The organism is Paenibacillus sp. 2TAB23 (assembly GCF_052115165.1).
GTDB lineage: Bacteria > Bacillota > Bacilli > Paenibacillales > Paenibacillaceae > Pristimantibacillus.
On record NZ_JBFRGD010000001.1, the window covers coordinates 114973 to 172643 of the forward strand.

At 47.5% G+C, this 57671-nt stretch carries 58 protein-coding genes and 1 riboswitch (2 of these 59 only partly in view); of the genes, 24 read left to right on the top strand and 34 right to left on the bottom strand.

From position 1 onward, the window contains the following. The 3 genes from AB4Z29_RS00525 to AB4Z29_RS00535 form a co-directional block, all read right to left on the bottom strand. On the bottom strand, window positions 1–38 hold the 5' end (the start) of the coding sequence (locus AB4Z29_RS00525) for a hypothetical protein (RefSeq protein ID WP_053374720.1). Its footprint begins 154 nt before the window's first position; 38 of the gene's 192 nt are visible here — the first part of the coding sequence; the start codon lies at window positions 36–38; its stop codon lies off the left edge, out of view. 95 nt (window positions 39–133) lie between these two features. Then, a complete protein-coding gene (locus tag AB4Z29_RS00530) occupies window positions 134–625 on the bottom strand; it encodes a phosphatidylglycerophosphatase A family protein (RefSeq protein ID WP_441941224.1) in 492 nt (163 codons plus the stop codon). A 192-nt stretch (window positions 626–817) separates the two neighbouring features. Further along, window positions 818–4474: a DNA polymerase III subunit alpha gene (locus AB4Z29_RS00535; protein WP_441941225.1), complete on the bottom strand. Its 3657-nt coding sequence runs from the start codon at window positions 4472–4474 to the stop codon at window positions 818–820. A gap of 139 nt (window positions 4475–4613) precedes the next feature. Here AB4Z29_RS00535 and AB4Z29_RS00540 point away from each other — a divergent pair, with 139 nt between their 5' ends. The 3 genes from AB4Z29_RS00540 to AB4Z29_RS00550 all read left to right on the top strand — a co-directional run bounded on the left by AB4Z29_RS00540 (window position 4614) and on the right by AB4Z29_RS00550 (window position 5840). Next, window positions 4614–4940, top strand: coding sequence for a YtrH family sporulation protein (locus AB4Z29_RS00540; RefSeq protein ID WP_441941226.1), 327 nt, complete (start codon window positions 4614–4616; stop codon window positions 4938–4940). Between the two features lies 1 nt (window position 4941). Continuing rightward, the gene (locus AB4Z29_RS00545) at window positions 4942–5457 is read left to right on the top strand and encodes a hypothetical protein (protein ID WP_441941227.1); all 516 of its coding nucleotides are present in this window, start codon (window positions 4942–4944) and stop codon (window positions 5455–5457) included. Between the two features lie 86 nt (window positions 5458–5543). Further along, window positions 5544–5840, top strand: a complete 297-nt coding sequence (locus AB4Z29_RS00550; RefSeq protein ID WP_183557456.1) for a YtpI family protein — start codon at window positions 5544–5546, stop codon at window positions 5838–5840. Between the two features lie 7 nt (window positions 5841–5847). Here AB4Z29_RS00550 and AB4Z29_RS00555 read toward each other — a convergent pair whose 3' ends face one another. Together AB4Z29_RS00555 and AB4Z29_RS00560 are read right to left on the bottom strand one after the other, a co-directional pair. Next, the gene (locus AB4Z29_RS00555; protein ID WP_441941228.1) at window positions 5848–7209 is read right to left on the bottom strand and encodes a DRTGG domain-containing protein; all 1362 of its coding nucleotides are present in this window, start codon (window positions 7207–7209) and stop codon (window positions 5848–5850) included. A gap of 86 nt (window positions 7210–7295) precedes the next feature. Beyond that, window positions 7296–7769 (bottom strand): hypothetical protein, encoded by a 474-nt coding sequence (locus AB4Z29_RS00560; protein ID WP_441941229.1) that lies wholly within the window; start codon window positions 7767–7769, stop codon window positions 7296–7298. Between the two features lie 229 nt (window positions 7770–7998). Here AB4Z29_RS00560 and AB4Z29_RS00565 point away from each other — a divergent pair, with 229 nt between their 5' ends. After that, the gene (locus AB4Z29_RS00565; RefSeq protein ID WP_441941230.1) at window positions 7999–8352 is read left to right on the top strand and encodes a helix-turn-helix domain-containing protein; all 354 of its coding nucleotides are present in this window, start codon (window positions 7999–8001) and stop codon (window positions 8350–8352) included. Between the two features lie 273 nt (window positions 8353–8625). Here AB4Z29_RS00565 and AB4Z29_RS00570 read toward each other — a convergent pair whose 3' ends face one another. Further along, window positions 8626–8910, bottom strand: coding sequence for a hypothetical protein (locus AB4Z29_RS00570; RefSeq protein ID WP_183557446.1), 285 nt, complete (start codon window positions 8908–8910; stop codon window positions 8626–8628). Between the two features lie 87 nt (window positions 8911–8997). After that, a complete protein-coding gene (locus AB4Z29_RS00575) occupies window positions 8998–9333 on the bottom strand; it encodes a YlbF family regulator (protein WP_441941231.1) in 336 nt (111 codons plus the stop codon). Between the two features lie 152 nt (window positions 9334–9485). Between AB4Z29_RS00575 and AB4Z29_RS00580 the strand changes: the two genes are divergently transcribed. Genes AB4Z29_RS00580 through AB4Z29_RS00605 form a run of 6 tightly spaced genes read left to right on the top strand, consistent with a single transcriptional unit; the run spans window position 9486 to window position 16240 of the window. Continuing rightward, complete coding sequence (locus tag AB4Z29_RS00580; RefSeq protein WP_441941569.1) at window positions 9486–10856, top strand: YheC/YheD family endospore coat-associated protein; 1371 nt, start codon at window positions 9486–9488, stop codon at window positions 10854–10856. Window positions 10857–10867: 11 nt separating this feature from the next. After that, a complete protein-coding gene (locus AB4Z29_RS00585; RefSeq protein ID WP_441941232.1) occupies window positions 10868–12082 on the top strand; it encodes a YheC/YheD family endospore coat-associated protein in 1215 nt (404 codons plus the stop codon). Next, on the top strand, window positions 12079–13458 hold the full coding sequence (locus AB4Z29_RS00590; RefSeq protein ID WP_441941233.1) for a YheC/YheD family endospore coat-associated protein: 1380 nt from the start codon (window positions 12079–12081) through the stop codon (window positions 13456–13458). The genes AB4Z29_RS00585 and AB4Z29_RS00590 overlap by 4 nt, the downstream gene beginning before the upstream one ends. After that, on the top strand, window positions 13458–14612 hold the full coding sequence (locus AB4Z29_RS00595) for a YheC/YheD family endospore coat-associated protein (RefSeq protein ID WP_441941234.1): 1155 nt from the start codon (window positions 13458–13460) through the stop codon (window positions 14610–14612). The genes AB4Z29_RS00590 and AB4Z29_RS00595 overlap by 1 nt, the downstream gene beginning before the upstream one ends. Window position 14613: 1 nt before the next feature. Next, window positions 14614–15111, top strand: a complete 498-nt coding sequence (locus tag AB4Z29_RS00600) for a GNAT family N-acetyltransferase (RefSeq protein ID WP_441941235.1) — start codon at window positions 14614–14616, stop codon at window positions 15109–15111. Then, window positions 15068–16240 (top strand): YheC/YheD family endospore coat-associated protein, encoded by a 1173-nt coding sequence (locus AB4Z29_RS00605; RefSeq protein WP_441941236.1) that lies wholly within the window; start codon window positions 15068–15070, stop codon window positions 16238–16240. The genes AB4Z29_RS00600 and AB4Z29_RS00605 overlap by 44 nt, the downstream gene beginning before the upstream one ends. 138 nt (window positions 16241–16378) lie before the next feature. Here AB4Z29_RS00605 and AB4Z29_RS00610 read toward each other — a convergent pair whose 3' ends face one another. The 3 genes from AB4Z29_RS00610 to AB4Z29_RS00620 all read right to left on the bottom strand — a co-directional run bounded on the left by AB4Z29_RS00610 (window position 16379) and on the right by AB4Z29_RS00620 (window position 18085). Then, window positions 16379–16969: an MSMEG_1061 family FMN-dependent PPOX-type flavoprotein gene (locus AB4Z29_RS00610; RefSeq protein ID WP_441941237.1), complete on the bottom strand. Its 591-nt coding sequence runs from the start codon at window positions 16967–16969 to the stop codon at window positions 16379–16381. Between the two features lie 72 nt (window positions 16970–17041). Next, complete coding sequence (locus AB4Z29_RS00615; protein WP_441941238.1) at window positions 17042–17719, bottom strand: HAD family hydrolase; 678 nt, start codon at window positions 17717–17719, stop codon at window positions 17042–17044. Window positions 17720–17788: 69 nt separating this feature from the next. Next, window positions 17789–18085: a hypothetical protein gene (locus tag AB4Z29_RS00620; RefSeq protein ID WP_441941239.1), complete on the bottom strand. Its 297-nt coding sequence runs from the start codon at window positions 18083–18085 to the stop codon at window positions 17789–17791. A gap of 158 nt (window positions 18086–18243) precedes the next feature. On the opposite strand from AB4Z29_RS00620, the gene AB4Z29_RS00625 reads away from it, so the two are divergent. Together AB4Z29_RS00625 and asd are read left to right on the top strand one after the other, a co-directional pair. Further along, window positions 18244–19008: a tryptophan-rich sensory protein gene (locus tag AB4Z29_RS00625; protein ID WP_441941240.1), complete on the top strand. Its 765-nt coding sequence runs from the start codon at window positions 18244–18246 to the stop codon at window positions 19006–19008. A gap of 81 nt (window positions 19009–19089) precedes the next feature. Next, window positions 19090–19878 (top strand): archaetidylserine decarboxylase, encoded by a 789-nt coding sequence (asd, locus tag AB4Z29_RS00630; protein ID WP_441941241.1) that lies wholly within the window; start codon window positions 19090–19092, stop codon window positions 19876–19878. A gap of 170 nt (window positions 19879–20048) precedes the next feature. Here the strand turns inward: asd and AB4Z29_RS00635 are convergent, their stop codons facing one another. Then, the gene (locus AB4Z29_RS00635) at window positions 20049–20834 is read right to left on the bottom strand and encodes a helix-turn-helix domain-containing protein (RefSeq protein WP_441941570.1); all 786 of its coding nucleotides are present in this window, start codon (window positions 20832–20834) and stop codon (window positions 20049–20051) included. Between the two features lie 206 nt (window positions 20835–21040). Here AB4Z29_RS00635 and AB4Z29_RS00640 point away from each other — a divergent pair, with 206 nt between their 5' ends. After that, the gene (locus tag AB4Z29_RS00640; protein ID WP_441941242.1) at window positions 21041–22336 is read left to right on the top strand and encodes an aminotransferase class I/II-fold pyridoxal phosphate-dependent enzyme; all 1296 of its coding nucleotides are present in this window, start codon (window positions 21041–21043) and stop codon (window positions 22334–22336) included. A 91-nt stretch (window positions 22337–22427) separates the two neighbouring features. On the opposite strand, the gene AB4Z29_RS00645 is transcribed toward AB4Z29_RS00640, so the two are convergent. The 8 genes from AB4Z29_RS00645 to AB4Z29_RS00680 form a co-directional block, all read right to left on the bottom strand. Continuing rightward, window positions 22428–23675 (bottom strand): ABC transporter permease, encoded by a 1248-nt coding sequence (locus AB4Z29_RS00645; RefSeq protein ID WP_441941243.1) that lies wholly within the window; start codon window positions 23673–23675, stop codon window positions 22428–22430. Continuing rightward, entirely contained in the window at window positions 23675–24424 is a 750-nt protein-coding gene (locus AB4Z29_RS00650) for an ABC transporter ATP-binding protein (RefSeq protein WP_441941244.1), read from the bottom strand. The genes AB4Z29_RS00645 and AB4Z29_RS00650 overlap by 1 nt, the downstream gene beginning before the upstream one ends. A 120-nt stretch (window positions 24425–24544) precedes the next feature. Then, entirely contained in the window at window positions 24545–25237 is a 693-nt protein-coding gene (locus AB4Z29_RS00655) for a cytochrome c biogenesis CcdA family protein (RefSeq protein ID WP_441941245.1), read from the bottom strand. 153 nt (window positions 25238–25390) lie between these two features. Then, window positions 25391–26113, bottom strand: coding sequence for a hypothetical protein (locus AB4Z29_RS00660; protein ID WP_441941246.1), 723 nt, complete (start codon window positions 26111–26113; stop codon window positions 25391–25393). Window positions 26114–26851: 738 nt separating this feature from the next. Beyond that, window positions 26852–28090 carry an S-layer homology domain-containing protein gene (locus AB4Z29_RS00665; protein WP_441941571.1) on the bottom strand — a complete coding sequence of 413 codons (1239 nt, stop codon included), beginning with the start codon at window positions 28088–28090 and terminating at the stop codon, window positions 26852–26854. A gap of 114 nt (window positions 28091–28204) precedes the next feature. Next, the gene (locus tag AB4Z29_RS00670) at window positions 28205–29641 is read right to left on the bottom strand and encodes a DEAD/DEAH box helicase (protein ID WP_441941247.1); all 1437 of its coding nucleotides are present in this window, start codon (window positions 29639–29641) and stop codon (window positions 28205–28207) included. A gap of 26 nt (window positions 29642–29667) precedes the next feature. After that, window positions 29668–30441: an SDR family NAD(P)-dependent oxidoreductase gene (locus tag AB4Z29_RS00675; protein ID WP_441941248.1), complete on the bottom strand. Its 774-nt coding sequence runs from the start codon at window positions 30439–30441 to the stop codon at window positions 29668–29670. A 77-nt stretch (window positions 30442–30518) separates the two neighbouring features. After that, window positions 30519–30980, bottom strand: a complete 462-nt coding sequence (locus AB4Z29_RS00680; RefSeq protein WP_138752488.1) for a chemotaxis protein CheX — start codon at window positions 30978–30980, stop codon at window positions 30519–30521. 167 nt (window positions 30981–31147) lie between these two features. Between AB4Z29_RS00680 and AB4Z29_RS00685 the strand changes: the two genes are divergently transcribed. Continuing rightward, a complete protein-coding gene (locus AB4Z29_RS00685; RefSeq protein WP_441941249.1) occupies window positions 31148–32161 on the top strand; it encodes a zinc dependent phospholipase C family protein in 1014 nt (337 codons plus the stop codon). Window positions 32162–32210: 49 nt separating this feature from the next. Here AB4Z29_RS00685 and AB4Z29_RS00690 read toward each other — a convergent pair whose 3' ends face one another. Continuing rightward, entirely contained in the window at window positions 32211–33209 is a 999-nt protein-coding gene (locus tag AB4Z29_RS00690; RefSeq protein WP_441941250.1) for an HRDC domain-containing protein, read from the bottom strand. A gap of 237 nt (window positions 33210–33446) precedes the next feature. On the opposite strand from AB4Z29_RS00690, the gene AB4Z29_RS00695 reads away from it, so the two are divergent. Beyond that, window positions 33447–33743 (top strand): DUF3055 domain-containing protein, encoded by a 297-nt coding sequence (locus AB4Z29_RS00695; RefSeq protein WP_183557386.1) that lies wholly within the window; start codon window positions 33447–33449, stop codon window positions 33741–33743. A gap of 51 nt (window positions 33744–33794) precedes the next feature. Continuing rightward, complete coding sequence (locus AB4Z29_RS00700) at window positions 33795–34073, top strand: hypothetical protein (protein ID WP_441941251.1); 279 nt, start codon at window positions 33795–33797, stop codon at window positions 34071–34073. 151 nt (window positions 34074–34224) lie between these two features. Here AB4Z29_RS00700 and AB4Z29_RS00705 read toward each other — a convergent pair whose 3' ends face one another. From AB4Z29_RS00705 to AB4Z29_RS00715, 3 genes are all read right to left on the bottom strand, one after another. Then, window positions 34225–35580: a dicarboxylate/amino acid:cation symporter gene (locus AB4Z29_RS00705; RefSeq protein WP_441941252.1), complete on the bottom strand. Its 1356-nt coding sequence runs from the start codon at window positions 35578–35580 to the stop codon at window positions 34225–34227. A 268-nt stretch (window positions 35581–35848) separates the two neighbouring features. Continuing rightward, on the bottom strand, window positions 35849–36640 hold the full coding sequence (locus AB4Z29_RS00710) for an alpha/beta hydrolase family protein (protein ID WP_441941253.1): 792 nt from the start codon (window positions 36638–36640) through the stop codon (window positions 35849–35851). Window positions 36641–36871: 231 nt separating this feature from the next. Continuing rightward, on the bottom strand, window positions 36872–37645 hold the full coding sequence (locus tag AB4Z29_RS00715; protein WP_441941254.1) for a phytanoyl-CoA dioxygenase family protein: 774 nt from the start codon (window positions 37643–37645) through the stop codon (window positions 36872–36874). A 125-nt stretch (window positions 37646–37770) separates the two neighbouring features. Between AB4Z29_RS00715 and AB4Z29_RS00720 the strand changes: the two genes are divergently transcribed. Next, on the top strand, window positions 37771–38652 hold the full coding sequence (locus tag AB4Z29_RS00720) for a helix-turn-helix domain-containing protein (RefSeq protein ID WP_441941255.1): 882 nt from the start codon (window positions 37771–37773) through the stop codon (window positions 38650–38652). 32 nt (window positions 38653–38684) lie between these two features. Here AB4Z29_RS00720 and AB4Z29_RS00725 read toward each other — a convergent pair whose 3' ends face one another. After that, window positions 38685–39473, bottom strand: coding sequence for a metallophosphoesterase (locus AB4Z29_RS00725; protein ID WP_441941256.1), 789 nt, complete (start codon window positions 39471–39473; stop codon window positions 38685–38687). A gap of 372 nt (window positions 39474–39845) precedes the next feature. Here AB4Z29_RS00725 and AB4Z29_RS00730 point away from each other — a divergent pair, with 372 nt between their 5' ends. From AB4Z29_RS00730 to AB4Z29_RS00760, 7 genes are all read left to right on the top strand, one after another. Next, a complete protein-coding gene (locus tag AB4Z29_RS00730) occupies window positions 39846–41783 on the top strand; it encodes an asparagine synthase-related protein (protein WP_441941257.1) in 1938 nt (645 codons plus the stop codon). Window positions 41784–41810: 27 nt separating this feature from the next. Beyond that, window positions 41811–41936, top strand: coding sequence for a paeninodin family lasso peptide (locus AB4Z29_RS00735; RefSeq protein WP_183558449.1), 126 nt, complete (start codon window positions 41811–41813; stop codon window positions 41934–41936). Between the two features lie 99 nt (window positions 41937–42035). Then, the gene (locus AB4Z29_RS00740) at window positions 42036–42968 is read left to right on the top strand and encodes an aldolase (RefSeq protein ID WP_441941258.1); all 933 of its coding nucleotides are present in this window, start codon (window positions 42036–42038) and stop codon (window positions 42966–42968) included. A 1-nt stretch (window position 42969) separates the two neighbouring features. Continuing rightward, window positions 42970–43287, top strand: a complete 318-nt coding sequence (locus AB4Z29_RS00745; protein ID WP_441941259.1) for a lasso peptide biosynthesis PqqD family chaperone — start codon at window positions 42970–42972, stop codon at window positions 43285–43287. After that, window positions 43250–43699, top strand: coding sequence for a lasso peptide biosynthesis B2 protein (locus AB4Z29_RS00750; RefSeq protein ID WP_441941260.1), 450 nt, complete (start codon window positions 43250–43252; stop codon window positions 43697–43699). The genes AB4Z29_RS00745 and AB4Z29_RS00750 overlap by 38 nt, the downstream gene beginning before the upstream one ends. 68 nt (window positions 43700–43767) lie before the next feature. Further along, on the top strand, window positions 43768–45564 hold the full coding sequence (locus tag AB4Z29_RS00755; protein ID WP_441941261.1) for an ABC transporter ATP-binding protein: 1797 nt from the start codon (window positions 43768–43770) through the stop codon (window positions 45562–45564). Window positions 45565–45876: 312 nt separating this feature from the next. Then, a complete protein-coding gene (locus AB4Z29_RS00760; RefSeq protein ID WP_183557337.1) occupies window positions 45877–46206 on the top strand; it encodes a helix-turn-helix domain-containing protein in 330 nt (109 codons plus the stop codon). Window positions 46207–46218: 12 nt separating this feature from the next. On the opposite strand, the gene AB4Z29_RS00765 is transcribed toward AB4Z29_RS00760, so the two are convergent. From AB4Z29_RS00765 to AB4Z29_RS00810, 10 genes are all read right to left on the bottom strand, one after another. Continuing rightward, window positions 46219–46380, bottom strand: coding sequence for a hypothetical protein (locus AB4Z29_RS00765; RefSeq protein WP_441941262.1), 162 nt, complete (start codon window positions 46378–46380; stop codon window positions 46219–46221). A gap of 16 nt (window positions 46381–46396) precedes the next feature. Continuing rightward, window positions 46397–46480: riboswitch (cyclic di-GMP riboswitch) on the bottom strand. A 176-nt stretch (window positions 46481–46656) separates the two neighbouring features. Continuing rightward, window positions 46657–47724, bottom strand: a complete 1068-nt coding sequence (galE, locus tag AB4Z29_RS00770; protein ID WP_441941263.1) for a UDP-glucose 4-epimerase GalE — start codon at window positions 47722–47724, stop codon at window positions 46657–46659. Between the two features lie 119 nt (window positions 47725–47843). Next, a complete protein-coding gene (locus tag AB4Z29_RS00775; protein ID WP_441941264.1) occupies window positions 47844–50150 on the bottom strand; it encodes a right-handed parallel beta-helix repeat-containing protein in 2307 nt (768 codons plus the stop codon). A gap of 50 nt (window positions 50151–50200) precedes the next feature. Next, the gene (locus AB4Z29_RS00780) at window positions 50201–51781 is read right to left on the bottom strand and encodes a lipopolysaccharide biosynthesis protein (RefSeq protein WP_441941265.1); all 1581 of its coding nucleotides are present in this window, start codon (window positions 51779–51781) and stop codon (window positions 50201–50203) included. 29 nt (window positions 51782–51810) lie between these two features. Next, complete coding sequence (locus AB4Z29_RS00785) at window positions 51811–53022, bottom strand: glycoside hydrolase family 88 protein (RefSeq protein WP_441941266.1); 1212 nt, start codon at window positions 53020–53022, stop codon at window positions 51811–51813. Window positions 53023–53044: 22 nt separating this feature from the next. Next, complete coding sequence (locus tag AB4Z29_RS00790; RefSeq protein WP_441941267.1) at window positions 53045–54226, bottom strand: glycosyltransferase; 1182 nt, start codon at window positions 54224–54226, stop codon at window positions 53045–53047. Between the two features lie 10 nt (window positions 54227–54236). Further along, window positions 54237–55430: a glycosyltransferase gene (locus tag AB4Z29_RS00795; protein WP_441941268.1), complete on the bottom strand. Its 1194-nt coding sequence runs from the start codon at window positions 55428–55430 to the stop codon at window positions 54237–54239. A 7-nt stretch (window positions 55431–55437) separates the two neighbouring features. Beyond that, window positions 55438–56595, bottom strand: coding sequence for a polysaccharide pyruvyl transferase family protein (locus tag AB4Z29_RS00800; RefSeq protein WP_441941269.1), 1158 nt, complete (start codon window positions 56593–56595; stop codon window positions 55438–55440). A 17-nt stretch (window positions 56596–56612) separates the two neighbouring features. Further along, entirely contained in the window at window positions 56613–57641 is a 1029-nt protein-coding gene (locus tag AB4Z29_RS00805) for a glycosyltransferase family 2 protein (protein ID WP_441941270.1), read from the bottom strand. A gap of 2 nt (window positions 57642–57643) precedes the next feature. After that, a protein-coding gene (locus AB4Z29_RS00810; protein ID WP_441941572.1) for a glycosyltransferase crosses the window boundary here: on the bottom strand, window positions 57644–57671 show its end. It continues 1184 nt past the right edge of the window; only the last 28 of its 1212 coding nucleotides appear in the window; its start codon lies off the right edge, out of view; the stop codon is at window positions 57644–57646.

Here is a 57671-nt window from a genome sequence, read left to right on the forward strand (position 1 = left end):
ATTTTAGCTGTTGGTGCGATATAAATGACCGTCCACATCATGGTACCTCCTGAAAACTTTGCTTCCGCAAAGCTCACTTACTAAGCATAGCTATCCCGGTAACAGGCCATATGATCTCACAATGATACCATAGTCATGGCGAATCCGGCAAATCATATCGGATCGCTTTCGGGTCCTGATGCGCAATTCTGGCCGATGCAGCAGCGGCTAATCCGGCAACCAAATCATCCAAAAACACATGAATGCGCTCGCCTTTCACATTCAATTGACGAATAATACCGGGTTTTACTTTATCCAAATATCCGAAGCTCGTCAATCCAATCATGCCATAAACATTCGTTATGCCAAGCGCCAGCGTCTCATCTACGCCATATAGCGACTCGTCCGTCTCCATGATCGATTGCAGAGGCTCGGGCAATAATTTGCGTTCTGCCAGCTCATCCAGAGCGATTCCCGTATACATGACATATTGAACCTCGCGCTTGTCAAGCACCGCTCTTACGCTCTCCTCGCATTCTTCCATTGTTAAATCAGGATTGTAGGGAAGCTGCAGTGTATAAACGATTTCGGATACATCATCGATCGATACCCCTCGTTTTAAGAGCCACTTCTCGATTCCTATCATAGGACTCATCCCTCCCGGAACTGCTTGTACGTCTATCTTGGAAACATTAGCGTGAGCAGATGGCGTTGTCCTATAAATCGAGCTCCTCTAGGAAAATCTTCATTGCCATCGTCACATGTATCTCTAAACATATGCACATACGAGCCCTGACGTGCATAAGAAATACTTTTGTTTGCAAGATCGGGAGGGAATTTATTTCACAACGATAGTTCCTTGTCCTAGCAGACTCTCAACTGCAGAAATTAGCTGCGTGGACGGTTTAACGCGGTAGCTGTCGCTAAGCGCAATCGATTTCTGACCTTGTTCATAAAATAATACGGTTGCGAGCTGGCCGGAGTAGCTTGCGAGCAACGCTTTGAGCTGATCTAATATTACGGGCTGCTCCTTATCAGCTACGATTTTAATATATACGCGCTGCGGCTTTCGTTCTGCAGGAGGAGCCGCGCTTATCATCCCGCCATGATTAGCTCGTACAGCTCCGTTTTCAGCTTTTGAACTCGGATTGATTCCTGAGGGTTGTTGACTCCGGTTTGAATAAGCTGTGCTCTGTACGGTTCTCCCTGAAGAAGCAGCGCTTCCGCTCGCCCGTGATGCCCGCGCCTTCGCTTGCTTCTGCAATCTGGCTACTTGCTCTGCAAGGTCCATTCGTCCAGGCTCAATCGGCACGCAATCCTCCACGAGCAGCTTATAATCGTCATCCTGCTGTTGAACGGTAGCTTGTACGATAGCCAACCCGCCCTTCGCAAGCTTACTGCCGATCCGCTTCCATATCGTAGGAAAAACGACAGCTTCAACCCGCATAATCCGATCCTCCAGCTCGATGAAGCCCATCGATAGGCCTTTCTTATTCGTGAATGGCTTTATAGACACAACCATAACGCCAACAATGGCAATTGTTCCATCCTTTACATCGCTAAGCTCAAGCAGCCGATCAAGACCGAGTGACGAAAGCTGCTGCTCCGCCGCATCAAGCGGATGTCCCGATAAATACAAACCAAGCAGTTCGCGTTCGAAATCCAATTTCTGTCCCGTTGTATATGGCCGAATATCCGGAAGCTCGACATCCCAGTTCTGGATTTCATCTAGACCGAACATTTCGATCTGCAGCTCTTCACGTTCCTTTCGCCATTTGACCGCCGTTTCCACCGTTTCCTCAAGCGCTGCAAGCAGCTGCGCACGGTGTCCTGGCAGCGTATCAAGCGCTCCTGCTTGAATGAGTGATTCCAAAACCCGTTTGTTCACGACGCGCAAATCCACCCTTTGGCATAGATCAAGCAAGCTCTCATAAGGCCGCTCACCGCGCTCCTTCATAAGCGCTTCGATCGCCTGCGTTCCGACGTTTTTGATTGCTGCAAGGCCGAATCGAACAGCCCTATCCGTAGGTGCAAAGGAAACGTTGCTTTCATTGACATCGGGGGGCAGCACTTCAATGCCCATGCGACGGCATTCATCCACGTATTCGGCCGTCTTGCGCTGATTCCCGGTAACCGAAGCCAGCATGGAAGCCATGAAAGGGATCGGATAGTTCGCTTTGAGCCACGCCGTCTGGAAAGCAAGCACGCCATAGGCTGCGGCATGTGCGCGCGGAAAGCCATAATCGGCGAATCGAACGATCATATCGTAGACCAGATTGGCCTCAGCTTCCGAATACCCTTGAGCGAGGCTCCCTTTCACAAAGTGAGCACGCTCCTCATCCAGCACCTCCCGCTTTTTCTTGGAAACGGCGCGGCGCAGCAGATCGGCTTCACCCAAAGAGAAACCTGCCATCAGCGAAGCGATCTGCATAATCTGCTCCTGATACACAATGATTCCGTAGGTATCCGATAGAATCGGCTCGAGCGACGGATGCGGGTATTCCACCGTAATCAGGCCGTGCTTGCCTTGAATGTATTTCGGAATAAATTCCATAGGGCCTGGACGGTATAATGCAAGCACCGAGACAATATCCTCGAAATCCGTTGGCTTCATTTCTTTGAGCACTCGCCTTACGCCAGCTGACTCTAGCTGGAAGATACCGGTCGTATCCCCGCGGCTGAGCATCGCATACGTCGCGGGATCATTATCGCTAATGGTATGAAAATCGATAACCTTGCCGTGCTGCTCCTTCACCGCCTTAAGCGCGCGCTCTAGAATAGAGAGGGTGCGCAGGCCGAGAAAATCCATTTTGAGCAGCCCAATAGCTTCTAAATTTTCCATCGAATACTGCGTAAGCGGTATTTGCTCGCTGCCTGTCTGTATAGGCGTATAGTTCGTAAGCGGCTCTTGGGAGATGACAACGCCTGCAGCATGCGTAGACGCATGGCGAGGCATACCTTCAACCTTAACGGCCATTTTCAACATGCTCGCTGTTCGGGGCTGTCGCTCGCTTGCCTCACGAAGCTCGCTGCTCAAGCGCAGCGCTTCATCCAGCGTAATGCCCAATTGGTTGGGAATAAGCTTGGCTGCACGGTCCACCTCTTGGAATGGGACGTTCATCGCCCTCCCTACATCCCGAACGGCAGCCTTTGCAGCCATCGTTCCGAAGGTAATGATTTGGGCGACATGCTCATCTCCATACTTGGCTGCCACATATGCGATAACCTCATCGCGGCGCTCATCGTTGAAATCGATATCGATATCAGGCATCGAAATCCGTTCAGGATTCAAGAAACGCTCGAACAACAGCTTATATTTCAGCGGATCGACATCCGTGATGCGCAGCGTATAGGCAACTAAGCTGCCCGCGGAGGATCCGCGTCCCGGGCCTGTTCGTATCCCTCGTTCATGAGCGAAGCGGATAAAATCCCAAACGATTAAGAAATAATCGCTGAATCCCATCTTGTCGATGACGGACAGCTCATATTCGAGGCGCTGTTCCGCCGTTTCTCTGAATTCGGCCTCATCTACCCATTCTGGCAATCCAGCATATCTTGCCGCCAGGCCGTCTTGGCATAACGCAATCAAATAATCCGAGGAGCTCATCCCAGCCGGGACCGGCCGGAATACCGGCAGCGCAGCACGGCCAAGCGTCAGCTCCAGCTCGCATTTATCCGCGATCTCGCTCGTATTCGCAATGGCTTCCGGCACATGTCTGTACAGCAGCGCCATCTCTTCCGTGCTTTTCAAGTACATCTGGTCTGATAGCATCCGCAGGCGACCTTCATCCTCCGTCGTTTTGCCTGTACCGATACAAATAAGTACATCCTGCATCTCAGCGTCCTCAGCCTGCAAGTAATGCACGTCATTCGTTGCTGCTAATTTAATTCCCGTGGCGCCTGCCAGCTTAATCATAGCCGCATTGACCTTTTTCTGATCCAGCAAGCCGTGGTCCTGCAGCTCCAAATAGAAATCATCGCCGAAAATCTCTTTATAACGGAGTGCGCTAGTTTGCGCATCCTTTAATCGATCATGCAGCAAATGCTGCGAAATTTCGCTTCCCAGACATGAACTAAGGCAAATCAAACCTTCAGAATGGCTTCGCAATACCACAAAGTCCACACGGGGCTTATAGTGAAAGCCCTCCAAATGGCCGATCGAGCACAGCTTCATCAAATTCCGATAACCGGTTTCGTTTTTGGCAAGCACGATCAAATGATAGGTAGGATTGTCCTTCCGCGCTCCCTTCTCAAACCGTGAGCCTGTCGTCATATAAAGCTCGCAGCCTATGATCGGTTTAATGCCATTTGCCCGGCACGCTTTATAAAAGGGAATGGCTCCATACATTACGCCGTGGTCCGTCAATGCCAGCGCCTTCATGCCAAGCTCCGCTGCTCTTGCTGTAAGGTCACGGATTCTAGCTGCGCCGTCAAGCAGGCTGTATTCGCTATGAACATGCAAATGTACGAAAGATTGTTCGTTCTGACTGCTCATCGCATCCGATCCTTTCCGCATCGTCCAAATAAGTTAACTCTATTTTATCATAATCACAGTGGACACGCCCATAGAATGGTAGCAGGGCGTACGGCGCAGAATGTCGTGATCCATCATTAAAGATCATGGAGGGATATAGATGAGCTACTTCTTATCCAAAGCAGGGCTTGATTTCTTTATTGCATTTGGCGTTGTCATTGGGGGGTCTACGCTTGCGGGGATCGGTTCCGTCTTCATGCTTCTTCCTCCGGCGACAACGATGCTCGACACGGCTGCAAGACTGAAAATATGGGCGATTGTAGCCGCGATTGGCGGCTCAATCGATCCTGTCCGCGTCATCGAAAGCAATATTATGGAGGGGCATTTGTCTCCAGCAGCGCAGCAGATCTGTTTTATCATAATCGCATTTCTTGGGGCTCATCTAGCGACGGAGCTCGTTCGTTTAATTTGCAAAGGGGCCGCGTAAGATGCGCGTACCGCCGTTTGAAAGATTTGTTAGAGGCTTGCAGATGGCGGGCATTCTGATACTAGGCATGATCATTGGCGCCATCATATACAATTCTATCTATATTGTGCGTTTCGAGGCATTAATCAGCTTGAAGAGTGAGCTTGAGGTAAAGCTGGAGCAATATGAGCAGGACATAAAAAATTTAAATGAATTCAAAGATCAGCATACGGTTATCAAAAGCCTTCTGCCGCGTATCGAAAAGGAAGCCGGGCAGGATTCGAAGCGGCCGAGGATTGATCAGGTTACGGAAGCCGAACTTATCAAGCGAATTAAAGCGGATCTCAAAATCTTCATCGGCAGAAGCATATATGAGATTGATTCCGATGCAAGCTTGGCGCGCAGCCTGCTTGAACATAAAGTATATATGGATGTAAATAATAAAGACTATACGATTCAACTTAAAACGATTCTTATCGTGGATAATGCCCTTCAAGTGTGGATTGAGGTTCGAGGCTATACAAAGCCGCCTGCTTAGGCAGACATCCGTCATTCGTGATACAATAGTGCTGACTATTCGCGATATATGGCTGTTAGAACTTCAATTTAAAGGAGCTGCATGGCTTGGATCAACTTCTGCAATGGGTGCTCGTTCCGGGCATTCTTATTACGCTTGTGCTTTCTGCAATATTCAGCTTTAAATCCCGTCGTGCCTCCGATGCGAGAACGAGAGGCCTGTTCTCGGCGCGAATGAATATAAGCATGGGCATCATGCTTATGTTTATCGCACTGGTACAGCTCTTCCTGTCGGGAGAATCTACGCTCCGCATCGTTATTGGCGCCATTTTCTTGGTCATCGGCGTTTTCAATCTTTTCGCTGGGCTCCGCAACCTTGGCGCGTATAGTGCCTCCAGGCAATAACCGATATTCAATAGGGATCAATCATTTGGGCCGTCATCATCGCTTTGGCGGCCAACCCTTTAGCATCCTTAACCTCAATCTCAAGCTTTGTAAACTTCCGGCTCATCTCAAGCGCCCTCGGTATAATCGTCACCTCGCTATCGATCTGCACCGGTCTCACGAAATACGTCGTCATGCTCTCCAGCAGATAATCCCGCTTGGCTGTCTCTCTAATCATTCTGCGAGCCGCTTGTGTCATAAGCGTTGCAAGGAGACCTTCCGACACCATGCCTAATGCTCCCGACATTTGGGGGGTAATCGTGCCCTTGTAGGCTAAGCCCAGCTCGTCTTGCCCTGCTGCGCTCACGTTTGCCGTTGCCATAAATCCAGACCACATCAAATCCTCGAAGGTTTCACCTGACTCGGGCTGCTTGCCGGCAAATCGCATCGCATCCAGCACCTCCTGCCTCGTAACAACACCGAGAAGCTTGCGGTGCCGATCCACGATAGGCAGTAAATCAATGCCCTCAGCCGCCATCGTATGGGCAGCAGAGGTGACGGTAATATTGGGTGCTGCCGTTATCGGATGTTTTGTCATCACTTTATCGATTGTACCATCCTCAGGCGAGCCAACCGCATCCTTAGCTGTCATCATGCCTACGACCTTGCCGCGATCATCGACAACCGGAAACCGCGAGTAACCCGTTTCGCGCGATAGTCTGTGGAACTCTATAATGGATTGTCCCATTCGAAGCACGTCAGCCGGCTTGCTGAATGTTACAATATCTTCAATCAGCATAATCTTGCGTTTGATAAGGCGGTCATACATCGCTCTATTAATCATCGATGCGACGGTGAACGTATCATGCCTGGAAGAAATAATCGGAAGCGCGCGGTCATCCGCCAGCTTGATAATTTCTGCACTTGGCTCAAATCCGCCGGTGATGAGGACTCCCGCTCCCTCTTCAAGCGCGCAGCGATGGGCTCCGATTCGGTTCCCTACGATAAGCAGGCTCCCTTCGTCAATGTAGCGCAGCATAGCGTCAAGCTCCATTGCCCCTATGACGAATTTGTGCAGCGACTTATCAAGCCCTGCTGCACCGCCAAACAATCTGCCCTCGACGATTTCGGCTACTTCCCCGAACGTCAGCTGGTCTAGCGCTTCTCTGCGCTTTCGGTCGATTCGAACCGTACCGATCCGCTCTTTCGTACTGACGAGCCCCGAACTCTCCGCTTCCTTGAACGCCTTGTACGCCGTCCCTTCGCTTACTCCAAGCGCCTTAGCAATGGCTCTAACTGATATCTTCGTCCCAATCTTTAGCCCTTGAATATAATTTAAAATCTGCTCGTGCTTCGTGCTAGTCTCATTTCCCGGTCCGATTGGAGCCATTTGTATCCTCCGTCCAACTTTCCATCTTAAGCTCCTATTATAAGTGAAAGAACGGAACAAGTCATGTCTGCGCCTTCTGTACGGAGTTAAAGCTGCCATTGCAGCAGAACCCGCTCCACCTTCAGCTTCCCGTCAACAAACGGTTCGCCGGAACGCTCAAACCTCCATTTGCGAAACAGCTGTTGGATCGTTTGTGCATTGATCGAATCCTCTGCGCCAGACATAATAAATGCCTGCCAGTCGTATTCGATCGGAAGCGGATAACGCAAGGATTGAATCAGATGTTGATCATATTCAATCACTTGCACGGGAATCTCATCATAAATATTAGAGAATAAGAATGAGCTATGCTCGCTATATGGCCTAGAGATTGGGTCTGATTTCAGATCTAGCACATATTCTACGATTTGGGTATGGGGATTCACGCGACAGCTGAAGGAACCGCGGGCTGTTACTGCTTTATCCACGCGATGAGACAAGCGATAGGTAAACTGAACCAAGAAGGGGACGTTATTGTAATACGCGCGAACTTTTCTGAAAAACTCGAATTCATCAACCATGGTGCAACCTCCTCGCATCAACCATTTGCCCTATATTATCCTATCATCATTATCCGAATTGGTAAAATGATCCTTATCAGGTAATCATAATAATAGAATGATACTTTTTTACACAATTATAGTAAAGAGCCCACCTTTTAGTCAATGACTATAGTAACTTTTATTATTATGCTCTATAGAACGTTGTTGATAGAGTACTAAAGTTTTATCGTTAGGCTGAGGTGAAATCATGAGTGAAATCGCGGGGCTTGTTGGAGAAAACATTCGTCAATTGCGCAAAAAAAGAGGCTTCAGTCAGGAGCAGCTCGCTTTGCGTGCTGACATAAACGCATCCTATATGGGTCAGGTTGAGCGCGGCGAGAAAAATCCGACCATTGATGTGCTTGGCAAAATTGCATTCGCACTTCAAACGCCGTTGGAAAAACTCGTAGACGTTGTTTCCTTACCTGACCCTTCCCAAGAACCTCTGGAGGATGAATATGCGACAAAAGTTGTTCATCAAATGAACGGTCTCAGCTTAAAGGAACAGGAAGCCATCTACCGTTTCGTTAAGCAGCTCGTGCAATTTAAAGAGATTCAATAAACGAGAATAATAGGAATACGCATATACAGAAACAGGGGCTGTCCAATCGACATCAATGATGACGATTGGACAGCCCCTGTTATTGCATGCATTGAGAATCAGTCGTTTAAGGTGAAACGGCTGCCGCTGTCCTTTGGCGGCGCGGCGCGCTTCATTCCAAGAAATATAGAGAATGTATGGCCAATGGAGATACTTTCCTATATTTCAAAAAAGAAAGATTCGTCGCCCGCGCTTTTTGCCAGCCTTATTCGACCAGCTTAAGCTGCAATCAGCCTATCCCCGCGCTCTTCTCGATGCAGAAGCTTTCTGAATGAGCTTTTGTTCCCACAGCAATGCCTTCGCCTTCTTTATGCGGGCCAGCTCTTTCCGTTTCTCTTCGCCCATTAGAAGCGCATTGATATTGGCAATGATAATTAATGACGCGAACACTAGCCATACCAGCCCAAATACACTCAACAAGCTCCATGGCGCGCTCAGCTCCAGACGCGGAAATGCATATACGAGCATCGCAAGCGCAATAAGCAAATACAATACGTGACGTCCTTTTCCTGAAAACATTTAAGCACCTCCATCCGGTTGTATGCGTCCAAGTCCACTTGTCCGCATGACCATTCTATGAAGGAAGGACAGGTTATATGACTGCTGTTAATCCACGATTGATTTCAGCACGTCCGACATGATCCGATTCACATCCTCGAAAACCACTGCAAAACGGCGTTCGGCATCCAGCAGCCTAGCGATCAGCGGATTAAGCGCAATCACCTCGTAAAGAGCGTTCATCTTCTCCATATCCACTGCAGAAGGCTCTTCTCCAGCCATCATTTTCTGCTGCAGGAACGTTTGGCGTTCGCGAAAATCGTCAAGCATCCCCTTTGCTTCGGGATCCGCTTCTGCTTCATCCTTGGCTATCTTCAGCAGTTTGGCCTCCTCGCACTCCTTGAGCACCTTCGCTAATTCATAAGCTTTGTCATAAACATTCATTCGTATCACTCCTAATCCTTGTTCCCTAATAATCTAGACTCGTTTTCGATTCACAAAGGGATAGATGTCCTCATATGATGAAGTAATTCGTGTAAAACACCCATAGACCACTGTCCACTTATCGTCACCTCCTGCTTGGAAGGAGATTTATGATGCTCAAATCGAAAGTAGCCGTACAGGTGATCAGCTCCGGCATGCTTCCGGAAGATACGCTCATGCTTGGCGAAGCTCAAGTGAAGCAGTGGAAAATCCCTCAAGGCCAACATATCATCTTGAAGTTCGGCGCGTTTCGGCAGCATGTGAAGATCATCCCCGTCGCAAAATATGACGGTATGAGAATGAGCCAAAGCTTAGCCAGACTAATGGGATTAACAAGCGGCAGCTCTATTCGGCTGCAATACAAAGCCAGCATAGCGACGCTTGTTTTGGGGCCTTTGATCGGCGTGCTCGTCAGCCGGGATTACCCGCACTTGCCGGATAAACCCTTTGGTTCCATTACGATGTTCTGCAGGGAGCTTGTTGAAGCCTGTACGGCGCAAGGCGCATACGTTTATTTTTTCACGCCAAACGAGATCGGCCCCAGTCTCGATAATATCGACGGCTGGATTTATTCAGATGGTTGGCGCAAGGTCACAATGCCAGTCCCCGACGTCGTCAATAACCGGCTAACCACTCGGAAACTGGAGAATAGACCCAGCGTACAACATTTCATGAAGGAAGTAAAACTGAAGCATCAGACGACCGTTTTCAACGAAAAGTTCTTGGATAAGACCGAGGTTTTCGACGCGCTCAAAAAGGATGAGACATTGGTTCGGTATTTGCCGGAATCCCATTTGCTTCGCAACTTCACGATGCTGAAATCGATGTGCTCGAGGTACAGCAACGTGTTCCTCAAACCCGTTCGCGGCAGCTTGGGGAAAGGGATCATACGAATAACGCGGCTTGAAACCGGCAGCTACCAAGCGATGTATGCAACCGCAGCGGGCACTCGGAAGCAGCCCTACACCAGCCTAGTAAAGCTGTTCTCTACCATCTCGGTCAAAATGAAAACCGTACGGTATCAGATTCAGCAGGGGCTGCAATTGATTGAAATCCAGAAGCGGCCGGTTGATTTCCGTGCCCTCGTCCAAAAGAATGCAGCAGGGAAATGGACGATCACATCCATCGTTGCACGAACAGCCGGAAACCACCATTTCGTCTCCAATTTGGCGCGCGGCGGGACGCTCAGCACCGTAGGCGAAGCTGTTGCGAAGTCCAACCTGCAGGCCGGCGTCAGCAGGCAGGATGCCGCACACCGGCTCCAGCAAGCTGCGCTGAATATCGCACGCGGCGTCGATACGCAAATTCCGGCTCATTTCGGGGAGCTTGGCATCGATCTGGCCATGGATACAAGCGGACGCGTGTGGCTGCTGGAAGTCAACTCCAAACCGTCCAAAAACGATAATACGCCGCTGAATGACAACAAAATCCGTCCATCTGTCCGCATGATGATCCAATACTCCAGATTTTTATCAGGCTTTTAGCGGAGGTGCCTATGCGTACACAACAGATCAGTTTCGGCATCATCGTCGCATCCATTGCCAATGACGAAGCAGAACAGCCCATCCTGCCGGAGCCTTCGTTCTACAAGGCGCTCTGCCTGACAGGCAAGAAGCACGGTATCGATGTCTACGTATTTGACGCAGCGGGACTCCCTCCGCTTAATCACGAGCTGTATGGATGCCGCTGGGAGGATGATCGCTTTATTCGGCAGCCGGTTCCGCTGCCTGATGTGGTTTATGACCGCTGCTTTTTCATCGATGCCGCACAGCAGCTTGCTTGCCGGAACATGCTGGGCAGGCTGGCAGCTATCAAGCCCTATCAGCAGCTTAACGGAAGGCTGCCGTCAAAGCTCGACGTTTATGAATCATTGAAGGAGGACGGGGCTCTTGCGCGACATTTGCCTCGTACCCAATTATTCCAAACGGCTGAGCAGCTGCTAGAGCTCACTGCGCGCCAGCAGCTTGGCCTTATCCTCAAGCCCTCGTCCGGCATGCAGGGCAGAGGGATCCTCCATGTCACGCGACATCCGCTTGAGGGGACTTTGCATGTAAAGGGACGCAGCCGTTCAAACCGCTCCTTCACCTTGGCTTTTTCCAGCGATGATGCGTTCAAGCATTGGTTATCCCGCTTCGTTCATCTAGCTCCTTATCTGATTCAGCCTTACTTGGAGCTGAGCGGCGAAGACGGGAAGCCATTCGACGTCAGAGTACTCATCCAAAAAGGCGAGAAGAGCAATTGGCTGATCTCTGGCGTTGCGGTTCGCTCAGGCATAGCCGGCTCGCTCACCTCCAATCTTCATGGAGGTGGTGCGGCTCATCCAGCCGCACAGCTGCTTTCTGCCAAATTTGGAAAGGCTGAATCCGAACGTTTGCTAGAACAGATCCATACAATAAGCAAGCAAACCGCCGAACAGCTGGAAAGTAAATTCGGCAGACTTGCCGAGCTAGGATTAGATTATGGCATTGACCGAAGCGGCCATGTTTGGCTGCTTGAAGCGAACGCCAAGCCCGGTCGCTCTTCCTTTCAACGCAATGGCGACCAAGAGGCCGAGCGGCTTTCAATCGAGAGACCGCTTCTATACGCACGCACACTGACTAGGCGCTTATCACCGTCCTTTGTAGCCAATGAATCCGCAAACGGCCGTCTTCTTCACGCAAGCCCCAACAACCTATTACGGCCTTTCAACGTTCAGGAGGTTCATCGATGAGTTTGACAACTTGTAACGTACATTTCTCACAGCAAACGAATAAAATCGTTTATCTATCCAGCCCGCTCCTCAAGCAACTGAAGCTCTCCGGCAAAAAATCGATTCATCTCAAGCTGGGCAATGAGGTAATCGTAGCGGAAATCAAGCAGCTCAAGCGGCCGGGCAATCATCTGTATTTATCCGCAGGCGTACGCCAATCCATCAAGGTTCCCAAATCCGGCAATGTGTATGTGCTCAATTCCGGTGAAAACGAACTTCAGCTCGGACCTTTGGTCGGGATACTAAGTGACAACCCGATCCGATCCGAGAGCAATCCTTTCGGTCCAAGAACCGGCTTTATTAAGCAGGTCATTCGGACCGGTGAGCATAAAGCCTACCTATTCGGCTTCACGCCAAGCGACATCAACTGGCAGCAGGAGACGATTAACGGTTATTTCCTCAATCCTCAAGGCGGCTGGTATCGTAAAATCGTACCGCTTCCGGATGTTGTGTACAACCGATTGCCAAGTCGAAAAGCAGAAACCTCTGCTTCCATCAACGCGCTTCGCGAGCGTTTCGTACGTCGCAAAATTCCGTTCTTCAACTGGAGCTTCTTCAATAAAGCTGACGTCTATAAGCTCTTAGACAACGACCCGGAAGCGCTGAACCATCTACCTGAATCCGTGTCAGGCCCGTCAGCTGAGAAAATGAAGGAAATGCTCGAGAAACATCAGTTTCTATATTTCAAACCTACTGCCGGCAGTCTGGGTATGGGTATTTACCGACTAACCTATCATCCGAAACGCGGCTATTTCGCCCGCTACCGCAAAGGCAGCCAAAACGTGCTGCTGCGCTTTAATACCTTCAACAGCCTCATGCGCATGCTGCAGGCTAAGCACGGAAGCAGCTTGAACCATTACGTCGTGCAGCAAGGCATTCGCCTCGTCGAAATTGACAGCTGCCCGCTCGACTTCCGCTTTCATATGCATAAAAACGGCAACAACGAATGGATTCCTGCCGGTATTGGCGCAAAGAAGGCTGGACGCGGCAGCGTCACGACCCATGTCAAAAACGGCGGTTCGCTCATGACACCTGAGCAGGCGCTTAGCAAAACATTCGGCTCCGAAGCAGATGCCGTGCTCGAGAAGGCAAAGCTTGCATCCATCAAGCTCTCGGAGGCAATCGAACGCAATTACCCCCATCGCCTAGGCGAGCTGGGGCTTGATCTCGGCATTGATAAAGACGGAGAAGTATGGATGTTTGAAGCCAACGCGAAGCCGGGACGCTCGATCTTCAAGCATCCGGCACTACGCTCCGAGGGGCGTGCATCGCTATCCTATATTCTAGAACATTGCTTATATCTTAGCCGCTTCCAAGGTCAGGGAGGTAATGGCTGATGGACAGCATGCTTCCAGATGACGCCGACTACAGAGAGCTTCGTGCCGGACGAAACGTTCTCGCGATTCTTACCATCGAGGATGATGCCCAGCTTTTTCGCGGCAACCGCAGCAACTTCATTGATTTAATTCGGACCGGTCAGTCGATGGGCTTCATCGTCTATGTGCTGACCGTGAAAAACCTTCTGCTCACGAGACGCAGCTTGAAGGGCTACGTTTACAACGAATCCGAGGATGTTTGGCAGCTGCGTTTGCTGCCTTTCCCGGATATTATTTATAACCGCATTCCTTTGCGCGAGGATGAGATCCAGCCTTCGGTCAGAATGAAGATCAATGCGTGCAAAAAACATCCGCGCGTTACTTTGTTTAATCCTGCTTTTTTCAATAAATGGGATTTGTTCGAATGGCTCCGCCTATCCAAATCGACCAAACCCTATATTCCTACCACGCGCAAGCTGATCTCTGTTTCGGGCCTTGGGCGGATGATGCAGAGGCATCCTTACCTCTATTTGAAGCCGGAAAGCGGGAAAGCAGGCAAGGGCATCATGACCATTAAGGTTCATGCCGAGAAGCAGCTTCCTTATCGCTTGAAAATTCAAGAGAACAAAAAGAGCGCCACCTATAACTGCGCGACGATCTACAAGCTCTGGAGCCGGATTCAAAAGCAAAGCGGAGGAGAGGCTTATATTGCACAGCAAGGCATCAACCTCGCTTCCTTCAATGAGAGAAGGTTCGATCTTAGGGCGCTTGTTCAAAAAAACCAGCGGGGCCAATGGGACATTACCGGAATAGGGGCGAGAATAGCCGGTGTTTCCAGCATTACGACTCATGTTCCTCGCGGCGGGATGATCGAGGACCCGGAGAAGCTGCTCGTTAATTCATTTAATGAGGAACAGGCGCGTAAACTGCTAATAAAAGCGAAAAACACCGCCGTATTGATTGCCAAACAGATCGAGCGCGCTTCCGGGCAGCTGCTAGGCGAAATGTCGATGGATATAGGGGTGGACAGCGCGGGTAATATGTGGTTTTTCGAGGCGAACTCCAAGCCAATGAAGTTCGACGAGCCGCATATCCGCCAGAAATCACTGGAACGCATTTTTCATTACGGAGCTTATTTAGCAAGATTAAAAACAGAGAAAGCAGGAGGCGCGTAACATGGATCTAGAGCTGCTTACACCTGAAACATGGCTGGCGGAACAAAAAAGACTAATCGGCTTTTCCATTCGGTTCGGAGATAAGCGGCTTGCGGTCTCGACCATCCATGCGCTGCGCAAGCTAGACCCCTCCTTGCTTCAGCCTGATTTGACCGGACAGTGCGGAGCGGCGGCTATCATTGCTAAACATGGCAGCCGCATCGTCGGCTTTGGGTTTGCAGAAGCAGGCGGCGAGGCAGCCTGCATGGTCGTCGTTCATCCAGAAGCGAGAAGCCTCGGAATCGGCGGTTCCCTCGTTCAGGCCATGATCCAGCGCCTTGGCAAGCTAAGCTGCAATGTTGCGGTGGACAATACCGCCAGCATGGCGCTATGCTTTCGGCTTGGCATGACCGCCGTATCCATGCACAGAGGTCCGACAGGCAAACCGACGCTTCGTTTCGAAAGGGGAACCGCCCATGACTCAACCCGTCCTAGGCATCCTGACTTTATACCTCAATGAAGCAGGGTATCTGGAGGAACGATCCATTTATCAAAAAATGACCGCCGCAGGGCATAAGCTGGGCCTTAGCATCTTCGTATTTACGCCCAAGGATGTCAACTATGCACAAAACAAGATTCATGCGCTCTTCTATAATGTAGAGACGAAATCTTGGTCACGCAAATGGACTGCTTTCCCGCATATGATCTATGATCGCTGCCGTATTCAGCGAACCTATCGGTTCGAGCAGCTGCTTAAATTCCGCAGCAAATATGGCCACTTAATGTTTTTGAATCGTCCGCTTCGCAACAAATGGACCATTCATCGCGTTTTATCCAAGGATTCGCGATTTCGCGGATATTTGCCTGCTACCAAGTATATTGAAGACATCAACGATGTATCCGACATCGTTCGAAAGTATTCGCTCGTTTACCTGAAGCCGATTAACGGTACGGGCGGCAGAGGCATCCTTCGGATCGAGAGGCGTAAAGACGGACAACTGCATATCCAAGGCCGCGACCACGAAAGGCGTATTATCAAGCCGCAGCAGATTTCGGCTGCCGGACTAAACGACTATTTGGTTCCGTGGCAGCTGAGGAGCAACCGATACATTGCCCAGCAGGGTATTCAAATAAAGCTTGCAAACGGACGTGTGCATGATTATCGGATGCTCGTTCAAAAAAACGGCGAGGGACAATGGGAAGTAACTGGCTGCGCTGGCAGGATCGGCGCCGCTGGCAGCATTACGTCCAATCTCCATGGCGGCGGGCATGCCGCCACTATGACCGCCTTGCTGAAAGAATGGCTGCGCGACGAGACACGGGTATCGCAGGTCAAGGAAGAAGCGGAGAAGTTCGGAGTAGCCGTAGCCTCTTATTTGGAGAACAACTACGGAAGGCTTTGCGAGCTTGCGCTTGATTTGGCAATCGATCGCAAAGGCGGCATCTGGCTGCTGGAAGTCAATCCGAAGCCCGCAAGAGAAGTGTTTTCCCAAGCTGGGGAAAAGGAAGTCTACCGCAAAGCGATTATTCGCCCTCTCGAATATGCGCTCTGGCTGCACAATCAGAAAAAGCGCAAGAAAAGCAAAGATAAGCCGGCGGCTGTATCGGATGTCCGGTCGGAATATGGTTACGATTGGAATTTAGATTAACGCCTGAAGCTATTCATTCCTATATAATATCCACAAAAAAACACCTGCCGGTAAGCAGCGCGAAAACGCAGCATACCTGGCAGGTGTTTTGACGTGATGCAAGACCGTCCCTCATCAGGCTTGGCCTCCCATTCCCTGCTATAGCTCATAGCCATTCATTAGCAAATGCGCCTTGAACATTTCTTTGGATGATGGCATGTCCTCGGCAACAGGCCAAGAGTCCGAAGTCCAGATTCCAGACTGCTTGAGCGCACGTGGACAATGGATAAAGCACTCCTGCACCTCTACTATAACGGCCAGCTCAGGTGCTTTCCCGCTCCAGTCCATGCTTTCAATCAGCTCCGCGTCCTTCGTTATCGAAGCACGCCCATTGATGCGAAGCACCTCCTGCATCCCAGGAATGACAAACAGCATGCCGATCTGAGGATTTTGAATGATGTTAAGCAAGGAGTCGATTCGGCGGTTGCCTGATCGCTCTGGATATATAAGCCTATAATCATCAAGTGACTTCACAAAGCCAGCCTCGTCGCCGCGCGGAGACGTGTCACAGCGGCCTGAAGCGTCCGAAGAGGACAAGAAAAATAAAGGGGATAACGATAAGAAGTGCCGAATATGTTCTTCCATTCGTGATACGCTTTTTTGAACAACCGCTTCATGCGGCGTGCCTACAATTTCCTTCAATTGATCCGCAGTCATAATGAGTTCCGATTCTTTAGTTGCCTGAACCATGTTAACGCTCCTTCAGCCTCGCGCTTCATTCGCCAGCTGCTGTGAGCTGCCGGTAGAGCCGGGATTAATTCATTAAGTATCCAGCAGCTTAATCAGCTCCCGGAAATCGCCAATCAACGCATCTGCCCCATCCAGCTCCGCAGCTCGGCCATAGGTTGCATAGGCACAGCCAATTGCTTCCAAGCCATTTCCTTTGCCTGCTTCCACATCGGAGGATCGGTCGCCGACCATCCACGCCGATTGGATGCCATGGTCCTGTAGAAGGCGCGCAACCAAATCAACCTTGCTTGCGGTCGCGTATTCACCTGCGCTGTACAAGCCGTCGAACAGCTCAGCTATGCCTTTATAGCGCGCAACGCCCTTCACGTAATCCTCAAGCCCATTACTGGCTACGAACAGCTTCATTCCGCGCTGCTTCAGCTCGCGCAGCGTCCCCTCCACATAAGGGTAAAGCTCCCCTTCACCGGAGGCAAGTCCTTCGAGCTCATACTGCAGCAGCAATTCATCCGCGCGCTTTCTTGCCGCCTCCGTGCTATCAGGCATAACCTGACGCCAAATATCCTCGAGGAGCATGCCCAAACAGCTTAACAGCCGTTCTACTGGGGGCGTTTCATGCTCATAGAGCCGCTCTTCTCTTAATGTCTCGAACACGCGTTGGTGAACCGGGACAAGCAGCGTATCCGTCTCAAACAGCGTGCCGTCCATATCAAATATTAACGCTTCCGGCAATCGAAGCACTCGCTCGCTCATGGCCCAATCCTCCTTCAAAGTCTGCTCTTATCATACTGGAATTCACGAATTAATCGCAAGCCTGAAGCTCTATTTAGGGCTGAACAAATAGACCGGCAGCACCGCGATTCTAGCCAGCACATATGGACCAAGATAGGCACCGCTTGTTAAGAAGAACGGGTTCGCGAGCACGCGGTGCACCTCAGTCATAAATACCGTATCATGCAGCAGCGTCTGTGCCAACGCATCCGCCGCAGTTACAAAAAACAAAAAAGCAGCTACAACCGCTATGCCATCAAATATTCGGCTCGCCATACCGCTTAGCCTGCTAATCCACACAAGCAAACCTGTTCCGGCTGCAAGTGCGGCACCAATCAAGATCATCATTTTGATCATCACCTCTAGTGACAGGATTGGTTATTTGCTTCCTCCTTAAACTACGTTCCCCCATCATCTATTCAAGAATCGTGAATAAATAGAGGCGGAATGGTTTACATATGATACAAGAAGCTTTAGCAAACAATGAATTGATGGAGGGATCGACTATGAAAAACAGCTATCGATGGTTGAATACCATTGGTCTCGCTGCCGTGCTGATCGTAAATGGGTTAGCTCAATGGCTTCCAATCAATGACAAAACGACAGGCGAGTTGTCCGCTAAATATCCTGTACTCTTTACCCCAGCACCATATGCATTCTCGATATGGTCGGTCATTTATTTGCTGCTCATTGGTTTTGTTGCTTATCAACTAAGCCCGAAAGGCGCAAACAGCCAAATCGTTCAGCGAATTGGACCTTGGTTTCTAATCAGCTGTCTGCTGAACGTAGCCTGGATTCTCGTATGGCATTACGAAAAGCTAGGCAGCAGCGTATTCGTCATGCTGGCCCTCCTGCTTTCGCTTATCTCGATCTATACGTCAGTGAGAAAGGGCAAGCAGGCACCTACACGGGGCGAGCGCTACCTCGTAAGACTTCCATTCAGTATTTATCTGGGCTGGATCAGCACCGCAACAATCGTGAACATTACCGTTGCGTTGTCTGCGACCGACTGGAACGGCTTTGGTCTCTCAGATGTCATATGGACAATTATTTTACTTGTCATCGCCACACTGCTCGCCGTTACGATCGGTTTCTCCTTTCTCGATCCTGCGTTTATCCTTGTTTTTATTTGGTCCTTCATCGCCATCGCCGTCAAGGGCGGTCAGCAAGCCGATGTCACTTTAGCGGCTTTTATCCTCGCAGCGCTTCTGGCAGCAACTGCTGTGTATGTTCTAATCATCGCGAATAAAAGGAAAGCGGCTGCATATTGAAAAAAAGAACCGGATATGTCACACTGTGTGTTGGGTATCAGTACGATTGGCCCATGCAGGAAAGGACGTGACGGTTCACGTATGATGAAATGGCTGCTTCGTTCCATGACAGAATTAAGCTCTCGCAAGTGGATATCCCGCATAACAGGCAAATTGGCGCATTCGTCTGCCAGCCGCCGATTTATTTCACGCTTCGCCGCAGCATACAGCATTAAAACAGAGGAAGCAGAAATGCCTCTGTCACAATATAAGACGCTAAATGAGTTTTTCACCCGTCGGCTAAAACCGGGACTTCGGCCGATCCACGAAGGCACAGGCGCATTAGTAAGCCCGGTAGACGCGCTCATTACGGGAGCTGGAGAGATTACCAGCGGGACGATTGTCAATGTAAAGGGCCAGGACTATACGATCGATGAGCTGCTTAACCGATCGCCGCGAACGGCCAATTACATGAACGGTTATTACCTCGTCCTTTATTTGAGTCCAACCGATTACCATCGCATCCATACCCCAGTAAGCGGGCGCATCGTTGAACGCGAGCATATCGCGGGCAAGGTGTATCCCGTTAACGACTTTGGCTTGCGTCATATGCGCCGAGTATTAAGTCGAAACGAGCGGCTTATCACTTATATGCAGCATCCGGCAGGAGAGGTCGCAGTCGTTAAGGTCGGCGCGATGAACGTCAGCAGCATTCAATATGTGCAGCCGCTCAAAGAAGAGATGCATAAAGGCGATGAGCTGGCCTACTTCGAGTTCGGCTCCACTGTCGTTCTGCTGCTTGAGGACAGCACCTTCACGCCGCGAGAGAACGGCTTGCTTGGCGCAAAGGTCCGAATGGGCGAGCGGCTCGGCACCCTCCACGATGAATAGAACAAGGGCTGTCCCAAAAGATGCTGCTATAGCGGGCACATCCCATTAAGTACACGAAAGAACCTTCGACACCACTAAAAGTGGAGCTGAAGGTTCTTTTTAATCTCCAATATGAACAAAGCAGGCGCTGCTATTTCCATGTGGGCTCTTAGGACAGCCCTTGTGCCGGGCTATCTAATTTCCGACGGGCTGCGCCCCGTATACTGCTTAAACTGGCGGCTGAAGAAAAAGATATCGCGATACCCCAGCGCATCCGCTACCTCCGTTACGTTCATCCCCGCATGCATCAGCAAATGCTGCGCGCGTTCGATCCGGGTGCGGATCATGTAGGTTTGCACGGACATTCCGATCAGCTCTTTGAATTTCATTGAAAAATACCGGGGCGACAGCTGGGCACGCATGGCCAAGTCTTCCACGCGATGCGCAATGCTCGGGTTCTGGCGAACAAAGTTCGCGACCTCGTGAATGGCTTCCGTGAGTTGATTGCTTGCTTTCTTCTCAACGGGGAGCTGCTTGTCTTCCCTTAGCAGATGTATCATCAGCTGCTTCAGAACGAGCTGCGCTTCTTCCTCTGCCGCATACGTCTGTACGAGAAACAGCCTGACATATCGCGAGAGCATATATTCAAAATCAACGGTATCATGCAGCTGCCTGTAACGGTTCGGTACCGCTGCTATCGTTTCGCTCACTGCAAAATGAATATAGGATAAGACGAGCGGGCGCTGAGGATTGTGGGTAGCGCTTGTATAATCGCCGGGGCGGAATAAAAAACAGCTCCCCGGTCCGACCTCGTAAGGGGTACCGTTAACCTCAACTTCCCCTTCTCCGCTCCATACATAGAATAAGTCGAAATTAGCCATTGGCTTCTCACGTCTCGCCCATCTCCAGCCAGGCTCGCATACGATCTTGGCAAAGGCAGGCAGTAGTACGAAAGAATCCGGCGAAATGTGCAGCATCATGCAACCTCCTGTACAAATCTATGCCGTCATCATACAACAGCGGCAAAGTTTTGCGCAAGCCGCACAAAGTTACGAAAAAATTTGCTTTGAGAATGGTTTGCAGCTCCGAAAAAATGTTATAATAGCACCCGACAAGCGAAAACGGCTCAGGCCTAATAATACCTAATTCAAATGAATGATTTCGGAAGGAAGGAATAAAGTCCATGAACCCACTTGCTCAGCAGTTAAACGAGACGTTGCAATCGGAGAGTCCGAACGTCTATGCGATGTTGTCAACCTTAGGCAAAGCGATTTATTTCCCGAAGGAGGGCATACTCAGTCAGTCCGCCGAAGCGAAAACGAAAGCAACGAAATTTAACGCAACGATCGGAATTGCAACAGAAGGCGGACAGCCTATGCATCTCAAGGTTATTCAAGAGACGCTCACTGCTTACAATCCGAAAGATATATATGAATACGCGCCGCCCGGCGGGAAGCCCGAGCTTCGCGCTGCTTGGCGCACCAAGATGATACAAGACAATCCGTCGCTTGAGTCCAAGAGCTTCGGCAATCCTGTCGTAACCAATGCCTTGACCCACGGGCTAAGCATCGTAGCCGATTTATTCGCAGACGCAGGCGACGCCGTTATTATTCCAAATAAAAACTGGGAAAACTACGAGCTTACTTTCGGAATCCGCCGCGGTGCCGAGATCGTGGAATATCCGCTTTACAATGAACAAATCCGTTTCAACAGCGCGGGTCTTCGCGAGGCCTTGCTCGCTCAGAAGGACAAAGGAAAAGCCATCGTGGTACTGAACTTCCCGAATAATCCGACGGGCTACACGCCAGGAATTCAAGAAGGCGAAGAAATCGTCGCTGCGATTCGTGAAGCGGCAGAAGCCGGTATTAACGTAGTTGTCGTAACCGATGACGCTTATTTCGGCTTGTTCTTCGAGGATTCCCTGCATGAGTCGCTGTTCGCCAAGCTGTCCGACCTTCATCCTCGCGTTCTTGCCATTAAGGTTGACGGAGCAACGAAAGAGGAGTACGTCTGGGGCTTCCGTGTAGGCTTTATTACCTATGCATCTGCCTCTGCAGCCGTTCTTGCCGCACTGGAGCAGAAAACGACAGGTATTATCCGTGCAACGATTTCGAGCGGTCCGCATCCTTCGCAAACATTCGTGCTGCACGCATTGAAGTCGCCTGATTTTGAAGCACAGAAAGCGGAGAAATACGAGATTATGAAAGGCCGCGCCAACCGAGTCAAAGATTTGCTCGATAGCGGCCGTTATGGCGACGTGTGGGATTACTATCCGTTTAACTCCGGCTACTTCATGTGCTTGAAGCTAAGCGGCGTGACAGCAGAAGCGGTACGCGTTCACTTGCTGAACCAATATGGCATCGGCACGATTGCGCTCGGAGAAACGGATCTGCGTGTTGCCTTCTCTTGCATTGAGGAAGAAAACCTTGAAGAATTGTTCGATACCATATTCAAAGCCGTTAATGAATTGATTGCCTAATAACAACTTGCTTACAAAAAAACGTGCTCGAAGCTTGTCTGCTGACAAACTCGAGCACGTTTTTTGTTTTAACTTCCGCTTTCAAGCTCCATTAATCCTCTTCTTCATCTAAAGCAAGCTTCTTCCGCAAGCGGCCTGGTCGAATCATCAAATAGACAGCTGCCAGCGCTGCTGCGGCAATCGAAGGCATGTACACGCCCGACAGAGCAAGAGGCAATGCCACAAATAGCCAAAGCAGTACCGTGCACAGCAGCATAGCGAATCGATCCACCTTTAAAAATTGATCGATTCTTTGCTTTTCCGGCAGCGGGTATACATGCTTCCATACCGAATAGCGATGGACATGCCGCAGCCCGCCTAATTGAACGGCTATTAAGCCCATAAAAACGACGAACGTAATGACGCTTCCGTACCCTGACAGCGAGACCGCCTCAGCAAACCAATAGGTAATCAAGCATCCGAGGAAGAGCAGCCGAACGATAATGCCGCCCATTTCCGTTCTCATCAGCGATGCCGAATAGAGATAAACGAATGTGTGTCGATTCGTATAACGGATTATACGGAGCAGCCACGTCAAATAGGAACGTTTGGCTATGCTGGATGGCAGCGTCGGTACGTCGATGAATAGTCCAAAAAAAGCATAATAGCGTTTCCGTGTCCGCGCTTCCTCATCAATCAGCCTCTCCCATGGAAACCGATGCTTGCTCGGCAACCGGTAGAGAACCATATAAAGAAGCCCGAGAAGCAGCGTATAGGCTGCCGCTTGCCACAGCACGAGGGTAAGCCAAGCTGCAAGCGTTAACGCCGTCATCAACCAGCGCAGCCCGCGAAGAAGCCGTCTCATGCCCGGCCAGCTCATTTGGCGTTCTTTCCATGCACCCCATACATTCGCGCCCTTTAAGCCTGCAGCAACGGCAGCAAGCAACCATGCTCCGTTAATCGACGGACCTTGCGAATAAATCGGCATATACAGAAGGAATACGATGGCTGCGAGAACAGAACAAGCTACCGTCGTATAACGGAACGATAACCGTAAATATCCGTTCATCTCAGCCTCTCGCGGCATTAGAAATACGGCGTCGCCAGCAGCGAGCCATGTTCGTAGCGGACTCCAGCACAATACAAGTGTCAAAGCGATTATGCCTACCGCAGTAAATGGGAACTCAGCGGGCATATTTCGAATTAAGCCGATATAGCCGATAGCAGAGGAGATAACGAACAAAGACATAAAAGCTGGAAAGCCGCTCTGCCCCATATAGCGAAAATAAGGAAATGCCTCCTCACGGAACGCCTTCCCCCGACGATGCCATAACGCTTCAAGCGCCCGATTGTTGCCCATTACGCATTGCCTCCTGTAACGAGCTTATAGAAGGCATCCTCCAGCGAACCGCCGCGCATCTCCATTCCGGCTGCCCTTCTTACATCCTCCAGCGTGCCTATCGCAACGATTCTCCCGTGGTGCATGACTATAAATCGGTCGCAATAGGCTTCTACGGTGGATAAAATATGCGAGCTCATAAGAATGGCTGCGCCTTTCTGCTTCACCTCTACAAGCCGCTCGAGCAAGGAGCGAATACCGAGCGGATCAAGTCCCAGAAAAGGCTCATCGATGATGTACAAAGGCGGCTCCGCAAGCAGCGCGTTCATAATCATTACTTTCTGCTTCATCCCCTTTGACAAATGGGAAGCAAATGCTTTGCGTTTCGGCATCATTTGGAATTGCTTAAGCAGCTCTTCCTCCCGTTCAGCGTAATCGACGTCCTTCACGCTGTAAGCCATGCCGGTTAAGCGCAAATGCTCCTCCACCGTCAGCTCATCGAATAGTACAGGCGTCTCCGGTACGTAAGCAAACGCGGAACGGTAACGCTCTGTTTCCTCTTCTAGCGTCACGCCGTCAATTCGCACTTCGCCGGTTTGCGGCTTCATCAGACCTAATAAATGCTTAATCGTGGTGCTTTTTCCTGCGCCGTTAAGCCCGATCAGTCCAATCATTTCCCCTGCTTTAACCTCGAAGGAAATATCGTGCAGCACGGGTCTTCTTGGGCTGTAGCCCCCGGTTAATCCGCTAACTTTCAAAATGGACTCCATTCTATCACCTTCAACATTGCAAATTGGTATAAGCTATTAAACAGCATACCGAATTATGGAGCCAATATCAAAAAAACAATGTTTTGGGTTCCTTGAACAGCATTGAATGCATGCACCTTATTAGCTAAAGAGACTGAACGATTGGTTGATGATGTCCAGCTTGTCAGTCAGAACAAGAATGCCCATCACAAGCAAAATGAAGCCGCTAATGATTGATACGGCTGGAATAAACCTAGATAACTTTTTCAAATATAAGGTCAGATGATCAATAAGCAGCGCCGATAGAAAGAAGGGCAAGCCCATGCCAAGCGAATACAAGGCAAGCAGCAATACGCCCTTCTCCATCGTATCCATGCTGCCCGCATAAATCAGAATCGTTGACAGAATCGGGCCAATACAAGGTGTCCAGCCCGCGGCGAACGCCATGCCGAGCAATAACGAGCTCCATGTTTTATTGGCAGGCGCGGAAGGCATAAACCTTTTCTGCGCATACAGGAGCTTTATTTTAAACAGGCCAACCATATGTAATCCAAAAATAATAATGAGGATGCCTCCGGCCTGTCTAATCAGACCCATTTGATCGGCAAACAGCTTGCTTATCGAGCTTACGGAAACGCCAAGCACAATGAATACTAGTGAAAAACCGATAATAAAAAATACCGATTTGGCGCCCGCGTTTAAGTTGGCTTTACTCGATTCCATTCCTGGAAGCGAGGAGCCAATGATGTAGCTTAAATAAACAGGAATGAGCGGAAGCACGCATGGTGACAAAAAAGAAAGCAGCCCTGCTGAAAAAGCCAATAAATAGTCCAATCCCTCTTCCCCCTATATGAATACTCGTTAAGATGCGTTCTAGCTAAGGCAGGCCGTCAAAAAGAAAGAATGGGCGGTCTTGACCGCCCATTCTCCCGTGTACCGCTTTTTAAGAAACGTATATCTATCGATGCTTCTTCGCTTTGTTACGGATTAGCAAATTTCTTCTACAGCTGTTCCTGAATCAGAAGGCGCTGAAGAGGAGCCTGACGAGGATGAAGAGCTTGAAGCAGCTGGAGCTTTAGGCTGCGCCGCATCTTTTTTAATAATCGTAACTGGTTTTTTCTCTTCTTTAGGTGTCGTTTCAGCTGGAGCAGCTTTTACTTCTTCCTTGACTACAGGTGCTGCTTTCACTTCTTCCTTCACAGTAGCAGCTGGCTTTTCTTCTTTAACAACAGGTGCCGCAGCAGCAGCCTTCGGCGCGCTCTCTTCTTTTACAGCAGGTGCCGCAGCTTTAGAAGCTTCTTGTTTAGGTGCTTCTTGTTTGACTGCTGGTGCGCTTGCTTTTGGCTGTACCGTTTCTTTCACTTCAATTGCAGCAGCTTTTACTTCTTTGGCTGCGGAGTCTTTTTGAGCAGCGCTAGTGTCCGCTTTCGGCTCTGCTGCTTCTTCCGATGCTTTTTCTACCTGCGGTTCAGCTTCTTCTACCACTACAACGGCAGCGTCTGCCTGCGGTTTTGTTTCTTCTGCAACTGCGGCTGTTTTCACTTCTGCCGTATCAATTACTGCAGGTTTTTCTTCCTGTACAGGAGCAGTAACGGCGGTGCTGCTCTTCGGAACTGGAGTACCTTGAGCCTGTTTCGCAGATACCGCTACGTAAGTGAGTGCCGAGAAAGCTACAGTTGCGGAGATCAATGTTAATGTCAGTTTTTTCATGTGTGTGAACATCCCTTTCGCTTCGCTCATTGAGCGTCGTTTTATTGTTGTTTCCGTTCAAGCTTGTTTAATGCAACCCTTTTGAGAAATGCGAATGTTGTTGAAAATGCCTGTGTTCTTCCCCCTTGCTTAACTTTGCTTGGATAAAAAAAAGGAGACTCAACAAGACGCCTCATAGCGTGCTCATCGAATCTCTGGTGGTCCAGTAGATTATTCTTCTTTTGTTATCCTACAAAATGGTTAGCCAACGCATTTTGATTACATGTTTATTCTATTACCCAAAGAATGCCATGTCAACGATTATTTTAATTTATCCCATCGTTTTTGTCGGAATTATAAAACCATCCTATTTTAACAAAAAAATTACTGAACATGCATTTCTGATTTGATATCATTTTGACTTAAAAATTTCAGTAAATCATTACTCAGCTGCACAATCTCATTGTTAGCATTATTCGCATAATCAGGCAACATCATATCCCTAACCTTTTTAGTTCGTAGCCATGTCAAAAGGAATAGATCTAAAAATAAGTTCATTGCCTCTATTTGTGATACGGTTCACCGAGATTGATCTTAATCCTTCTACCCTTTTGCTTAATGAAGCATCGTAAGTCTAATACTTTATTTTTTAGTCTAGAACTTTATTTTCTCCTTACATTTATCGCCTCTTCTACTACCTCTTTACCGCTTCAAACGAAAAGGAGCATCATCGATTGCGATGACGCTCCTCCAAAATCATTATTTGATTTCAATTCCTTTTGCCAAGGCATTATCGCCTTTTACCAACACCAGCTGTCCTGGCTTCAACAACGAAGCATCTCCGGCAATCGTTACATTGGCATCCACGTTGTATGTCAGCATAACGGTTTGCGAATTCTCAACCCGCGAGATGGAAATCGTCGCAAGCTTCGCCTGCGCATTAAATGTAAGTGAATTAATGACGCCTAGCTCCGAGAATGCCGTTACCACAGGAGCTGATTTCGTTACCTCTATAAATACGATTTTGTTCTGATAGGTGCGGACAAGAACCTCATCGCCTGCGCGCAATGCGCTTAGAGGAGCTTTCTTATCATCGCGGAAAATAAATACGTTCGGATCAATAGCAAGCGCAGCTTCGGATTTGTCCGCTTTGACAATTGTCAGCTTGCCGCCTTCTGGAGCTGCCTTGAGCTTGCCCGTAATGGCTTGTGCATCCTGATCCGGCATTTCCGTATCGGTACGATCCAGTAAGGCTGCCAGCTCTGCGCGAGTAACCGGCTGATTCGGACGGAATGTTTTGCCATGCTTGTCATCATAGCCGGTGATGATGCCTTTTTTGAGTGCAAGAGCGACATAACCAACAGAGCCTGCTGGTATCTCTTTCGCATCCTTAAAGTCCAGCTTCGTATTGTTGAGCGCTTTCGCCTCATCTTCCAATTTAAGCGCTTTTACGAGCAGGATCGTAGACCACAATCTTGTTGCGTTTGCCTCCGGCTTCACTTCCGTTTCGGACTCGGAGAACAAATCGTTTTCCAGTGCGACCGCTACATAGCCGACAGCCCACGGATATTTTTTCTCGATTTTGTCAGCATCTCTGAACTGCAGTTCAGTGTTCATTTCTTCTGACGATTCTGCTTGCGCGCGCAGTCCCATCAATCTAACCGCCGCAGTCAAGGTTTCAATTCGGCTAATTTTTTGGTTCGGTTTAAAGGTCCCGTCTTCATAACCGGTGAATACACCCTTTGATGCAAGCCGCATAATGTATTCCATTGCCCATTTCAGGTCGTCCTCGTCTYCAAAGTTCCACGTTACTTTATAATCGCCATCTTTATCGTTCTTGTCGTTCTTATCCTCGTGTCGGCCTTTATCGTCGTCACGGCCGCCACCCTGCCCTTTGCCTTTGCCACCACCATCTGCAAAAGCTGACGTTGCTCCGCCTGCAAGCATTAGCAGCGCAAGCGAGGATATTGCTGTCTTTTTCCACATCGTTTGTTTCATCAAGAAAGCCACTCTCCTTTTTCGATTGCGGGTTTTGCCGCATTTTTTACCTTCGCCCATAGGTTTCGGGGGAGGCCTTTCGATTTAAGAGGGTGGCTTTCCATTTTTTTTATTTTATTTTTCTTTTTCGGCCTCGCGCTTTGCTTTCAACCATTTTGGCGCGCCTTTGTTTTTCCCTTCGCGCTTGCGTTCCACTTTCTTTGGAGAAGGCTTGGGAGCCGCTTTCGCGGCGGCCTTCGGTTTAGGAGCCGCCGTTGCTGCATGAACCTCAACAAGCTTTGTTTCCTTGACCGGAGCAGATGCTGCTGCCGGCGCCTCCTTACGCTCCTGCAATCGCTTGGACTGAACTTCCGAGCGCTCAGCCAGCTTCGCTTCATGCCGTGCGGCGAATGGGCGAGTGGCTTCCCTCAGCTCTTCCTCAGACAGAAGCTTGCCTCTAAACATCGTTCGTTCCGAGAGATCGATGCCAAGCTGCTTACGGAATTTCTCCATAATAAACAGCTCCTGCGGCATGACGATGGAAATGACCGTACCAGCTCGTCCCATACGTCCCGTACGACCTGCACGGTGAACGTAATGGTCCGCATCGGCTGCTGGATCCAGCTGGATAACGAGTGGCAAGCCCTCGATATCCAAGCCCCTTGCAGCGACATCGGTAGCGAGCAGCAGCTGGCAGCGGCCCTCGCGAAACCGAGTTAGCGTCGCCGCTCTGCGCTGCTTGTCAGCATCTCCGTAAAGGGCTTCGACCGTAAAGCCCTCATAGCTGAGCTTCGATTCCCAGTTGGAGATGTTGTCGGTATCGTTCAAGAATAGCAATGCCGACGAAGGATTCAGCAAACGCACGAGACGGCGTGCCGTATCCGTCTTATCTCGTTTATCGCTGACAACGAAATAATTATCAATCGTTTGAGACACCCTATGCTCCGGCGTAATTTGAATGCGCGCCGGATCTTTCATCCAGCGTCCTTCGAACCGAGCCATTTGATCCGGGTAAGTGGCCGAGAAAAACGCGATTTGCCGCCCTTTACCCATATTGTGAAGAATCACTTCGACTTCTTTTGTGGAGCCTAGCTGGAAAACTTGATCCGCTTCATCCACGACTACGTTATTGACATCAGTTAGCTTAAGCTTACGTATTTTGAGCAGCTCATGGATACGTCCCGGCGTTCCGATTACAAGCTGAGGACGAAGCTTAAGCTTCTCAACCTGACGTTTTAATGCCGCACCTCCTATAAGCTGTTGCACGCGAATATTAAGCGGCTCCGCATAAATTTCCGCAACGCGTACAATTTGCATGGCCAGCTCCTGTGTGGGAGCAAGGATGACGCCTTGTACCGCATTCGAATACGAATTCAGCTTTTGCAGCATTGGCAGCAAATAGGCTAGCGTCTTGCCCGTGCCAGTCTGTGATCTTGCTGATACGTCGCTGCCTCCGAGCAGAATCGGAATCGTCTCTGCTTGAACATCCGTCGGTTCCAAAATCCCGTTCGCCGCAAGCTTGCTTTCAAGCAGCTCATTAATACCAATCTCATTCCAAGTGTGCTTACTCATTCTTTAATCCTCTCTCAAATAGACCTTTATTTTCGATTCAGCATACCGCCGAAGAGCCGGTCAATCGTGCGGGGCAGCAGTTGGTAGAATCTGATGGCAACTGCCGCCTTTTTAGGTAGATCCAGTTCGTCTTTTCGACGTTCAATCAGCTTCACGATCCGATCGACTACGTACTCTGGCTTCATCATAAACCAACTGACGTTTTTCACGTAAGAGCCGGAAGGATCAGCCAGGGAGAAAAAAGGCGTATCAATCGGGCCTGGATTAACGGCCGACACCTGTATGCCGCTTCCGCGAAGTTCCATTCTAAGCGAATTCGTAAATCCGAGCACCGCATGCTTCGTAGCCGTATAACTGGTTGATTTGGCTGTACCAATCTTACCTGCCAGCGATGCGATATTAACAATATGCCCGTTTCCGCGATTCACCATATGTGGAATAACTGCCTTTGTACACCGCACGACGCCCATATAATTGGTATCCATCATTTGTTGGAAATGATCGACAGGCATGCTCGCGAAAGGCTCGAATTGTCCGTATCCGGCGTTATTCAACAACACATCTATTTTACCGTATTTCGCAATGACGGCTTCGACCGTTTGCTGCACCTGCTTATTGTCGGTTACATCCATTTGATAATAAGAGACTTTGCCTTTTATGCTCATGGCAATCTCTTTCAGCTTCTCGACATTCCGGCCGGTCAGAATGGGTATTGCGCCGCGTTCCGCCAGCTTGATAGCCGTTAACGCCCCGATCCCGCTTGATGCTCCGGAGATGAATATAACTTTATCCTTTAACATCCAACATCACCCATTTACAAGTTTACTTGATTGCTTCTACAGACGCAAAAAAAGCTCCCTAAGGAGCCATTTCTGTGCTAAGATGCGATTAAAACTTGGATGTCAAGCTCTCCGATTCCATCCATAATAAGCGGAATGGTAAGTGCCTTCTGCGCAGTAAAGCCTGCTGATTGCGCAGATTGGATAACCTTCGGTGGCGTAATGTCGACGCGCACTCCTTGATTAAACAACATGGTACTGGCATTCCCGCTAATCATATTGCCGAGCTCAGAAATAGCGCTTTTCACGATTTCGTCGATTTCAGAAATTACGTATCCGCCCATCATCGCAGAAACCATTTTCATAGCTACTTCTTCACTTAGCCCGAATACAATGTCTCCGTTCATCTGTCCATTGAGTCCAATTTGAATCCAAATATAGTTCTCTACAAACTTGATATCCTTAAGACCAAGTTCACCGGTCGCAGGACGTATTTGAACAACTTGCTCAATCACGATCTTTGCGGATTCAAGAAACGGGTTAATGTATTCTGCCTTCATAATGAAGATACGCTCCTTTTCGACAAAATTCGCGGTTTGTCTTGTTTAATTTATATTATACTTAATTCATTAGGACAAGTATACTATAAAAAAAATATATATACCTAAAGCACTATATTTATTTTTCGAAAACGGTAAATTGCCGTAATGACTGGAGGGTTCTCTGCTTGCCAAACGTATGGGCGCATTTCATATTTGGACAGCTTGTGCTTGAAAGGCTTGGTGAAAGTGAGCTTCTTCAATTGAAGGAGCATAAAAACATGTTTAATTTGGGTTGTCAGGGACCTGATTTTTTATTCTATCACCGTTTCTTTCCTTGGCAGCGCAGCGCTGCTTTAAACCGTTTAGGCACCGAAATGCATAATATTTCCTGTGGTCCTGTCCTAGTCGAGCTACTCGATAGCGTCAATGGGAGGAAGGCATGCCCTAAAAGTCCTGATCCCTCTATCCTATACACACTTGGTTTTGTTCTCCATCACATCCTAGACCGTAATCTGCACCCCTATGTTTTCAGTAAATCCGGTTTCCGCAAATGGGATCATCAACGTTTTGAGATCATGATGGATACGATCATTGCGAGAGAATTGTGGGGAGTCGAAACGTGGAAAACCGCAGTTTGGGAATACGTAGATATTAACGGTTCGTTTCCTTCGCCTGTTTTGGATGCGTTCGAGTCCATTGTTTCGAATTACTACAGCGATCTTGCGTCAATGATCGAGCGGGAAGATTTCAACCAAGCAAGCCGCGACTTCATAGCTGCCCAGCGCCTGTTCCACGATCCTACCGGGCTAAAAAGGGCGCTCACTTTCGGCCAAATTGAACCCTTCGTCTTTAAGAAGGAACCTTTTCCCTTTGATGTCTTAAACGTAGCAGAAGAGCCTTGGCTTGACCCGGTAAACGGAACTGCCTACAACCATAAGAGCGCATGGAGCTTATGGGAGGATGCCATTCTAGATGGTATCGAGGTCATTCAAGCTATCCTCGTTTGGCTAAGAGCTCACGAAGGCCCTCAGCTAACGAAAGAGGATCGTTCATCTGTGCGCGAGCTGCGTGAGCAAGCCATTACATTAATTAGCAACCGCTCCTATGAAACCGGGCTTTCTTGCGAGTCTGATACACGCATTCGATTCGCAGAGACGGTCTGGCCTGATCAAATAGGGATAACAAAGGCGTCTTCCTAGCGAAGACGCCTTTGTTATCAGCACCAATCGATTCATTTCCCCCGCTTGGTTACACAGCTTTGCTCGCCAAGCTTCTCCTGAAACGCAGCCTAATCAAACGCAAGCGTTCATATAATACATCAACAGGCTTATCCAGCTGCGACGCCTCCGTTGTTCCATAAACCTGCTGCAGCACCGGCTTTAAATATTTATCTCCTACCTGTGACAGCGCCTCCCATACCAGAATCTGCTCGTCCTCCGATACGGCATGGAGTTCTCTTGAAATTAAGGAATCCATATCATAGCCTTCCTGCTCCAACTGTTCGATCCGGTCCATCAGCTCACGCCTGGATAGCTCCAGCTCAGAACCTAGCTGTTCAAGCGATCCGCCTTCATGTACCGTCGCTAGAATGTGCTTCTTAACCAATTGCCGATCCATCTGCGTCTTGTACTTTGCTTCTTTCTGCTTATACAGCCACTGCGTGTATATGCCTGTATCCAGCTTCTCCGTTACCCATTGCAGCGGGAATACCGTTTCTCGTTCTGTTTCCTCCATGATCGCGAGCATGTCAGCGCCATAGGCGGCTTGCTTCGCACTGCCCCATCCAGGAATCTGAGACAATTCATCCTCTGACTTCGGAATGAAGGTACTGATCATCCACAACATTCGATTCGTTGCAACGAGATATGCCGAACGTTTCTCTGCGCTTGCCGTGGCACGCCGCCATTCGCGAAGCTTCTGGAAAAGATCAGGATTGTGATTATGCTCGCCGTAGCACTGCAGCATCGTTACGAAGCTGCCCGATGAGGGTCTGCGATCATCCAGCATGCCATCAATAACAGGTACATAGCCTTCTCCCATAACCCGAGCAATCCCATGCCGAAAGGCTACGATCATTTCCTCCCATGACGTTCCCTCAAACCAGGTATGCGGACTTCCGCTCTCATCTTCGCCTTCCATCCAATGCACGGACCATATGCCTTGGCTTTCGCTGATGGACAGCTGCGCACTTACGATCTCTTGTTCCTCGGTTGGTTTCTCGAACGTGTTTAAAAATACGATTTGCATTTTCCTCAATCCTCCAATAAGTCATGATTTCGCGAATGGCTTGAACGGGGGCAGCCGCTTTGAATGAAAGAGGGAATGCCGTAAAACAAAAAAAGCACCTCCTTTGCCCTAGGGCAAAGGAGGTGCTTCCTCCACGTTCAATGATTCGATTGCGTTCATACTATCATAATGATTTCTTTATTACAAGCATTTTGTTATTGTATAATGACTGTATTAATGAAGTGGAGGCCATACAACATGCTGTTGCCTGATTTTGATTTTATGTCCGATTCAACGGAAGAGACTTCCACCCGATATGTGACATTTATCGGCCCGAGTTTGAAGCGCTTTGATCTTGCCATTACTTCGACAAGCCGCTTTTATGGAAAAAAACTGATAACCGATCTCCAGTTTGGCAAAACCGCAATTATCGGCCCCGATGACCTTGAAGAAGAAGGCTATCTGGAACATACGTTTAAGCTGACGGAGGAGGAAGCTTCCGAGCTTGCTCAATTTCTGTATTTTGTTGTTGGAACGGTGCATTTTACCGATTAATCAGGGTACACTGAAATGGTAATAACATACCATTTTGGGAGGAGTCTGCTGATGGATCGATTTATGAAAGAAAATCGCCAGCCGTATACCGATGTTTCGACGGTAGAATCGCAGCGCAACGACCTGATTCCGGAGGAATTTCCGGATGGCCCGTATGGTTCTGACTTACTCATGGAATCACTGGGCAAAAGCACGCCTTGGCGTATAGACCAACGGCCATCCAACCGCTTTTACTACGAGAATAGAGCCCTGCACGACGGAATGCCGCGAGATTATCCCGGTGAAGACGAATACGACCATTCCTTTCCCGAGGTGCACGACGAACCGTAATTGCTAATAGGCCCTGCCCACACGCTTCAAGCGTGCTTGGCTGGGGCTTTTTTTCAATTCGGGCTCCTTTCTTTATAAGACGCTTGGACTGCTAAAAGAGATAAAAAACCGCAGCCAGCACATGCTGGCAGCGGTTTATTCAATCCTAACATTAAGCTGGGTTAAGCTCCAAGTCATCCTCGTCTCCGCGATTGAACGCTTCGCGATCGAATTCTCCTTCGGAATCCGCAACGAGCAATGCGGTTACTGTCGTACCGGTTGCATTAACGGCTGTACGTCCCATGTCGATAAGAGATTCGACGGCTACCACAAGCGCGATCCCTTCAAGCGGGAGACCAACTGCCGTCAAAACAACCGTTGTCGAGATGGATGCCGGTCCAGGAACGCCCGCAACGCCGATAGAAGAAATGACGCTAACCACTACGATTAGAACATAATCGGTTGCAGTAAGTGCCACGCCGTAAACCTGGGCTACGAAAACGGACACCACCGCCGGCCACACACCGCCGCAGCCGTTAAAATTCATTGTTGCCCCAAGCGGAGCTACAAAGCTTGCAATCTTCGGCGATATGCGCAATCGCTTCGTTATTACTTCCAAGTTGATTGGCAGTGTAGCAAAGCTGCTCCGCGTCGTAAACGCGACTGCAATCGTCGGATATGCTTTTCTGAAAAATTTCAGCGGATTAACCTTTGCAACAAACGTTACCAAGCCGCCAAATACGAATATGAAATGAAGAATAAGAGCGATATAGCTCACAGCAATCAGCATAGCCAGCGGTTCAAGCGTTTCCCAGCCGTATTTGGCTGCCATAACCGCAATCAGCGCGTATACGCCATATGGCGTAAAGCGAAGGACAAATTTAACTACTTGATGCAAAATAACCGTTGCGGATTGAATGAAGGCTTTGAAAGGCTGTACGGAATCCGGGTTTTTGGCTCCTACCTTGACAATCGCAACCGCGATGAAAAGGGCGAATATGAGAATAGGCACAACTTTACCGTCAGCCGCGTCGCTAATTGGATTGGATGGAACTTGATCCAGAATAACTTTGAAAAAACTCGGTACTTCACGCGCTTCGAAGTTTTCTGGAGTCGTTAGCTCAAATCCAGCTCCTGGATTAATAGCAGATGCAACGAGCAGCCCGATAATCGTCGCTACGCCTGTCGTAGCTAAAAACCAAGCGATCGTCTTAACACTCAGCTTGCGTAGAAACTCAATGTTTGTTATCGATATAATACTGTTGATGACAAGAACAAACACGAGCGGGATAACGATCATTCGGATTAGGTTAATGTAGATCGATCCAATCGTGCCTACGCCTTCCGTTTCCAATTCAAAATGGTTGAATAGAATGCCCGCGACCAATCCAAGCCCAAGCGCGGCTAGAACCCTCTTTCCGAAACCGACGCGTTTCTTAGCTAGAAAGTAAAGTCCGCCTAGTAGCACCGCTGAAACGAGCAGCGTAATCCAGTTGTTTTCTAGCGCCGTTAATAAATTATTTTCCATAATGCGACAATCTTCCCCTCTGTCTATTTTCTATCCTGCAACGCACTAATTAACTTGGAAATTAATTAAATATAATTCCGATGAGATTACTGCGCTTTACTGAAAACAATATATCACCGCCATTTCCTTTGTGTCAATATGAATTTTCTGCAAAGCTGCAGCGGTGAAATCGCCCTTCCACTTCAGGTGCATGCATAGAGACAGCAAGAAACGCCGTACAACCGTAATTAACCGGTTATGCGGCGTCTTTTGACAACCATTTAAGAAATTAATAAACCTTGCCTAAAAAGCTTAAAGTAACTTGCAAAGCTTCTGATAAATATAGCGTTGCGCCTTCGTAAGGATGCCGCACGCCGAACACGTGATCAGCGCCCTCAACGGAAACAAAGGTTTGCTCTGGATTTGCTTCCTTAAGCTGCTCATGAACCGCTAGAAGTCGCTCATTATCGCTTCTGCCTTGCACGAGCAGCACCGGTTGCTTCAACGATCCAAAATGCTCCAGCACATCAAAGCGGCTTTTATTGGCTTCCGCGTCTTGCGCCACCGTCTGCTGGAGCAGCGTAGCGTTCTGTTCTGCTACAGCACCAGAAGGTGCTGCCCCTCCATTCCAAACGACGACGGCCTGCACATCCGCTGGCTGCTCGGCTGCAAGAATCAAGCTACTGCTCCCCGCTCTACTATGGCCGATCAGAGCAACACGTGTAGGATCAGCCCGTTCACTATGCGGCAGCAGCTTTTGTTTCACGTGCTGAAGGATAACATCCAGATCCGCAATCTCCTGTGAGACCGTGCTCGCTTTTGCAATGACAGCCTCGTCGCCTCCAACTTCCTTTGCCGTAATTCGCGAGAAATCAAAGCTTACGGTATAGAAGCCATTCTCAGCAAGACGGTCCGTTACTTCCGGCCAGAACGCCCAATCCTGAAAACCTCTATAGCCATGCCCAACAATAACGGCAGGCCTTGCTGCCCCTCCCTCAAGCGTCTTTACCTTTCCCCGTAAAAAGAGCTGCTCGCTAAGCTTAATTTCAAATGCCTCCGATACAATCGTTTTCTCTGCCATATTTACAACTCCTCCATTCTGAATAAAAAAACGGAGGTTATCCTTTAGAAAAGGACACCTCCGTTTTTACGGTCGCATGAAAAGCATATGAAAACATCAATTTATCAAATACATATTATCACATAGAATTACTTGGTTATATTTAAATATTAACTACTCTCTTTCATTTTGTCAACGTTATTATGGCAGTTCGTTGTTATGCGCTTCCAACAAGATTTTTCCCGCAAGTGCCTATTTCAGCACGAAGCTTGGTTTTACATTCAGGAAATCCCGATTCTCGCCACTTACCATCAGACCCATGCCCCAGTCAATATGCACCTGCTCCGTTGGCTTATCGTCAGCATCACGATATTGGAACAGAACATTTCTGCGCGTTCTCTCGCTTCGATTCACATCTGAGCCATGGATGGTCAAATAGTTGAAAAACAATACATCGCCCGCTTTGGCCGGGCAAAGCGTTCCCGATGAAATCGGATGCTCCTTATGATTGAGATAGTATTTCCCAATATGCGGCAGCGGTCCCTGCAAATGCGAGCCTGGCACGACAGCCAAGCAGCCGTTCTCTTCATCCGCATCATCCAAATGAACGCTGGCAGCCAGCATGGAATGATTGGTGTGAGGAAAATAAGGATAATCCTGATGCATAGGGAACGCGGCACCGTTAGCTGGAGGCTTAACGAGCATTTTGGAATGATGCAGTTGAACATTCGGACCGATAAGGTCGTTTAATACTTCTACCATCCGTGGATGAATCGCCGCTCTCGTGAAAGCCGCATCATGATAATGCACATCATGGAACCCTTTTAGCACAAGCTTCTTCAACTGCTCCGGCGGCAAAAAATCTCCCTGCCAGGCATGGTTGTCATCCGCTTGCGCCAATGCTGCCCGCTTAACGATCTGCTCGACCGCAGCTCTCATTTCTTGAACTTCGCTTTCATTAAAGACACCTCGCGCCAGCAAATACCCATTCTCTTTGTAAAATTGCGCATTATCATTGACGGACATCCTCATTCTCCTTAATCTATAATTAGTTTGAACATACTTTTATTATAGACAGTACATAAGGAAAACGTATTTGTCTGACAACGACTACTATTTGCACAATTACGCCATAGGAGCTGATGGTACAGATGTATGCTTGGGCTAAAAGCGAGGAACGCTTAAACCGTTATGCAAGGTTGCTGCAAGGTGAGACCTTAACGATGCATGTTTATTATTGGGGAGCGGTTCAAAGCTTAATAGCGAATACTAGCCATAAACATTCCTTTTACGAGGTTTGCTACGTTGCTGGGGGAACTGGCGTTTATGAAGAAAACAATGTTGAATATGGCTTGCGAGAAGGCGTTATTTTCTGCTCAAGGCCGGATGTCCTGCACCAGATTCGGGATGTCGACCAATTGGACTTATTATATGTAGCCTTCGAGCTCGACAAGAAGCATTCCAAGCAAGATGAATACGACTATTTCAATCAAACGCTGAGCAGCGGTCCCATCTGGATTGATATGCAGCAGCACTCTCCTACTTCTCATATTTGGCATTCCTTACTTATTCCAAGCGGTGATTGCTTTGCTATTCCAATTTCGATCATGCAGCAGCTTGCTCATTCGCTTATCATAAGCTTCCAGTCGGTTATCGGCGGAAAAAAAGGCAGCTCCGAAACGCTATTGCCTGCTTCCAACACCGCCATGCTGATTAGCCGTGCCAAGCTGTATATCCGTGATAATTTAGGGGCTCAACTGAGCTTAGCGGAGGTTGCCGGCTACATAAACATCTCGGAGCGGCATTTGTCCCGTTTATTCTCCCAAAGCGTGCATGAATCATTTTCCATTCTTGTCCGGCATGAGCGAATTCGTGCGGCCGAGCAGCTTTTGTCCGAGACAGCCACACCGATTAAAACCATCGCAGAAAGCTGCGGCTTCTCGTCTGTCCATTATTTCACAAGAACCTTTACGGAAGCTAAGGGCCTGCCTCCTGCTGCTTATCGGAAGGCAAGGCGAAGCCAGTCTGACTGATCTTTTTTCATACCATACGCTTTGATTAAGTTTTATAGCTGGTGCAGCGTGATTTCGCTTCGAACCATAAAGCGCGCATTAACACCAGCTTGCCCGATTCCCTTGGATATATAATAGAAGCCGTTCTCATCCGAATGGAGCCCTTTATATATCCCTTTCGCGGAAAGCGGGCCTTTGGGTTTAAACGTAAAGAAGAATGGCACATTCAGCTGCTTTCCATGCAAATGGCCCGCCATTAAATAAGCGTATGGACGCTTAATTTTTAGTACAACATTAGGATCGTGGGTAATGATCACGATAGGCTTCGACTGGTTTACGTCCTGAAATGATTTGTTGATTTTACTGTGTCCCGTACCGTAATCATCGATCCCGACTAATTGGAAATCCTCTACGAATACCGATTCATTCCGAAGCAGTTTAATCCCATAATGTTCAAACAACCGAAGCAGCTTGCGCAATTGGGGAAGCTCGTAATCATGGTTTCCTAATACGGCATATATAGGAACGCCGTAATCCGCAAACGCTTTGAAGTAGTGGGCAGCACGAGATAAGTATCGCTCCTTGTAGGTGAAGTCTCCCGTTAAAAATATATAATCAGGATTGCTCTCCTTAATGACCTTCTTAATCCGGCTTGCCGGTACACGCAATCTATCAAAGTGAAGATCACTGATTTGCAAGATCGTTTTGTTTATGCCGAGAGGCTGTTTGACCGTCTCAAGCTTTAACCATTGCGTTGGAAATATAAAAAATAAATATAAGATAGCGACACCTGCCAGCAGTGCAAAATAAATCAGAACGATCCCCCCTTTTTCACCGAACATGACACAGCCTTATGATCTAGTATATGCAACTCATTAACCAATCTCAACTTCAAGGCAGCAGCATGCTCCAACAAACAACACCGCTTCTTATCGGATACCTCCTCTCCCATTCTACAAAAAAACACACTTTATAAATTAACTTGTTGACAACGAATCAGAAGAGATGGTAACCTAATCACAAGTTCTTTATAAAGAACAAAAACAAAAAGAAAACGAACCGATCTTAATCAATTATAGAATGTATGATAGATGATATTCTCTTTGTTAATAAGCTTTATTTGAAACAGGCGGTAATGTTCTTAAATAAGAACATTTCTTTCATTAGAATAAGGATTTATCCGTTTTTTGCTTGACAAGCGACAGGAGGAAACAATGAGCGCCATCGTCGGTATCAGCCATCTCAATCATGAACCTATAGCTCCACAGCTTGGCGTGCATATGCTGGAGCATCTGCAGCATTATCCTGCCGATCATATCGACGCTTGGCATGCAGAGAGCGTATTTCTCGGTTGCCATGCACAATGGATTACTCCTGAATCCGTAGGCGAAACAATGCCCTACTATGATTCTTCAAGCGGTCTTGCCATTACTGCCGATGCCATCATCGACAATCGCCCTGAGCTTTTTGAAAAGCTTCAAGTAAGTACATTTGACCGCAAGGATATGACAGATAGTGCTTTAATTCTCCTTTCCTATCAGAAGTGGGGCAGAGAGGCTCCCAAACACTTGATCGGTGATTTCGCTTTCGTCATCTGGGATGAGCATAATCGCACATGGTTTGGAGCGAGAGACTTCTCCGGCAGCCGCACCTTGTATTACGCAAAGACGAGGGACCTATTCGCTTTCTCAACCGTTATTCAGCCGTTGTTGTCCATCCCTGGGATAGACAAGCAGCTTAACGAGCAGTGGATGTCCGAGTTCCTCGCGATTCCGATTACGACAGAAGCCGTTGATCTATTCACTACCGTATACAAAAATATAGGCCAGGTTCCGCCTTCGCATTCCTTCACGGTTTGCAATGGCGAGCTAAAGTTTTCGAGATATTCCACCTTGGTTAGCGAACGCAAGATCAAGCTTAAATCGAACGAAGAATATGAAGAAGCTTTCCGAGATGTATTTCAAACCGCTGTCACATCGCGGCTGCGTACACATCGCCAGGTTGGAGCTAACTTAAGCGGCGGGCTCGATTCCGGCTCTGTCGTAAGCTTCGCCGCCAAAGCACTGCGCGAGCAGAACAAAAAACTGCATACGTTCAGCTACGTTCCCCTTGAGGACTTCCATGACTGGACGCCTAAGAGCCGGATCGCGAATGAACGCTTCAATATTCAATCCACTGTCAATCATGTAGGCAACATCAATGAGCAATATTTGAATTTTCCTGATAAAAACCCATTTACTGAAATTGATGAATGGCTTGAAATCATGGAAACGCCCTATAAGTTCTACGAGAATTCCTATTGGGTCAAAGGGATCTATCAGCAAGCGCATGCCCAGAACCTCGGTGTACTTCTTACGGGCAGCCGCGGCAACTGGACGATCTCATGGGGGCCAGCACTCGATTATCAAGCAAGCCTGCTGCGCAAGCTGAAGCTGATTCAGTTCGCCAAGGAGTCCCGCCTTTATAGCAAAGAGCTAGGCGTCAAGCAATCGCGCATCCTGCCGATCGTCGGAAAAAAAGCTTTTCCAAAGATGGCAAAGTTCATGGCTGCCAACAGCGAGCCCGAGCTCCCAGATCTGATTAATCCGGAATTTGCGCGAAAAACGAATGTTTATGAACGGCTTCAGCAGCATGGCTATGATTTCTGGGGAAACCCTTTCCAGGATGTATACGAGGTACGCAGAAAACAATTCGAAATGCTCTATTACTGGAATATTACAGGTACCGTCGGCTGCAAGCAATCGCTTCGCTATTCGGTGTGGGAACGCGATGCAACGAATGACTTACGCGTCATACGTTTCTGTTTATCCGTACCCGAGGAGCAATTCGTACAAAACGGTTTTGATCGTTCACTCGTGCGGCGCTCCACCAAAAACTATTTGCCGGAAGATATTAGATTAAACCAAAAGGTACGCGGTATACAAGGTGCGGACGGTCTACACCGAATGCTTCCCTCATGGGATATTCTAATCGATGAGCTGAAGCATGTCGTAAGCGACCCTATCGTTTCTGAGTACCTCAATATTAAAGAGTTGAAACGCGCTCTAGCCGCCATCGAAAAAAATCCGCGGCCGGAAAATGTCTTTGAAACCAATTTCCGAATATTGATGCGCAGTCTTATTTTTCGCCGATTTATTAAAAAACAAGCTTGAAGGGAGGTGATTTCTATGCAAAACCAAGTGAAAAAAGCGTGGCAACAACCTGCTTTGGAAGTGCTTAATGTCAATATGACGATGGCTGGACCAGGGCTCGCGACACCTGATGCGGTTCAACCCGATCCAACTGAAATTATCAACTTCAGCTAGTTTCATATCCATCCGCTTTCCATACTTAGAATACGGGTGCCTATCTTTACAAGTAGGCACCTTACCCCAAATTTCGCATCACGATCCGGAGTGATACCCATGGTAGAAACTTTAAACAAGAACAGCTATTTTTCCTTTGGTTTCCGTATCGACAGCTATATTCCACTGCCCGAACTCCCCCCTCTAATCGAGTCTTTCGCGAGTGATGACCATGCCGTCCAAGTCACCAGTATGGATCTTACAGCACACTGGAGCTCCGCTTCCTCTTCTAACGAATATTTTGCAGTTACAGAACATGGGGTGCTCATCCGCGTTCCTGATACCGGCATATTCTGTATGAGCAATGGAAATTCCATCATCGTTTCACCGTTCACTGGCTTCAATGAAGATAAAATACGTTTGTATATCCTTGGCACATGCATGGGTATCATTCTATTGCAAAGAAGAATCCTCCCGCTGCACGGAAGTGCAATTGCCATTAACGGGAAAGCTTACGCAATCCTTGGTGAATCAGGGGCTGGCAAATCCACCCTTGCATCCATTCTGCTCGAAAAAGGCTATCAATTATTAAGCGACGATCTAATACCGCTGTCACTGAGCCATAACAACGTACCCGTCGTATCTCCTTCCTATCCGCAGCAGAAAATGTGGCAGGAAACGATCGACCGCCTTGGCATGAGCTCTGACCGCTTTCAGCCGCTTTTTGACAGGGAAACCAAATTCGCAGTTCCGGTAGCCTCCCATTTCTGCAGCCAAGCGCTGCCTCTCGGCGGTATCTTTGAACTCGTAAAAACAGAATCTCATACAGCGATCATACCCATACAAGGCCTTGTTCGTTTCCAAACGCTGCTTAGGCATACCTTTCGCAATTTCCTACTCGAGCACATGAATCTACAAGGCTGGCATTTCACGACGCTTGCACGCTTTATCAATCAAATCGATATGAACCAATTGCAAAGATCATCTACTTATTTCAGCGCGCATGAGCTTGCTGCCTTATTATTGAATACCATCCCCAAGGAGGAATTATGAAATGATACATACAGAATCCATCACATTCAGCGATATGATCGTAAGCTGCGAGCAAAATATCGTAAGCGACATGGGCGGCGAGAAAGTAATGCTCAGCATTCGAAACGGCAACTATTACAATCTGGGAACGACTGGCGGCCGCATCTGGGACTTTCTTGGCGAGAAGATTTCTGTTCAAGAAATTGTAGACCGACTATTGTCCGAATATGACGTGGATCAAACGGAATGTGAACAGCAGGTGATTGCTTTTTTGAATCATATGAGGAAAGAAGGTCTCGTTCTTGTTACTCAAGAAACTAAAGTTAATAGCGGCACTTGATCGCCATACTTTTCTCTTGTTTTGCGAGTCTTATCTATTCTTGGCATGGGCACGCGTGCTCATGTTCAGACCATTCGCCGCCATTGCGCCAAAGCTCGGCGACAAAACCGAAGAAACAGCACATCACGCTGGTATTGCGGATTTGCGACAGCTGCAGCGTATATCACAAGCTCTGATGGTGGTTAGCCGATACACGTTCTGGGAGAGCAAGTGCCTGGTAAAGGCAATTGCCGGCTCGAAGATGCTTGAGCGCAGGAAGCTCGACAGCACTCTTTATCTCGGTACGGCTAAGGATGAAGAGGGAAAGCTAATCGCTCATGCTTGGCTGCGGAGCGGTCCCTTGTATATAACAGGGGCGGATGTCATGGAAAAATTCATTGTCGTACAGAAATTCGCAAAGAAAGCAAGCTGAGCTTTCTCCTCGGACTCAACAGGGAGGAAGCTAAGTTTGTTATCGGCAGTTCCCGAAAGGAGAAGGAAATGAACTATATATTGCATTTTATGAAGCGCTTGAATCGTTTCTCTGGAACCGCCCTATATGTAAATCTATTCGGAATGACGATCTCCAGCTTTTTGGAGAGCATCAGTATTCTATTATTAATTCCGATGCTGGGTCTAATCGGAATCGTAAGCCTCGAAATTGATAATAGCTACTTTTCAACCCTTTCTGCTTATATGCAGGACCTCTCGCCGACTCTGTCTCTTATGATCATTCTGGGAATCTACGTCATGATCGTATTTGTCCAAAACCTAATCCAGAGAAAAGTATCTATTCGCAACGTCGAGATCCAACAGCTTTACAGCAGACAATTGCGCTATGAAACCTATCATTCCTTATTGCAATCTAATTGGTCTTTTTTCTTAAAAAAAAGATCATCCGACCTAATCAATTTATTGACCATTGAGCTTGCCCGAGTGCTGGGTGCCATTAACCTGTCTCTGCAGCTCATAACTTCTCTTATTTTCACAGTGATCCAAATCGGAATCGCATTCTTGCTCTCCCCTACGCTCACCTTATTCGTCTTAGGCTGCGGCATTGTTCTTGGCGTCTTCTCTAGAAAATTCATCAAAGAAGCCAAGCAGCTCGGCAACCAAACCTCGCAGCTGTCCCAAAGCTATCTTGCGGGAATAACCGATCAATTAAATGGCATGAAGGATATTAAAAGCAACACGCTTGAGGCTTCGCGCCTAAACTGGTTATCCGCTTTGACAAAAGGCATGATGCAGGAACAAATATCTTATGTACGGCTCAGAATGAACTCCCAGCTCGTTTATAAATTAACCTCTGCGCTGCTCATTTCTTGTTTTATATTGGTCTCGTACAAACTATTCAAAACGCAAAGCATGGAGCTCTTGACTATTACCGTTATTTTCGCACGCTTATGGCCGCGTTTCACCAGTATTCAATCTACCTTGGAGCAGCTTTCTTCCATGATCCCTGCTTGCAAAGCGCTGATACTGCTACAGCAAGAATGCGGTCATTCAGCGGAACAGCTCGATTTAAACCATGATAAACATGCAGCATTACGGATTGCGCATGGAATTGAATGCCGTAATGTCAGCTTCCGATATAACCAAGACGAGTACGCCTGTACGCTGCATAATATCAACCTATTTATTCCCTCCAATCAGATGACGGCCATTGCAGGCCCATCAGGAGCTGGCAAGAGCACGCTCATAGATCTCATTATGGGATTAATGCAGCCTGAGGCCGGCCAAATATTAGTAGACGGCATTCCGATCGACAGCAAGCAATTAGTAGCATTCCGCCAGTCCATAAGCTACGTAGCGCAAGATCCCTTCTTATTTAACGCGAGCATTAGGGAAAACTTTTATATGGTAAAGCCTGATGCAACGGACGATGAGATGTGGGAGGCGCTGCAATTCGCATCCTCTGCCGAATTTGTTCATAAGCTTCCCGAGGGGCTTGATACGATTATTGGAGATCGAGGTATCCGGCTCTCAGGTGGAGAGCGCCAGCGCATCGTTATTGCGCGAGCTATTATACGCAAACCGTCTATTCTCATATTGGATGAGGCTACCAGTGCGCTTGATACGGAAAACGAGAAAAAAATTCAAGAAGCGATCGAGCGCTTAAAAGGAAAGATGACGATCATCGTGGTTGCCCATCGGTTATCGACGATAAGGCAAGCGGATCAAGTGATCGTCATTGATCAAGGAGCGGTAGTGGAGCAGGGCGAATACCACAAGTTAGCCGCCGATTCAAGCAGTTTGTTCGGCAGTCTGCTGCATAATCAATCAGTGGCCAGCGCATAGATATGTATACGATGCAACCAAGGTGAGACGGCTATCGCCGTCCTTTAGCGGCGCGGCGCGTTTCATTCTGAGAAATATAGAGAATGTATAGCCTAAGCATATCTTCCCTATATTTCAAGCATAGCAAAAGGGCTTACCCGACGGGTAAGCCCTTTTGCTATGCTTGAGGAGCGTCTAAAAAGTTATTTCATAATATTCCTATGTGAATATCCAATATCATACATAAGTGGCGGCTAAAAAGCTTTCGCTATCCTTAATAATTCGTTATAATAAGGTCTAGTCTACAACGATGTAATGACGGAGGAGTTAGTTATGATCGGAGAACGCATAAAAGCGCTGCGCAAAAGAAATGGCTTATCATTGACTGAGCTTTCACAAAGAGCCGGTGTTGCGAAATCTTATTTAAGCTCCATTGAACGCGGCCTTCAACAGAACCCTTCCATTCAATTTCTTGAAAAAGTAGGAGCGGTACTTAAGGTTCCCGTAGAAGAATTTCTCAACAGTGACCAGTCTGAGCAAAAGTCAGAGAACCTTGATCTCGAGTGGGCCGATCTCGTAAGAGAAGCGATGGCATCCGGCGTAAGCAAGGATCAATTCAAAGAATTTCTAGAATTCAATAAATGGAAGATCAAACGCGAGTAAACCGTTGCTAGTTTACACTGCTGTATCTTGAATGTCGTCCTTGCTGCTTTCTTTCAGAACGAGGATCGCTTTCTGAACATCTTCCCTGCTGTACCCTAATGCACGTGCCTTCATAATTAAATCTACCCATTCCATATCTAAGTCATGATTATGATCTGATTTTACTAGTGCCATTATCACATATCCCCCATTCGAATTGGGGCGGTTGCACCACTGACTCCATGCGTTTAAGGTGCCCAGATACTAAACGCATTTCAACGTCTCCCTATGCTTGTCATTCACTTATAGATGTATTATAGATCATCCTATTCGCGTATGCTGTCGCTTCGTGTCCGACAATATTGATGGATATTTACAACTTTTGTCGAAACTTATTAAGGTTTGTTAAATGAAATGGTATCTGTTAGATTCAAAAATCAATCCGATCGGAATGTATAGGCTCGATGCTTTTTATTGCGCTGCGCTTATGTAGTCTAGCGATTTCTCCATTGATTCATCATGTTCATTCTCATCAAAACCGTTTGGATTCATATATTGCCACCGCCAGGAATCTGCGCACATCTCATTTATTCCCATTGTTGCTTCCCACTTCAATTCCTTATTTGCTTTCAACGTATCCGCATAGCATATTGCAATATCTCCAGCTCGCCGTGAAATAAACGTATACGGGATTTCTCTGCCGGACACCTTCTCGAATGCAGCGATCATCTCAAGCACGCTATAGCCCCGTCCCGTTCCGAGGTTGAAAATATCTACCCCCGATTTCTGCATAATCTTCTCCACTGCCTTCAAATGCCCTTTAGCTAGATCCACGACATGGATATAATCTCTAACCCCTGTTCCATCAAGCGTTGGATAGTCACTGCCGAATACGTTAACCTGCTTCCGTTTACCTACCGCAACCTGCGCGATATATGGCATCAAGTTGTTCGGTACACCGTTTGGATTCTCGCCGATTCTACCGCTTTTATGCGCGCCAATCGGATTGAAGTACCTTAGTATCGATATTCCCCATTGCTCATTTGATTCAGCCAGGTCTTGAAGAATTTGCTCAAGCATCAGTTTCGTCCACCCATATGGATTAGTTGCGCCAAGCGGGAAGTTCTCCGAGATAGGCACCTGCTCCGAAAGGCCGTAAACGGTAGCCGACGAGCTGAATACAAGCTTATGGACAGCATGTTTTTTCATTACTTCACATAATACAATCGTGCTTGTAAGATTAGTATGGTAATAGGAGAGCGGCAAGCGAACCGACTCCCCCACCGCCTTAAGACCAGCGAAATGGATGACTGCTTCTATTTCATGCTTAGCGAATACCGTATCCAGTCCATTCCGATCAAGCAAATCCAGTTCATAAAATGTAAAATCCTTTTTCGTAATTTCAGCAACTCTGTCCAATGAGGTTCGGCTGCTGTTACACAAATTATCGACAATGACAACCTCATATCCCGCTTCCAAAAGCTCTACGCAGGTATGGCTTCCAATATAACCTGCCCCGCCAGTTACTAAAATGGCCATTTCATTAACCCCTCTCCAATTGTTCATTATAAAATACTTTAATATTCTTTATTAAGAACATTATATCAAAAATATACCCTGCAGCGTAGATCCTCTCCAGGGATTTTTTTATCAGCCTGTTAAGGCGTTCCTAAATCGGTATTATCCACCAGCCTTATATAAGGGGCTGTGCCTGTTACCGTTACTCCCTTGAAAACGGACTTTGCAACCGTAACCGAATGATTTTGCCGCAGCCAGTTGAAATTTAATTTACTATTCTCTAGATACGATTGTGCAATTACGGCCTTGTTCGCATTGTCTGATTTGCCAACTGCCGCATTCAAGAAGGAAGTGCCTGTCACAGTCGCATTCCCATCGAGAACAAGACCTAAGTTGTGAAACAATCCGTTACGCAGCGTGATTTGTCTCTTATATTTCGCATCATTGGAGCCTAGCTGGATGTCTGTGCTCCCCAGTGCAGGCGTCTTTGCTCTCATAAACTCACTTTCGCTGATATGGCAGCCTTCGAATCTAGCAGATCCTTCAATCATAGTAAGTCCATCGATAATATTTGGCCGTCCTGCATAATCGGCTGGAACCAGTACCGCCATATCATAGTTCTTAATCATGATGTTTTTGATAACCGCTCCTGCAGCAAGCAGATTAAAGTTCGGCGTTAGCGCGTTATCCTTACGCCATTCCCGTTCTACCGTAATATTCGATAAATAACATCTGCCATAATTAAATCTGGCCACATGAAAACCTGTTTCCCCGACGTCTTTCACTGCTACCGGTGAGCCTCCCAGCGACTCAGAAACCTGGAAACCTAGCACCGATACGTTGACGGTATAATACAGCTTATCCACGCTAATGCCAGTAGGCACTTTTCCGATCCACTGCTCAAAGGATACCTGTGCGCCATTGCCCATTCCGTGTGCGGTTTTGAAAGTGAAGGTTCCAGTGGCAGCGTTGACAACTGGCGAGCCGAAATAACCGTATAAGCTTGAGCCATGGACGGAACCATTGATGATCTTACAGTTTTGAACGACTGCGCCTCTTACATCAGCCAATCTTAAATTTCCATTCTGAATGACTGCACCGTTTACGAAATTGTCGCCCTGCACCCATAGCTCGCATCCAATAAATGTATTATTCACATATTTAACGTATGGAAATAGTGGGTTAGAGCTTATGCCGCCTACATTCGCACCTTCAAAGGTGTTGTTCTCTAAGGTAATATCCGTTCCATCGGAATTAACGAAGTGCCCCCGAGCATTGCTATAAACATAATTATCCCATAGCCGAATGCGGTAATTCAGCTCCAGTCCATTCGGACGGTCAGCCGATTTGATTGGAATGTTAGTCTCCGAGTACATTGATTCGATATCGATGCCGAACATCGGCGGCGTGCCGTTTCTAAAGTTTGTTGTCACTCCGTCATCATCAAACCCGATATGATGGATTCTGTTTCGGAATATATGCGTATCGTTAGAAGCACAAAGCGATATGCCTTGTCTTCTGCAGTGATGGATATGGCAATCATGAATGAGGATATGCTGCCCCATCTGCTCTTGCGAATAAGCCGCAGGATCGAGCTGATACTTCTCCCAGCCGGTTATGATACCATCACCGACGCAATTTGAAATTTCGATATTGAATACTTCAATAAAATTGGATCCAAACACGCCGATACCGTGACCGCTTTCATGCGTATAGTAGGCATTATCTACCTTCGCTTGAATCTGGGATATTGCAGCATCCGTAAGTGGTGCGCTTAAAGGAATCGCAAATATCATTTTGTTATTCCGGCTGACGTCGTTATCCTCGTTAAGGAACCAGCCTCTTCCCGCGCTGCCTGCTGGTGCAAAAACACCGTTTGTGCGAAAGCCCGTCAAGTTTGCTTTGGAAACCGTATCCTTGTATTGATAGAAGGAAAAGGCAGAAGCGCTAACACCTGGAATAGTCCAAAGCCGGAAATTTGTCAGTAGTCCCGGGTTGGCGTAACGATCGATTACTTCACTGCGTATCCATTTAGGATCGTTATTCAGTGTACCGTCCGCATTCACTCCACCTCTAGCAAACTTCACAAAAATCTCGTAAACATGATTTTTCTTATCGCCAACAAGCTTCCCTCCGGATACTTTCGCATTCTTAATCGCTGTCATATCGATAATGGAATAGTTGGGCGAAGAATTGGCCTCTAAAACAATTTCACAGCCATTCTCTAATTCTAAATGCATGCCGCTTTGCATCTTAATAGCGATAAGCGTCCCCGGATCTAACCTGACACTAAAGGTTCCGCTTGGAAGCACAACATGAGAATAGCCCTCCTGCTTGGCCCAAACGAGTGCATCATTAATTCCCTTAGTCGTTTCTGCTGGATTCCGTCCCGTGTTGCTAACATTAAACCGGTCAAGCTCTAAGCGGTAAGACGTATGCTGAGTCATAGCCTTCACCTTCCTTTTACTGCTATCGTATGTAGCTTGTCAGTAAAAGGTTACTTGTTTCCGCCAGCCTCCAGGCTTTGACGGCTTTGTTCCGGCTTCCTTAATCGTACGCGAAGCTTTGGAATTTTGTTCAATAGCCCAATAAATATCGCCTTTAAATAGTAGAATTGTTCAGTCTGATAGAACACGATGACATAGATCAAATTGACTATAACCACACATACGAGTCCCTTCATCGCAAGCCATAGAAAGGTCGAGGATGGAAGGAAGCTATTGATAAAACCAACAAGTATGCATACAGTTATACCCAATAATGTATAGAGCAGATAGCTCTTGTAGTACTGCCAAATGGGCTGCCGGAACACATTGCGGTAAACAAGCAAAGGCGTATACCAGAATGGTACGGCTATCGCACTCACAATACTGCCGATAAATACGCCTAATATACCCAAATAATGAACTAGAATTAATGACACGGCTAAATTAATGACTGCTTGTATAATCGGTGCGAATCGATCCTCATGAAAAATACCTGCAGTCGATTTCACCGCGCTCAGCGAATTCCTCATTCCCCGCTCATAGAACATCACGACCAATACAAGCAAAATGGCATTAGTCATAGCAAACTCCTGCCCAAGCCATAAGGTGATAAGCGGCTCAACCAGCAAATAAAGACCGATGGATAGAAGCGAATACAGCCAGAAATTAAGCAGATACGTAATCTTGAATATGCGATATACAGCATCCGAGCTTTCCTTCGCGATCAAATTGCCTAGACTATGGTACATATTGGAAAACACTTGATTAAGCAGTGTCCGGCAAATATCAATAAGCATTTTATAGTTCGAATAAAGCCCGACGGCCGTAATACTGACAAACGTGGAGATCAGTATGCTGTCTACTCCGAAAATAAAATAATTGCCTACGTTTTGCAAAATGATGGCTTTCATATTTTTGATGAAATTTGCTTTGGTTTCGGGGTCCAGCTTTGCTTTCACCTTTTCCTTAAGGAAAGGGTACATTTTGTTTACTAGAAAAACGACAAATGCCGAAGTGATGATCGAGAAGAAGCTCTCTACAATCAAATATAAAATATAGTTCTCGGTATAAAACAAAATAGCGATCTTCAACCCGGTGGATACGATAGACGATACCGAGAAGATCGAGGTGACGATATAATTTTTCTGATTGACGTTCAGGAAGGAATGTTTATAGACAAACAGATAGGGGGCTGCGGTATTTACAAGAAACAGCAGGTAAATGATAGATATGTTTGCAACACTTGTCTCTTTGATGATTAAATCAAGAAAAGGCATGACTCCCAGGCCCAGAAGCATAACTAGCCCCGCAATAACCAGATACGCTTTCTTGTATAAGTCCATGAGCGCCAATATTTTAGGTCTATTGTTTTCAGCGACGGGCTTATACAAATTATAAATAATGCTGGAGCCAATTCCAGCCTCTGCAAGCGACAGCATAGCTAGTATGCTCGTAAATAAGCCATTGACGCCTAAGTATTCGATACCCAGACTATTAATAAAGACCGTTCTTGACACAAAGCTCAATATGGTAATAACAAGCTGGCTGCCAAGTCCGGCAGAAATGTTCAGTAATGAGCTTTTTACCCTCATGTGAATCTCCTATCCCATACGTTTCTATATCATAGCTCTATTGTTCTAGCAGTCCGGTCATCCGTCCTTGCATGTGTATTGAAATTAGCAATACGGATACAGAAGCCTTGGGTGAATGGCAATATATTAAACAACATGGAGTATACACCGATATCCTTGGTATCTCCCTGCGAGAAATCGACCGCCCCGCTTCTTCTGGTTACTCGCATTAAATACTGGACAGCCCGTTCCGCCCCTTGGGAGCATGCTTCGGATAGCTCTGCAATCTGTGAAGCCTGCAGCAGGAACCACGCCAAGGTTGCTGTTGTCGAAGAATCTGCCCTGGTCTCTTGCCGTGTAACCGTCCAGTTCCAATTTCCTTCTTTCCCTTGAAAAGCAAGAATCGCATAAGCGAATTTGGATACGAATTGCTCCAGTATCGCTTTGCTTCCATGTCCTTCCGGTAATTCATGCCAAGCGTCGCTTAGTCCAATCGCAAGCCAACCTAGACCTCTTCCCCAGCCGTATAATCCTAATGGAAGAGCATTATCTGTATGGTACGCATGACTCGGGATGAAATGATCCTCAAGCATGCCATGCTGTTCGTACATCTCAAGCTGTTTAACCGCTAGCTGCACGCATTCCGGCTTGTTATATTTGATACCGTACGCAACCAGAAAAGGACAAATAAATCCAATCGTGTCTACGTAGCGATATTTGTTCATGAATTTGCGATACTGTACGGTACCATCCTCACCAATATGCGCTTGAATGAGCGCCCATGTGCTGTCAAACGCCGGCTTGTATTTATCGATTCCTACTTGATCAAGCTTCATTACGCCATATGCCAATATCGCGGAATCAATATATGACGGCTTCACTTTCCATTGTCCGCTCGCATCGAACTTGGATTTCAGAAATTGCTCGATGCTCGATCTAAGTGCAGGATTCTCGCCATTCTTCAAGCATTCAGACAATCCTAGCAACAGGGAAGCCTCCTGCCAGTGCTGAATAACGCTTTTTGAATAATTGCCTTTCAGCATATCAATCGCTACGAGCCTGACATTATCGGTTACTTTGATTTTCGGTGTATGATTAAGCCAATTCACGCCAATTTGCGTTATGGATTGATTCCATTCTTGTTTGTTACGGTATCTGCCAATGTGAATTCTGCTTAACCAATCCCAGCTCATTGGCCAGAGATCAATCAAAGCAATTATGATAATTAAGCCTATAAAAATAAAGGCTAGAATTTCTAGCATTTTTCCCGCTCCCTCACAACCATTATATCAACGCATATAACTTCTCGATTTCCGACTCGCTGCCGAGCTGCTCCTTTGCCAATTGCTCTTCAAAGAAGAGGCGTAAGCCCTTTTCCTCGATTAACCGCTTGATTCCATCGCTTAACGCTTCCTTATCCATATCAACAATTAAACCGTTTTGGTTATGCGTAATTTGATCCTTTGCCGTGCTGAAGTTCGTGACGACAATCGGTTTATGCAAAATTTTGGCCTCATCAATAGCAATGGATTTTCCCTCAAAACGTGAAGGCTGGACGTATATATCCGCTCTCTGAATATAGGGATACGGATTTTCCTTTAAGCCAATAAGATGAAAATGGTTATTTAGTCCTTTTGACTCGATTAACTGTTCTAATTTATTCCGTTCCTCGCCTTCTCCGATTACGTACCAATTGAGGCTGTAGCCCTGCTCAACTAATACCGCGCATGCATCAATTGCGAGCTCAAAACCCTTCTGATAATTCAAACGTCCGATAGATACGATCGAGATGTTTCCGTCCATCCGCAGATTCGTTCGTTCCGATGACATTTTGTTTATGATTGCAGGAGATACAATATTATGGATGACCTTTATCTTTTCCTTGAATTGCGGGAAACGCTGCAGCAGCACCTCTCCGCAGCTATCGGACACCGTCACGAGATGGTCTAATTTTTTAAAATAAGGGATATCCAACTTAGGGTCCATTCCGAGCTTGTCATAGTCATTATGGATGAAGCCGATTTTCTGATCTGCTTGCACCTTCTCAATGCTGAAATAAACGGGGTTTTTCTCCAAAAAGCCAATTGCTGCATCGTATTTTTGTGGAAGTGCCGGCAGCGCCCTTGATAAGTACTTCCAGACACGCTGTTCGCGCCTGGCCGGATTCCTTTCCGTGAAGAAAACGTAGCCAGCAAGCACTCTCGACACAGCTAAGGATACATTGCCTTTCTTCAAGCAATCCAGTACGGCTGCTTTCATCGACATATCGAAGAATTGGTAATCATCCGGCTGCTCAAGCAGGTTTATTTCTTTGGGCAGCTTATCCATAAACAGCCCTTCATGCTTGAAGAGGTAAAGATCCACTTCATAGCGGGAGAAGTCGATCGTTTGAAGCAAGGATAGCAGCGATTTCTCTGCCCCTCCGCATGTTAAATTGTTCATGACGAACAGCAGCTTTTTTTTCAAGTCGCTTCCCCTATCCCATAATGTGATACAGCTTATTAATCTCATCTTCCGTTCCAAGCTCCAAAGTTGCCAAATGCTGCTCCATCCGCATACGAGCCGCTGAATCCTGCATGAGCTTCGCAATTCCCTTTGCGATGGCTTCGTCGCTTAGATCGACGATGAGACCTTCGACACCATCCTTTAATTGATCCTTGGCTGTGCTGAAATTCGTAATTATAATGGGCTTATGCAATATTTTCGCTTCATCAATCGCAATGGCTTTTCCTTCGAATACCGAGGTTTGTGCATAAATATCAGCCTGTCTGAGGTAAGGATATGGATTAGACTTAAGTCCAAGCAGCTTAACATGATTCTCCAGTTTCAGAGCCTGTATAAGCTCTGTTAATGTCTCCCTTTCCTCGCCTTCGCCAATAATATTCCACTGAAAGCGGTAGCCCTCGTCAAGCAGAAGCTTGGCTGCCCGTATCGCATACTCGAAGCCCTTCTGTGGATGCAGACGTCCGATCGACAATATAACAAATTCATCGTTGTTTCGATTGAAGGCTTCCACTGGCTCCATGTTGGACAGCTCTCTAATAATTGTCGGAGAAACAATGTTGTAGATCACCTTAAGCTTCTCATTCTGATTAGGAAATCGCTGCTTTAGAATATGGCGGCATTCCTCGGATACAGTCACGATGTAGTCCAGCTTGCTGAAGTAATTCTGGTCGAAATACGGGTTCATGCCCAGCATGTCGTAATCATTATGGACCCAGCCGATTTTCTTATCCGCTTTTACTTTTTCCGCGCAAAAGTAGATCGACGATTTCTCCAGAAAAGCTATCGCGATGTCGTATTTTTTGTCCAATACGGGAAATGAACGCGCCATGTACTTCCAGCTTTCCTGTTCCTTCACGCTGACGTTTCCGGACATTCGATTCTTGACGCTAAACATGATCCGGCTAAAAGCTAGCTTGGAATTTTTTCGCCATAATAAACGGGATATGGATGGAAGCATCGGTTTCACGAATTCGTTATAGCTCTCTGGAAGCGGCAGAATCCTTACTTGCTCAGGAAGCAGCTCCAAAAATATTCCCTGTGGGCTGAACATAAACAAATCCACGTCGAATTGTTCGAAATCCATTTGTGTCAGCAGGTTAATTAAGCTTCGTTCCGCTCCGCCTGCCGTGAGGCTTGGAATAATGAACAGCAATTTTTTTTTCATATTCACCTCAGGCTAGACTGCTTAAGTAGTCCGCCGCTTTGTATGACATCTTCTTGATGCTTGGGATGGATTGCTTAAGCCGATTGATGATTACCTCTTCTTCATTCTTCATTTCATTAAACTTTTCAATTAACCGTTTGCTGTCAGAGATTTCATCAATGCTCAGAACCAGCTTTTCCTCCCCAAAGATATCCTTTGCGATTCCCTTAGATTTGACGCTGTAGCCAAGCACCATGGTCGGAACATAATTGGAATAGGCCGCTATGGTCGCATGCGTTCGAGCACCGATAAAAAACCGCATTCTTGCTATGTAGCCTTTATACTGAATGGCGGTAAGATGATCGGGCAGCAGCAGTACGCGGCCCGTATGCTTATACCTCTCGTAATACGTGCTTAGAACCTCGTAATCATTATTGTTATTTATGATGACGTGAGGCGTTAAAGCAATCGTCATATCCGTCGTATCCAGGATGTGCTGAATCAGCCCATCAACCGCAGCCTGTGATTGCTCGTTTCGTTTCCAAACCAACGGACTGAAATTAAGTCCGATCGTATTGCCCGTCTGCCAGCCTTCAGGCAGATCCAGTTCCTCCTTCTCCATCGTAAAGGCCGGGTCTGCACACAACTTCACATTCCGGAGTCCTTTTCGCTGCAGCATTTCGTAGGTTAGAGATTCGCGGGATAGAATAAGGTCGAATGTCCGAAGGTCCTCCAGCTTTCTGTCCGTCATGTCCTCTTCGCCGATCGAACAGCCCCACAATACAAGCTTCTTTCCTTGTGCTTTCACACGCCTGTCGATTTCATACCAGCCAGGCTGTTCTCCATAGCAATAATTGTCCCCGCCGATCGATAAACAAACATCCATATCCTTGATGTTTTTAATAATGTTATGATGGATTTTTCCAAGCGCGTAGGATTCATCCTGAAATAGCTTTACCTTCATGGACGACAAGAACCAATCGTAGGTATATTTCTTGATTGCGAGTGCAGATCCGTCATATACGCCGTCGAGCTTCGTAATTACCCTATCTGTTTCTGGCTGCGCTGAAGCCAAATAAACTTTGGCGCCCGCAAATCTTTCTTTAATGATTGCCGTCGAAGATCGGACGATCGCCTCGCAGCCCCTGTTCAGACTTCCATCATGTGCAAACATCATAATTTTCATAGGAATAGCCCCCAACTTCAATTTCTAAATCGGCTGTACGCCGTTATGAAATATATCCCAATCCAAGATCTATTGCTTATAAAATAAAGCAAAACTTTTTGGTAGCGGTTCAGCGTAAGCTTCATTTCTTTTTTATAGATCGGCAATGCTTTTCTGACTTCTTCAGCGCCAATCATCGTCTGTATGTATTGAATTTGCTTGCTGACGCTCAAGCTCGCCGTTGGTTTGAAATAAATATGTACATAAGCCATAACGTTATGTATTAATTTAATGGCTTTCAGCCTGCTTATGGATTCCTCTGCCAATATCGCTTTAAAGTGACTTGGAAGCTCGACGTGGTATACGTCCAGTGCTCTTTGAAAATAATCCTTTTGAATGATATTCCTCGTCGCGCTGCCTATTATTTCTCGGTAGTGATAGCCTGTGTAGTCCATATACACGAATCTATCAGCATGGCTAAAGGCTGCCATATTGAACACGCCATCTTCCCCCAAAGCAACTTGCAGAGGGAACTGCACACCTTGATCCTGAAGAAGCGATCTGCGGTACAGCTTATTGCAAGCCGTATTGAGCTCATCCGACTTAATGAAGAAGGGCAATACCTCTTGTGAGATGTAAGCCTTATTCAATACTTGATTTACAGGAAAGGGGTAGGCAGTCAGGACGGCATGACCATCGATCTCGCTCTCAAAGTTGGAAAGCACGATATCACAATCCTCTTTGAGCGCGGTATGATAGAGACTCTCGTACATATCCGCTTCAATGTAATCATCCGCATCAACAAATCCGATATAATCTCCCTTTGCTGCCTGCAAACCTTTATTTCGCGCTGCGCTGACGCCTTGGTTGTACTGCTCCAGCAATACCACTCTAGCGTCTATCTGTTTGTACCGCTCAATAACGGATACGCTGTTGTCCACCGATCCGTCATTGATAAATATAAATTCGCATTCATGCACAGTCTGGTTAAGCAGAGATTCGATACACTTCGCAAGATAGGGTTCTGCATTGAATACCGGTATAATCACACTTATTTTTATACGCAATTTCAATGGCTCCCCTCTGCCATCATTAGT

Excerpts from the sequence above, each read along its gene's own strand:
- AB4Z29_RS00730 (WP_441941257.1), top strand. The coding sequence starts at position 39,846 with ATGAGCGCCATCGTCGGTATCAGCCATCTCAATCATGAACCTATAGCT.
- AB4Z29_RS00555 (WP_441941228.1), bottom strand. The coding sequence starts at position 7,209 with ATGGCTCCAATCGGACCGGGAAATGAGACTAGCACGAAGCACGAGCAG.
- AB4Z29_RS00545 (WP_441941227.1), top strand. The coding sequence starts at position 4,942 with ATGCGCGTACCGCCGTTTGAAAGATTTGTTAGAGGCTTGCAGATGGCG.
- AB4Z29_RS00615 (WP_441941238.1), bottom strand. The coding sequence starts at position 17,719 with ATGAGCGAGCGAGTGCTTCGATTGCCGGAAGCGTTAATATTTGATATG.
- AB4Z29_RS00595 (WP_441941234.1), top strand. The coding sequence starts at position 13,458 with ATGGACAGCATGCTTCCAGATGACGCCGACTACAGAGAGCTTCGTGCC.
- AB4Z29_RS00575 (WP_441941231.1), bottom strand. The coding sequence starts at position 9,333 with ATGAATGTTTATGACAAAGCTTATGAATTAGCGAAGGTGCTCAAGGAG.
- AB4Z29_RS00720 (WP_441941255.1), top strand. The coding sequence starts at position 37,771 with ATGTATGCTTGGGCTAAAAGCGAGGAACGCTTAAACCGTTATGCAAGG.
- asd (WP_441941241.1), top strand. The coding sequence starts at position 19,090 with ATGATGAAATGGCTGCTTCGTTCCATGACAGAATTAAGCTCTCGCAAG.
- AB4Z29_RS00765 (WP_441941262.1), bottom strand. The coding sequence starts at position 46,380 with ATGGCACTAGTAAAATCAGATCATAATCATGACTTAGATATGGAATGG.
- AB4Z29_RS00785 (WP_441941266.1), bottom strand. The coding sequence starts at position 53,022 with ATGCTAGAAATTCTAGCCTTTATTTTTATAGGCTTAATTATCATAATT.
- AB4Z29_RS00635 (WP_441941570.1), bottom strand. The coding sequence starts at position 20,834 with ATGCTGCACATTTCGCCGGATTCTTTCGTACTACTGCCTGCCTTTGCC.
- AB4Z29_RS00705 (WP_441941252.1), bottom strand. The coding sequence starts at position 35,580 with ATGGAAAATAATTTATTAACGGCGCTAGAAAACAACTGGATTACGCTG.
- AB4Z29_RS00565 (WP_441941230.1), top strand. The coding sequence starts at position 7,999 with ATGAGTGAAATCGCGGGGCTTGTTGGAGAAAACATTCGTCAATTGCGC.
- AB4Z29_RS00580 (WP_441941569.1), top strand. The coding sequence starts at position 9,486 with ATGCTCAAATCGAAAGTAGCCGTACAGGTGATCAGCTCCGGCATGCTT.
- AB4Z29_RS00645 (WP_441941243.1), bottom strand. The coding sequence starts at position 23,675 with ATGGGCAACAATCGGGCGCTTGAAGCGTTATGGCATCGTCGGGGGAAG.
- AB4Z29_RS00775 (WP_441941264.1), bottom strand. The coding sequence starts at position 50,150 with ATGACTCAGCATACGTCTTACCGCTTAGAGCTTGACCGGTTTAATGTT.
- AB4Z29_RS00530 (WP_441941224.1), bottom strand. The coding sequence starts at position 625 with ATGATAGGAATCGAGAAGTGGCTCTTAAAACGAGGGGTATCGATCGAT.
- AB4Z29_RS00745 (WP_441941259.1), top strand. The coding sequence starts at position 42,970 with ATGATACATACAGAATCCATCACATTCAGCGATATGATCGTAAGCTGC.
- AB4Z29_RS00670 (WP_441941247.1), bottom strand. The coding sequence starts at position 29,641 with ATGAGTAAGCACACTTGGAATGAGATTGGTATTAATGAGCTGCTTGAA.
- AB4Z29_RS00800 (WP_441941269.1), bottom strand. The coding sequence starts at position 56,595 with ATGAAAATTATGATGTTTGCACATGATGGAAGTCTGAACAGGGGCTGC.
- AB4Z29_RS00695 (WP_183557386.1), top strand. The coding sequence starts at position 33,447 with ATGCTGTTGCCTGATTTTGATTTTATGTCCGATTCAACGGAAGAGACT.
- AB4Z29_RS00625 (WP_441941240.1), top strand. The coding sequence starts at position 18,244 with ATGAAAAACAGCTATCGATGGTTGAATACCATTGGTCTCGCTGCCGTG.
- AB4Z29_RS00690 (WP_441941250.1), bottom strand. The coding sequence starts at position 33,209 with ATGCAAATCGTATTTTTAAACACGTTCGAGAAACCAACCGAGGAACAA.
- AB4Z29_RS00680 (WP_138752488.1), bottom strand. The coding sequence starts at position 30,980 with ATGAAGGCAGAATACATTAACCCGTTTCTTGAATCCGCAAAGATCGTG.
- AB4Z29_RS00710 (WP_441941253.1), bottom strand. The coding sequence starts at position 36,640 with ATGGCAGAGAAAACGATTGTATCGGAGGCATTTGAAATTAAGCTTAGC.
- AB4Z29_RS00560 (WP_441941229.1), bottom strand. The coding sequence starts at position 7,769 with ATGGTTGATGAATTCGAGTTTTTCAGAAAAGTTCGCGCGTATTACAAT.
- AB4Z29_RS00570 (WP_183557446.1), bottom strand. The coding sequence starts at position 8,910 with ATGTTTTCAGGAAAAGGACGTCACGTATTGTATTTGCTTATTGCGCTT.
- AB4Z29_RS00715 (WP_441941254.1), bottom strand. The coding sequence starts at position 37,645 with ATGTCCGTCAATGATAATGCGCAATTTTACAAAGAGAATGGGTATTTG.
- AB4Z29_RS00660 (WP_441941246.1), bottom strand. The coding sequence starts at position 26,113 with ATGAAAAAACTGACATTAACATTGATCTCCGCAACTGTAGCTTTCTCG.
- AB4Z29_RS00540 (WP_441941226.1), top strand. The coding sequence starts at position 4,614 with ATGAGCTACTTCTTATCCAAAGCAGGGCTTGATTTCTTTATTGCATTT.
- AB4Z29_RS00795 (WP_441941268.1), bottom strand. The coding sequence starts at position 55,430 with ATGAAAAAAAAATTGCTGTTCATTATTCCAAGCCTCACGGCAGGCGGA.
- AB4Z29_RS00535 (WP_441941225.1), bottom strand. The coding sequence starts at position 4,474 with ATGAGCAGTCAGAACGAACAATCTTTCGTACATTTGCATGTTCATAGC.
- AB4Z29_RS00740 (WP_441941258.1), top strand. The coding sequence starts at position 42,036 with ATGGTAGAAACTTTAAACAAGAACAGCTATTTTTCCTTTGGTTTCCGT.
- AB4Z29_RS00650 (WP_441941244.1), bottom strand. The coding sequence starts at position 24,424 with ATGGAGTCCATTTTGAAAGTTAGCGGATTAACCGGGGGCTACAGCCCA.
- galE (WP_441941263.1), bottom strand. The coding sequence starts at position 47,724 with ATGGCCATTTTAGTAACTGGCGGGGCAGGTTATATTGGAAGCCATACC.
- AB4Z29_RS00725 (WP_441941256.1), bottom strand. The coding sequence starts at position 39,473 with ATGTTCGGTGAAAAAGGGGGGATCGTTCTGATTTATTTTGCACTGCTG.
- AB4Z29_RS00780 (WP_441941265.1), bottom strand. The coding sequence starts at position 51,781 with ATGAGGGTAAAAAGCTCATTACTGAACATTTCTGCCGGACTTGGCAGC.
- AB4Z29_RS00605 (WP_441941236.1), top strand. The coding sequence starts at position 15,068 with ATGACTCAACCCGTCCTAGGCATCCTGACTTTATACCTCAATGAAGCA.
- AB4Z29_RS00675 (WP_441941248.1), bottom strand. The coding sequence starts at position 30,441 with ATGTTAAAGGATAAAGTTATATTCATCTCCGGAGCATCAAGCGGGATC.
- AB4Z29_RS00600 (WP_441941235.1), top strand. The coding sequence starts at position 14,614 with ATGGATCTAGAGCTGCTTACACCTGAAACATGGCTGGCGGAACAAAAA.
- AB4Z29_RS00700 (WP_441941251.1), top strand. The coding sequence starts at position 33,795 with ATGGATCGATTTATGAAAGAAAATCGCCAGCCGTATACCGATGTTTCG.
- AB4Z29_RS00760 (WP_183557337.1), top strand. The coding sequence starts at position 45,877 with ATGATCGGAGAACGCATAAAAGCGCTGCGCAAAAGAAATGGCTTATCA.
- AB4Z29_RS00620 (WP_441941239.1), bottom strand. The coding sequence starts at position 18,085 with ATGATGATCTTGATTGGTGCCGCACTTGCAGCCGGAACAGGTTTGCTT.
- AB4Z29_RS00610 (WP_441941237.1), bottom strand. The coding sequence starts at position 16,969 with ATGGTTCAGGCAACTAAAGAATCGGAACTCATTATGACTGCGGATCAA.
- AB4Z29_RS00585 (WP_441941232.1), top strand. The coding sequence starts at position 10,868 with ATGCGTACACAACAGATCAGTTTCGGCATCATCGTCGCATCCATTGCC.
- AB4Z29_RS00640 (WP_441941242.1), top strand. The coding sequence starts at position 21,041 with ATGAACCCACTTGCTCAGCAGTTAAACGAGACGTTGCAATCGGAGAGT.
- AB4Z29_RS00590 (WP_441941233.1), top strand. The coding sequence starts at position 12,079 with ATGAGTTTGACAACTTGTAACGTACATTTCTCACAGCAAACGAATAAA.
- AB4Z29_RS00755 (WP_441941261.1), top strand. The coding sequence starts at position 43,768 with ATGAACTATATATTGCATTTTATGAAGCGCTTGAATCGTTTCTCTGGA.